This is a genomic window from Mycoplasma sp. 888 (genome assembly GCF_035609225.1).
Lineage (GTDB): Bacteria > Bacillota_I > Bacilli_A > Mycoplasmatales > Metamycoplasmataceae > Mycoplasmopsis.
This window is the reverse complement of record NZ_CP141192.1, coordinates 230,687-288,357: the sequence shown is the minus strand read 5'-3', so window position 1 is coordinate 288,357 and position 57,671 is coordinate 230,687. Positions and strand designations below refer to the sequence as shown.

Genomic DNA, 57,671 nt, shown 5'->3' with positions numbered 1-57,671 from the left:
TTTGAAACTTTTGATTCCCCCGAACCTTGTGTAACATTAATGATTGATTTACCTGAATTTTTCAATGCATTTTTAAAATCAGCAAAGTCGACGTTAATAAATCCTACTTTGTTTAAAATGTCATTAATTGCAACTACAATATTTTTTAAACTTACGTTAGCTAATCTGTATAAGTCTGCGCACGGAACTGATGGGTTCAATTCTGAAATTTTTTGGTTTGATAAAACTAAATATGCGTCTGTATTTTGTTTAAGATTTTCAATACCATTTGTAGCTATTTTATTTCTTGCTTTACCTTCATATGTGAATGGTGTAGAAATGATACCTAATACTAATGCACCTTGCTCCTTAGCAATTTGAGCAATTAATGGTGTTGCTCCAGTACCTGTTCCACCACCAAATCCGGCAGTTACTATTACAATTTTTGAACCACTTAATTTTTCTTTAATATCTTCAATACTTTCTTTAGCAAGTTCTAATCCAAGTTCTGGATTTGAACCAGCACCAAAACCATTGTTACTTTTTCCAAGAGTTAATTTATTTTCACATTTACTATATTCTAATGCTTGAGAATCTGTGTTTGCAGCTATGTAATTGATGTTTGGCAAATTTTCATCAATCATCATATTTACTGCATTATTTCCTGCGCCACCAACACCAATGATGGTGATTTTAAAGTTCTCTCATTTTTTATATGGACTATTTTGGGTTAATTGATCCATTTTTTAACTCCTTATTTGTGGTTAAAAAGGTTTGTAAAAATTTTTGCAAAGATATTTATTTTTGATCTTGAATAATCTATTCTACTAATAATAGTGTGGTTTTGATCTTTTTCAATAAGCATATTGTTACTTTGTAAAATAGCTTGCTGAATTAATTTGTTTTCTAAAGCAAATAAAGTAAAAGCATTGTCAGCTAATAAATTTTGAACACGTAGCTGATTGAAATTGTTGTTAAATGATTCTTTTAAATCATTTGCGATAAATTCATTTTCTGAATTTACAATTAAATTTTTTAAGTTTGACAAATCTAAATGTTTTCTATTTAGATTGTAAAAATCTAAAACTAAGTTTGATAAGTGTTTTTTAAATTCATTGTATTTTGCTACAACAAATTTGTAAACTTCAGCATCTTCATCAAAACCATTTGAAAATTCATCTAATCTTATGTGGTAATCAATCATATTGGCAACTAGTTGATTATTTACCTTAAGATGATTTGCTAATTTATTAACTAAGTAATTTAATGAAATATTGTCATATTTTTTGTAGTTGAAAATTTTTCCATTTTTAACTACAAAAAGTGATAAATAATTTTTGTTTAAGTCTACAGCAATACTTTGAACAGCTGTATCTGTAATTTTACTTGCAACTAATTGTGATTTAAGATAGAAAGTAACTTTTAAGTTTGTTTTTGAATAAGGTTTAGTGAACATTTCTTTTAACATTTCTAAGTTTGTTCTATCTAAACTTGTGTCAAATAATGAAAATACTTGATTAATTTTTGTGTGCTCTCTATCTGTAGGTACATTTGCATATTCTTTGCTAATATCACCTTTAACTGTTGTTCAGTTAATTGTTGGTGAAGAGATGAAATTCTCTAAGTTTGAGAATTTAATGTGTTTTTGCATTAAGTTTTCAAGTGATTTTTCAACCTCTGAAGAGTTAATTAGATTATTGTTATTATCTAATTGGTTGATAAATCTTGAAAATGATAAGTTTGCAAATAAATTGTCATCAAAAATTACATTTAGCTCTAGCTCACTATCATTTACAACTGTTTTTGTTGCTACAGCAGCTTGCCGGTATCACGCATCAAAAGTTATAATGTCAAATGAGTTATATTCTGAAGTACGACTTAAAACATTGAAGTAATTATTATTTTGATATTTAACAAGTACAAATTCTGCATTTGTATCTGTTATATGATAGTTTGCTATGTACTTGTTCATAATTACTCCTTTATTTTAATTTTTTAATAATTCTTAGTTTTGCACTTCTTGATCTATTGTTTTCTTCAATTTCTTGTTTAGAAGCTTTGATTGATTTAGTTATAAATTCTTTTTGTTCTTGAATTGGCATTTTTGATGGTATTTTAGATTTGGTAACTTCTGCAAATGCATTTTTTACCATTTTATCTTCGATAGAATGGAATGTAATAATGCTTAAAGTTCCTTTTGTATCTAACATATCAAGTGCATTTTCAAGTAATTGTTTTAATGAATCAAGTTCATTGTTAACTTCAATTCTGATTGCTTGAAAAATTGCTTTAGCTGGATTTTTTTCTCTAAGCAATGCAGCTGGATATGCACTTTTTATGACATTAACTAACTCTAATGTAGTATTAATTGGACGATTATTACAAATGGCCTTCGCAACTTTTTTATTAAGTTTTACATCAGCGTATTTTCATAATATATCAGCCAATTTATCTTCATTGTAGTAGTTAACTACATAATAAGCATCAAGTTCTTGCGCTTGATTCATGCGCATATCAAGTTTTGCGTCCTTGTTATATGAGAATCCACGTTCTGCTTGATCGATTTGTGGCGATGAAATTCCTAAGTCAGCAATAATCCCATCGACTTTAAAGACATTTTGTTCGTGTAATTTTAAAACAAAATCTTTAAAGTCACTTTTAATAAGTGAAAAATTATTACTTATTTTTTCAAGTCTTCGTTTTGATTCTTCTAAAGCATAATCATCTTTATCAAAAGCATATAAGTGACCTGTTGTAAGTTTTTTTAATATCTCCGATGAGTGACCACCCATTCCTACAGTTAAATCAACATAAATTCCATCTGGTTTTATATCCAGTGAATCTACTGTTTCATTTAATAGAACTGAATAATGTAATTTACTTTGTTCCATGACCTGAAAGAGTTTGAGCAATATTTGCTATATCATCAAGAGAGTATTGATTGTTGAATTCATCGTATTTTTCTTTTGATCATAGTTCAGCAATTGAGCCTACACCAATGAAAATAACTTCTTTTTTGATAGATAGTTTGTCAATGATAATTTTTGGTAATGAGATACGGTTTTGATTATCAAGGTCGATTTCGTATGTGTTTCCTAAAATGTATCTTGCAAGAATACGTGCATTTCTATCAAAACGATTATTTTCTTCAATCATTCTGATGTAAGCTTTGTATTCTTCGATTGATCTAATTTCAGCATTACCATCAAAACCGATGGTAACAAAAACTTTCGAACCGAGTTCATCTCTGAAGACCGGTGGAATGACCACACGGTTTTTATCATCTATGTTTCTTGAGTATTCGCCGTACATATTTACCACTTCCTCCCACTATCCACCATAATTCTACACCAAATTACACAAGCATTCAAAAAATATTTATTTTTTTAGCAAAATTTTTTAGATTTTTCATAAATGTGAAAAATTCAAAAAAATCAGACTTATTCAAAATCTGATTTTTTTGAATTTTTGATAGTTTTTATGCAAAAAATACACTTTTTTCATTTTTTATTAATTTAATAAATTAAATTAATTGAGATAAAAAATTAATGAAAATTACTCAAAATTTGCAAATATTTAAACAATTAGTGGAAGGAATTTTAAGAAAAAAATATTCAGCTTAATAATAAGTTGTGATTTTTATGAAAAAATTGAAAAAAATTCTGATAATTTGCTCGATTTTTCTCAGTGAATTTAACTTGCTTTAAATGAATCATAAATAACTATTTAAAAAAAGTTTAAAAAGAAAGTTTAAGCTGGTATTTTTTATAAAAATTTTTAATAAAAAACCTGCGCAATAAAATTGTGCAGGACTTTGAATTATTATTAATTTGTTGGAGCAATCATTTCATTTGAAGATGAGTTAGCAGCTTGTTGTTTTTTACGTTCATCTTCTTTTCTTTTTGCAACTAATTTATTGATTTTATTATCTAAGTAATTATCTATTTGATGAACATATTCATTAGTTTGAAAATCGATTCTACCATCATAGTATGGAGTTAAATCAATTTCTTTAAGTGAAACTTTAGATAATTGAACGCTCATTTCTCTATATGTATCTAAAGGTTTTTTGATGATGTTATCCTTGATTATATTTGTATGTTCACCGTCTAACAACTCATTGAATTCATATGTCTTGTAGAATGAAGAATAAATTTTTCTAACAATATCATTAATTGAATAATTTACAACTGCAATAATATTTAAGTTGTAATTCAGAATGAATTTAATCTTTTCAATCATAGGCGCATATTTAGCTTCTTTTTCATTACTAATTAATGAAGCTGAATATAAATTAGCTTGACTTAATAACATATTGTTATATTCATTAAATTTTTCTTGTTCAACTTTCTTTTGTAAGTCTTTAAGAATTTTGTGTGAATATTCCTTTTGCTTAATTTCTTCATTAATTCGATCAAATTGAGCTTTGTTTTCAGGATTATTAGCAAAAACTGCATCAATGTTCTCTTGATTATTTAAAAATTTAGAAACAACATAAAGGTTATTTGCGATGTTATTAGTTAATTCTGTTGCTTTTGAACCTTCAATATTTGTATTTACATATTCACTTATTAAATCACCAACTTCAGTAACATAGTTTCATTTTCTTGGATTTATACCGTAAATATATAAATAAAATCCTAGAACAGCAAATTCATCGGATCTTGCTAAAGTTGGTGCTTTTCTAAAAAGATCTGCTTGTGCGTTAACTTGATTAATTTTGGCTTTAATAGTAGCTGTTCATTTTTCATATTCAATAGCAGCAAATGTTTCGCCTTCATCTCTTTTTTTAGCTAATCTTTCTTTAACAGCTTTATATGAATCATTTGCATTTTGTGCAGCTTTTAATAAGTAGAATAACTGAGTTTCATTTTCATTATTTACTTTATTTTCAAGGTATTTTGTAAGTTCATTAAATCTAGAAATTTGATATTCAAAGTCATCTACTGAACCACAAGAAACTGATGCAACAATAGGAAAAGCAACAACTGGAGTTGCTAATAATGATAAAAATAATTTATTTCTCTTTTTTAACATAATTTTAAATTGTATATTATTTGAAATTTAATTTAAATAAATTAAAGTTTTGATTACTAATATTAAAAATATGATTTAAGTAAAATAAATTAGATAGATAAAATTAAAAAAGGAATAAAATATAAGCATATTTTATTATTACAGATATTTATATAAGGAGATTAAATATGGCTAAATTTAAACGTGTTTTTATGATTGTTACAGATGGTTTAGGAATTGGACCAGATAAAGATCAAAAACGTTTTGGAGATGATGGTGCAAACTCAATTAGATCTGCATCAATGGTTGATGAATTCAAAATTGACACTTGAAGAAAATTAGGTATTGGAAACATTACAGACTTAAATGGCGACTACAGACAAAAAAACCAAATCGGTTATGTTGCTAAAATCCAAGAAGTTTCAAATGCTAAAGATACATTAGCAGGGCACTGAGAAATGATGGGAATTAAAACATTAGTTCCATTTCCTACATTTGCAGAAAATGGATTCCCACAAGAATTAATCGACGAATTATCAAAAGCATTTGATGGACGTCCAATTGTCGGAAACAAAGCTGCATCAGGAACAGATATTATTAATGAATTAGCACATGAAGAAAAAGAACGTGGAGCAATCATTGTTTATACATCAAATGACTCTGTTCTTCAAATTTGTGCTCATGAAGAATGAACAGGTTTAGAAAACTTATACAAATACGCAAAAGCTGCACGTGAAATTTGTTCATCACGTCCAGAATGAAATGTAGGTAGAATTATTGCTCGTCCATACATTGGAGAAGAGGGTAACTACACAAGAACATTCAACAGACATGACTACGCAAACCAACCACGTGAAATGATTTTAAATGAATTACAAAAAGCAGGTGTTGAAGTTATTTCTATCGGTAAAATTAACGACATTTTCGTTGGACAAGGTATCTCAAGACACATTCCATCTGGTTCAGATGAAAAAGGAATGGATGCTACAATTGAATTAGCTATGCAAGATGGAGAAAATCAATTTATCTTCACAAACTTAGTTCAATTTGACTCACACTTTGGACACAGAAGAAATGTTCGTGGATACGCACAAAACATTGCTGACTTAGACGTTAAATTAGGAAAATTAATCAAAGTTCTTAAAGAAGATGATTTATTAATCATGACAAGTGACCACGGAAACGACCCTCTTTACCCTGGATTCAACCACACAAGAGAATACTTACCGCTTACAGTTTACTCTAAATCATTCAAATCACCAAAAGTGTTACCAGTTCTTGAAGGATTAGGAACAACAGGAAACATTGTTGCTAGAAACTTTGGTGTTGATATTGTTACTGAAACAGGTGAAGATATTTTCGACAAATTGGTATAGTATTTATTCAACTCATCAAGCTTATGCTTGATGTTTTTTTATTTCAAAATTTATCTAAATTACAAATAAATGTGTAAATTTTTCACACTAAATTGCAGTTTTTTATGTTTTTCTTTCCATTTTTTTTTTTTTTTTAGAATAAGAGTTAGAAAGGGTGAAATTATTTAGTTCATAAGACCAAAAAATACGCAAGAATATAACATTCCATTCTCCACAACTCAATTATTCATTTTGTTTAGATTTAAAAAAACTGATTTTCATTAATTAATTAATCTATCAATTATTAATTATTAAAGTTAATCTCAACTAATTGAATATAAATATTTTTCTAAGTTTCACAAGTAATCAATTGAGCAAAATAATTTCATTCTTTCTAAATGTTAATATTTAAATTTAAAAAATACACAAAAGGATTAAAAATAAATATGCAAAAGAAATTTTTATCAGTACCTATATTAGTATTATCAATTTTATTTCAAATTTTAATCTTTATTCAAATCGTATTATCTGCAGCAGCACTACTTGGTGGAGTTGCAGCAAGTGGTGCTGGTGCTAATGAAGTAGCTAATGCCGGACTTGTCGGTGCCACTATAGGTACGGTTCTTATTTCACTTTTAATAAGTGGAATTGGTTTAGCTTTATATATTATGCAAATCATTGCTACTGTTAGAATTCATAGTGAAAATAAAACAATTATGGTTTTATATATCGTTGGATTTTTCGTCCCAATTTTTACTTTAATTGCAGCAAGTATGGCTATTCACAAAAAATTATACTAATATTGAATTTATAAAATCAAATAAAAAAATAGAGAATAATACAAAAGTTCTCTATTTTTTTAATGTAACTTTTTTCAAAGTTAGAAAATCCACAATTAAAAACTAAGGAATTGATTCGAATTGGTGTAATTTAATAGCAAAAAATGTAAATTTTTTACATTTTTTGCTATTAAATTAAAATTTTTTAACTTTTTCTTTGCGTTTTTTTTTTTTTTTTTAGAATAAGTAATGGAGGAATAAAACTATTAAAAAAATAATATCCTAATATCCATCATAATACCAAGATTTTTCCATTTTATTACTTACAGTAAATTACCATTTATCTTTGTTAATATTTCATTGATTCATTTTTATAATGATAGTGATATCTAACAATAACAGTAATTAAAAAATAATAACTTCATTATAAATTGAATAATGTAATGTTTCGAAAAGTTACTTCTAACATACAATAATCAGTGATTTCTTTCACTTGTGTATGATTATTAAATTCTATATTTATTATAATTTAAAGATAGAAGCATATGATTTAGTTCAATGTTTTAAGTAGTTCAATAATAAAAAATTAGTTTTACTCCTTCCAAATCTAAAAGTTTTGATTTAAGCAAACTTTATAAAAAGGATTACTTCAATATGCAAAAGAAATTTTTATCAGTTCCAATATTAGTTTTATCAATTTTAACAATGGTGTTTGCTTCAATATATTCTATAGTGGCTTTTTTAGCTCCCATAATGTTAAGCAAAGTTACTACAGATAGTGACACGATAGCAATCTTTAGCATAGTTGCTTCCGTCATAAGTGTTATGCCTGCTCTTGGAATAGGGTTTGCTCTATTTATTACATGCATTGTGGGTGCAGTTAGAATCTCTCAATGCAATAAAGCTACGATGATCTTATATATTATCGGTGTATGTTTACCGCCACTCTTAATACTTCTTTCTTTCATCGGTTCAATTATAGCCATTGCTAAAAAACAATATTAGTATAAAAATTTATAAACTTAATATCAAAAATTGAGAACAATAAAATGTTCTCTATTTTTGTTTCATTTTTTTCTATAAATCAACTGATTATCACTAATGAATTAGGGTGCTACGAATTTTTCTATGTTTTATATATGAATTTTTAACGATTTTATAAATAACAAAAATACTTATGACATAACCTTACAGGTTAAAAAAGAGATTTATTATGAAAAAATTTTTATTAACTTTAGTTGCGCCAATGGGAGTAGTTACTGCCCTTAACACAATTGCTTGCAATAATACACAACCAATTAAAGATACTAATAATACACCAGACAATCCAAATGATAACAGTAATAAAGGATAAGTTATTAAAAACAAATTAACAAGTATTGATTGATTAAACTTTGAGAAGTTTACAAAATTAAGATACAAAAGCTTTGTGTTGAATAATAAAACATTTGATGGTAATGCTATCCCAGAACTTATCCAAAGAGTAATACATAGATTATCATTTTATAAAGATAAAACACCAGGGCAAACACAAGAAGCATTAGATAAACTCAATCCAGTTTTTAATCATATTAACAAAGTTATTAATACATTTGTATATTGACTTGAAGAACAAAACATTGACAATTAGACCCTGAGTATGTAAGTGCTTAATTATATGATTTATACTCATATTTATTTAAAAATGAATGTAGATTTCACAAAACGTTTGCTTCAGTTGTAGACTATGTTGCTAAGCTTGAATTTACTGATATAGACAAAAAAACAGTATATAAATTCAAAGATGATGCTGCTATCACTATGATAATTGATGATTTAATTAACAAAGCCCAAATTTTTGCATCAAAATAAAAACACCACATATAAATTTGTGATGTTTTAGATACTGTTAACGTCTAATTCAATCTACTTTGTCAGTTGTTTTAGTTGCAAATTTAATTCTCAATACTTTCACTCATAAATAACCGATTGATGGAGTTAAAACAAATCCTACTCCAAAAATAACAAAGTTTAACAGACACACAATCGCTACATTTCCACCTTTATAAAATAAAGGTTCACGGAAGTTTAAGAAACCATATATAGTCATATCAAGTTCTTTTGTCAATCTATTTCCGTTCTTAAGCTCAACATCTTTAAATTGATCATAAATTGGTGTTGACATGAAGAATGTGATTAAAGCAAAGAAGTAGTAACCTAACATTGTTATAACACTTAAATAAACGGTTTTCTTTGAAATTTGAATTTCTTTACGATTTATGATTAAAATCACAAATCCTAAAATTGGTGATGCTGCGTGAATTATGAATGTGTTGAAAAAGTTAAGTGGTTTAAATTCTTTTAATTCAGGCGCAAAAATTAATGTTCAATATATTAAGAATGTAATTGAAATGTAAATAATTGACAAGAAGAAAGTTTGTTGTGCTTTATAATTTTTCATTTTTAATGCAAATATAACTGAAGATATTGCTAAAAATGTATTACTAAGTCACGTAAATGTTAAATTAACTCTCCAAAATGATTGAAGCATTTTGTAACCGTGAATACTTGATCCATTTAGGATTTCAGATTTAGTTTCATCTGATAAAGTTGTTAATTCTTGTGAAATTCTTATTGAAGTTAAATGTCAGTTTATTAGCGTTGCTAATATGACAACAAATACAATACCAATTGCTAAAAAGAATGATATTTTTTGTCTTGTTGTTAGAGAAGAAAAATTCTCTTTTGTTGTTTTAATTATTTTCATAGTTTTATTATATAAAAATAAGAAAGACAACTAGATAGATTTATTTTGTCTTTCTTATAATCTTAATTTGATAAATAAAATTAAATTTTTATTATTTGAATTAACAAAAATAATGTAAAATAGTTTTAGCGTGGTCGCGTAGCTCAGCTGGATAGAGCACGAGCCTTCTAAGCTTGTGGTCGGAGGTTCGAATCCTCTCGTGATCGCCATTTTTTTTATACCTTTTTGACCTTTATAAATAATTGAGGATATAAAAATTAAAAATATATATAATGTATTCATTATATATGAGACAAATTAATGAAAGGAGTAAGTTATGTATAAGATGTTTAAAATTTTGCCATTTAACATTAAAATGAGATTCCTTATTGGTATCATTATTGTTATTTTAAATGTTGCTTGCACAATGATTTTACCAATCGTGCTCAGTCAATTCTTACCTTTACTTACAAAAGGTGACCAAAAAATATACACAATTACAATCTTTAAAAACTTGCAATTGTATGAATCTGCAAGCTGAACTAAAGCGTTTGTATTCTTATTGATTTCAATCTTAGTATTGCTTGCACTTACAGGAATAACTGCTATAGCTTCAGTTATGATAATCATTGGAGCTGGTGAAAGAGCTTCAAACTTTTATAGAAATGCTTTATTTGCTAAATATCAAAAACTTAGTCTTAAAGATATTTCTAATTTAACAACCGAAAGTTTAATAACAAGAATTAATGATGATGTTGCTGTCTTTTGAGATTTCTTAGTTGGTGCATCGACATCTCTTGTTAAAGCTCCATTATTTATCATTGTTGGATTAGTATTTGCTTTTGCAACAGATTTAGAATTTACTTACTCAATTTTAGCTGTTATACCTTTACTTCTTTTTGTTATGGTGTTTATCTTCATTAAGGTAAATCCTAAACTTAAACAAAACAGAAAAAATCTCGATGCAATTACTAAAGAAGTTGATGAAACTGTAAATGGTGCTAGATTTATAAAAGCAAACAATTTACAAGAACAACAAAAAAGAAAATTCAATCATGCCAACAATCAATGAGTAAAAACTGAAAAAAATATTTTTAAATTTTTCGCAATTGGAACACCTGCATTTTTTGGAATTGTTAACTTTATTGTTGTCTTAATTTATGCAATAGGAAAAGTTAAATTAGATCAAAACCCAAAAATTGATGGTGAATTTATTGCAAAAATTAATGTGTTCATTGAATATGAATTTGTTATAGCTGGTGGAATTATTTTATTCTCACAATTCTTAGGTTCTATGTTCAGAGCAAAAATCAGTTCAGGAAGAATAGTTCAAGTTTTAGATGCTAAATATGATGATTTATTTGTTCAAAATGGAAAAATAATTTCACAAACTAATGATATATCTGATTATTCAGTTGAATTTAGAAATGTTAACTTCAAATACTTTGATACAGCTGAAGATTATGCAATTAAAAACATTAACTTCAAAATTCCAGGTGGTAAAACTTTAGGAATTATCGGACCAACGGGGTCAGGTAAAAGTACAATTGTTAACTTACTTGTTAACAATATGAAATACACACAAGAAAATGGTAACATCTTAATTAATGGTATTGAAGTAAGAGATATCGATACACATAATTTACACAAAAACGTAGCTATTGTTTATCAAGATGCGCTTTTATATTCAGGAACAATTAAGTCAAATGTTCTATTTGCTAAGCCTGATGCAACTAATGAAGAACTTCAAAAAGCTCTTGTAGCATCTTGTGCAAGAAACTTTATTCAAACATTTGAAGATAGAGAAAATCACAAAGTAGAACAAAAAGGTAAAAACTTAAGTGGTGGTCAAAAACAAAGAATTTCAATTGCAAGAAGTTTAATTATTGACCCTAAAATTTTAATTTTAGATGACTCAACTTCTGCTCTTGATAACTTAACTACAAAACAACTTATTAAAAATATTAAAGAAAATTACTCTTGTACAACAATTATTATTTCTCAGAAAATTAACTCAATCAAACACGCTGATAATATTTTAGTTCTTGAAGATGGAAAAATTCTTGACCAAGGAACTCACGAGGAATTACTGAAATCTTGTCAATGATATAAAGATGTAGCAACTAACCAATTAGATCAATAGAAAGGAGAAGTAAATATGTCTGATTTAAGAAAAGAACAAAAAGAAATAACTCAAGATCTACAAGCTAATGACCAAGTTAAAGTGTTTAAGACACTTAAGCAATTACTTTCATACTTTTCTAGAAGTAAAAAAACACTATTTGTTGCTCTTTTATTTTCATTACTTAACTCTATTTTCTATATCATTGGTAGTTTCTTAATCGGAATTATTGTACAAATCTTCTTTGAACCTTATCTTAATTCACAAATAACTTACCCTGGTAAATTTAATTTGACTAACTTTATATTAATGCTTTCTGCACTTACACTTACATTTATCTTGTACGGCATTTGTAGATATGTAGAACAAAGGTTATATATCAAACTATCTTTTGAAGCTGGTGCAACACTTAGGAAAGAATTGCTTGAAAAGATATTAAAAATGCCTGTTAGTTTTTATGATAAAAACAAAACAGGAGACTTGATATCAACTTTAATTGTTGATGTTAACAATACAGCTAACTCATTATTCCAAATGATGACTCAAGTTGTAACAAGTATATTTAACATTTGTATAACAATTATTGTACTTATGTTAGTTTCATCACTCCTTACATTAATTGTTTTACCTATTACACTGATTTTATTTGGATTAGTTTTCTTACTAATTAAAAAATCACAACCTTACTTTGTTAAAGTTCAAAACTCATTCGGTAGACTTAATGCTTTTGTTGAAGAAATGTTAACAAATACAAAAGTAACTAACTCATTTGATAGACAAGCATATGTTTATAGTGAACTTGAAAAAATCACATATGATATTAGAAAAAGTGCTTACAAAGGTGATGTAATTGCTAAATCATTTGACATCTGATATACACTTATAGCAAACTTTGTTATCTTACTTATCTCAGGTCTTGCTGCAATCTTTTATTTCAAACAAATACCTGTTTGAAACTTAATCGGACTTGGAGTTGACCAAAACGGAAATGCAACACCTGCATTTATTATCTTATTTATTTCCCTTAACTGAAACTTTATGGGGCCATTCCAAAACATCTTATCAAGTGCATTTAATGCACAAATTGGAATTGCATCTTCATCAAGAATTTTCAAACTTCTAGAAATCTCTGAACCTGATACATCAAATCAAACAATTGTTATTAACTCAATTAAGGGACACGTTCAATTTGATAATGTATATTTCAAATACAATCCAGATAAGTTAGAATATCAACTTAAAGCTGCTTCATTCGATATTAAACCAGGTCATGTTGTTGCAATTGTTGGTCCAACTGGTGCTGGTAAAACTACAATTATTTCTCTTTTATCTAAATATTATGATTACACTAAAGGTTCAATTAAAATTGATGGAAATGAACTTAGAAACATCAAAACAGATAAATTAAGAGATCATATGACAATTGTGCTTCAAGATTCATTCTTATTTAATGAATCAATCAAAGATAATCTTAAAATGACAAATCAAAATGCAACTGATGAACAAATCATTAAAGCTGCTGAAATGACACATGCCCATCATTTTATTATGAATATGCCTCAAGGTTATGATACAATGATCGAAAACAATGGTGCTAACTTATCACAAGGTCAAAGACAACTTCTTTCATTGACTAGAGCAATTCTTTCTAATAAAAACTTACTTATTTTAGATGAAGCCACTTCAAACATTGATTCAGCAACAGAACAAATCGTTCAAAAAGCTATGTGAGAGTTAATGAAAAATAAAACAACATTTGTTATTGCCCACCGTTTAAGCACAATTAAAAATGCTGATGTTATTATAGTTGTTAATAATGGACTTATTATTGAAAAAGGAGCTCATAAAGAGTTATTAGACAAAAAAGGTTTCTACCATCAACTATATACATCGCAATTTGAATTCGAAAATTAAGATAAATTCCCTGAGTTTCCAAGTTGGAAGCTCTTTTTTATATCTTTTACCTTATTACTTATATACATAGTATATAAACTAGGACAAGAAAAGTAGATAGAAAATAAAAAAACTGTCTATTTTTCTTGTCCTAGTTTAAATCAAGTTATTAAATTGAGATACTTCTGAGGTGCGAATTACTCAGAATATGTTTAGTGGTTACGGTAGTTTTAGTCAATAAAATATAGAACATCGAAACTCCAAAATAATGAAGTAACACCGGTATCACATATGGAACTAGACTTTAAGCAAAAAAGTTTTGAATTAAATAAATATTGATTAATAAAATTTTTAATCCCTAATAGCTAGATAAAATTTGTTATAATATTAAAAGCATATATTTATTTAAAAAATGAGGTATATATGACACAAACATTGAAAAAAGATTTAATAAGATTAAAAAAATTATCAATTGCTAATCTAGTAATTTCAATACTTATAGGCTTCTTTTGTTTTATAGGATTTATGATAATGCTAGCAAATCAAATTATAGGATGAACAGCATTTGCATTAGTTTTTGGATTATTGGGCGCTTTTATTGGTATTCATATTTATTTAGTGTTTAAATCATTATGAATATTCGCTACTAATAAAGATAAACAATTATCTAAAATGTTTTTAAGCACTGTATTAGCAATGTGTTTCATTCCAGGTTTTGGCTGCATTTATAACATAGTTGCTTATAATCATCTTACTAATGAATATTTAAATAACACTTCTGAGTCTAAACTAGGACAAGAAAAGTAGACAGAAAATAAAAAACTGTCTGCTTTTTGTTTACAATAAGAGAAAGGATTTTACAAATGGCTAAACAATTGAAACATTATGAATGATTAAATCTATTCAAATGAATAGAAAATTGAGAATACACAAATGAATATGAATACAAATTTGCATCTTATATTTCAGAAAAATATAATAAGGATTACTTTAAAGAAAATGTTAGACGTAGAATTTGAAATAAATTTAAGGAATATCAAAAAGATGAAACTGTAATATTTTCAAAAACAGGAACGGCTCCTAAAAAAGGGAAGGGTTCTGGAAGGCCTGAAAAGAAACCTATTGAAACAGATGATTCAATGATTGAAGAAATGACTGATGAGCAAAAGAATGAATTCATAAAAATTATGATTGAAATTTTCAGAGATAATAAAATGGAAATTGATTGAAGCAAAATCAAGAAATCATCTTCTGTTACAAATAAACAATTTATATATTTTTAGGAATACCAAAATCTACTTTTTATAAGAAAATTTCGCAATTAGACAAAGAAGTCTCTCAAAATTCTGAAAATGAAGAATTACATTCAATTGTCAAAAAGGCCTTTTATGAAAATAAAGGTCGTTTTGGTCGCTGAAGATTGAGTGTTTATATACTAAAAGTATATAAAATGGACATAAATTACAGGACATTAGGAAGAATAATGAAGAAATTAAATCTAATTTGTGTAGTTAGGCCAAAACGTAAAGTCAGAGAAATCAAGAATACAAATGTTAAGATTAAAGATCTTGTAAATAGAGATTACAATGGAATTACAAATAATATTATTGCGACAGATGTTTCATATATAAAAGCACCAAACGATATAGATGAAAACCACGTTTATCTTTCAGTTGCAATACATCATAAAACAAAGAAAATTTTAAATTGAAACTTATCAAGAAGAAATGACACAGATTTAGTTATTTCACACATCAAGGATATCAAGTTTAAAAAACCTTGAATCCTTCATTCCGATCACGGATTTCAATATTCATCATCTAAATATCTCGATGTAGTTGTCAAAAACAATGGTAATGTATCTATGGGTAGGGTCGGAAATTCATTAGATAATAGGGAAGTTGAATATTTCTTTTCAAACATCAAATCTGAGTGTTTAAACTTTGTAAATTACAAAACAATTTGCTTTGATAAACTCAAAAACATTATCAAAGATTACATTGAATGATATAACAATGAAAGATTTCAATCTGTGTTAAATTGAAAAACACCTCAACAATGTTGAGATGTTTTGAGTTTTTTATAAATTGTCTATAAGACTTGTCCTAGTTTAATGTGTACAAATTGCTTAATTTATTTAATAAGCTACACTATTAATTCTTTTTGCTAACAAAATAATTGTATATAAAATAAATGTTTCTAATTTTAATACAAAAAATAAGGCAAATTTTACGCCTTATTTAAATTATCCAATTGCTACTTTTGATCCAGCTGTATAGATTAAAACGTATTTTTTGTCTGATTCAGAAATGTCTCATTTATCTAATACAAAAATTGGAAGAATATGACTTTGAGTACCATCTGATGTAGAAGCATTTCAAATGAGATTGTCATTTACATAAAGTTTAAGTTTTAAATCTCCATAATAACTTGCATTAATTGGAAAGTAACCATTAAAATTGTAAGCTTTTGCAGTTTTTGAAAAATCTCCTAAATTATTCGAAATAACAGTTGGCAATGTATTGCCAGAAATAATTGAATGTCATGAACGTGAATTATCTAAGTCGAATTCTATTCTAATTTTATCTCCACTTACAAAATCTACATGTTTTGCAGATGATGAATCAATAAGTTGTTCAAAGAATGCTCCACCGATGTTTGCAAAATCTCTTGTTGAAGAGTTTTTAGATGCAGTTGCATTTAAAACAAATGTAAATGAATCATCATCTGTGAATGTTTTTGTAAAAATTGATGAGTTTTTATCAATAATAAACTTGTCACTTGTTATATTTGTTTTAACAAACGCTTGAAGCAGTGCTACTCACAAAGCATTTTGATAATTAAATGCTGTACCATCAGAAATCTTGTAGTTTCAAACACTATTTGCATAACTGTTAATTATATTGTTTAATCGGCTTTTATTTACATTAGTTGTTCCATCTTCGAAAAATCTTTCCTTATATTTGATTTCATATTTTCTAGGGAATAGTCAGTAATCATCAAGTGAGTTAGGAACAATAGTTGAAGCAGCAGGTGTTAAATCAGGGACTACACCTGTTTTAACTCAATAGTTTGCTATTGGACTTTTATCTTCTTTAACAAATGTTTTTGCTAAATAAGGATAGTTTCCTTGATTATTTAATATTTGCAATCTAAGAAGTCTCTCTTCATTATCATCGTGATTATATTCAAATGCAACAACTTCATTATCATAGTCAATTGAACTTTTATCTAATCTAATGTAAGGTTCATTATTGCGTCCTCTTAAATGAGTTTTATATTGAAGTGTTATTAAACCTGAATCAAATAAAGGTTTTAAATCACGAATTGAAAGAGTTTGATATTTAGATGTGTTATCTCTAGATAACAATTTAAACGTTCCTTCAAAAAGTTTTCTAGGTCCAATAACATAATCTGCATATCCATCATCGGCATTATTTAGACAATTTAATACTAAATATGTTGCATATTCCTCGTTTGTTTTTAAGTAATTTAGTAAATTGCCTTTGTCAATTCTTTCATCGATATTAGCTTTAATTTGGTTAATTTCGTCTAATCTAGAAATAAAGAATTCAACCTTATCTGTGTCGTGTTCAAATTTGTACGATAAGTTTTCTTTATCAGCTAAAAAGTCTTTTAAGTAGTATTTAGAATTATCTGGATTGTTATAGATTTGAACTATTTGTTGAAATGCTTTATTAACTTTTTCTGTTGCAATTGTATTAGCAACGTTAAGGACATTTTCAACTTCATTTTTAAGAGTTTTTAATTCGTTTAATGATTTATTTTCATAATCATCCAAAGTAGATAAATCAAAGTTTGTAATTTGATCTGAACCAAATACTGTTTCATTTTGTTTTACTTTATTTACTGAATTTGAATTTTCTCTTATGTATTCAACGTAATCATCTTTACTTTCAGTAGGTTGTACAGCATTAACAATTATGTTTGCAACTTTATCAAATTTATTTCACTCACTACTTAATTCAAATAAGTATTTGGGATCTAATTGATTTGTAATTAACTCAATTAAATTATCTTTTGCATCTTGCACAGTAGCTTGAACATTAAAATTATCAATTTGATCACTTGTATTGTTTTGAACAATGTTAATTAAAACTGTATAACTTTGTGGAGCTACCACTACATTAACTTCGTTATTTTGAATTTCATCAATTATTATTGATTGAATAACCTCTTTATTTGAATTAATTAAGACATATGAATTAGGAACTAAATTACTGTCAATGGTAATTGAGTTTTTATCCATATTAATTTTTTGAGCAGTTGATAAAACTAAATTATTATCTAAATCTTTGAAATTAATTGTTATTGTCTTTCTATTTTCAACAATATCAAGATTTATTGATGTAGTTCAAGGTTCAATTCCTGAAGCTGATTTAATTTTTACATCTGTAGGTAATTGCTGAGTAATAAGCTCTTTAATTTTTGTTTCATCATCTTCATAATTAACATCAATGCTAAAGTTATTAATGTCTTGTCTATGTGATTCATTATTAGCTATTAGAACTTGCACACTATAGTTTTTAGGTCAAACTTTAACGTCAACAGTTTCATTTTCAATTCGATTTATTGTTATGCTATCTACAACTTGTTTATTTGAATTTGTTAATACATAACCCTCTGGAATTAATGAATCTGAAACTGTAATTGAAGTTTCATCCATATTAATTTTTTGAGTCATAGTCGCAATAATATCATTATTTAAATCCTTAAAATTAATTGTCATTGTTTTTCTATTTTCAACAATTTCAATTCGAATTTCTGAAGTTCAAGGACTTACACCTGAAATTGATGAAACTTTAACATCTTTTGATAATTTTTGTTTAATAAGTTCATTAATTCTTATTTCATCATCTTGATAATTAACTTGAATTTCGAAATCTTGAATATCTTGTCAGTTTTGATCGAATTCATTTCTTGCTATTGAAACTTGGACATCATAATTTTTAGGTCATATTTCAATAAATTCAGTTGATGTTGGAGCTTTATCTCTTATCAACTTCTCAACCGTTTCTCCGTATTTATTTAATAAAACGTAGTTTTCTGTATCAGGATTAGTGATTTCTCATTTACCTTTATTTTTACTTGCTATATTCTTAAAAATTTCAAGCTTTTTATCTCGGGTATAAGCGTTTACGAATGTCACTTCTGCAGTTTCTTCAGTTTTATTTGCGTATTTTAGACCAAAATATACAGCAGGTGCAGTTACTGCCCCAAGTACTCCTGCAGATGCTAAAAGTATAATAATCTTTTTATTTATTTTTGAAGTTTTAGTAGTCATAAATTTATCCTTTTTATTACTTTTAAATATACTAAATTACTACTCTTATATCACTAAAAAAATTAAATAAATTTTAGATTAAAATCAACAAAAAAGCAAGCTCAAATAGCTTGCAAATTTGATTATTTTCTAAGTTCATTTACTGAACCGATGTAAGCAAATTTTTCTGGATTTACATCAATAAATTCACCATTAATAATTCTAACAACTGAATCTACAGTTTGATCTAAAGGAACAAAAACCCCTTTTCTTAATGTGAAATGTTCAGTCATAAAGAAGTTTTGTGAGAAAAAGTTTTGTAACTGTAATGCTTTTTTAACGATTGTTTTCGATTCGTCATCTAGCTCGTCAAATCCTAAGATAAGCATAACGTCTTCAATTTCTTTATATCTTTGTAAGATGTATTTTGTGTCTAAAATAGCTTGATAGTGTTTTGAACCAATAATTTCAGGATTTACATTGTTTGATGAAGAAACTAACGGATCAAAAGCAGGGAAAATGTTTTTAGCACTAATTTCACGTGAAAGCACAAGTGATGAATTTAAGTGGTTAAATACAGCAACAGCTGATGGGTCAGATAAATCATCCATTGGTAAGAAAACTGTTTGGAATGATGTTATTGAACCATTTTCATTTGTGTAAAGTCTTTCTTCGGCTTGTGAAATTTCAGTGTTTAAAGTTGCTTGATATCCACCAATAGATGGTTTTTTATCAAGTGATGCAGCAACTTCATTTCCAGCTTGTAAGAAACGGAAAATGTTGTCAATGAATAATAAAACGTTTTCTTTATTGTTATCTCTTAAGTATTCAGCAGCGGTAATTCCGACTGGTACAATACTCATTCTTGAACCTGGGTTTTCGTTCATTCTTGAAATGTACATTGTTGAATTTTGCATTAAGTTAGATTCAGTTAAATCATTGTATAACTCAATAGCTTCTCTTGAACGTTCTCCTGAACCAATGAAGATAGCTGATGTGTTAGTTTTTTGTTTTGATAGGTTGAAAATAATTTCCTTCATTAAAACAGTTTTACCAACTCCAGCTCCACCAAAGATACCGATTTTATCTCCATCTAAAATAGGAACAAAAAAGTCAATAGCTTTAATACCTGTTGTTAAAAGCTGTGCTCTTTTTTCGTAGTTTGTGTTTGTTACAATTGTCGAATCCATTTCAACTGTTTTAGTAACTTTTGTTTTAGGCGAGCTTAAGTTATTTCCAATCACATCGTAAATGTGTCCTTTTGCTTCATTTCCAACAGGAACCATAAATGAATGGTTTAATTTTTCAATTTTATCATTGATTGATAAGTTATCTTTTAAGTCTACAATAACTGCTAATAAAGTATTTTCATTAAGAATTTTTTTAACTAATAAATATGAACCATTATCACTTTTAAGAAGTGAATTAATAGCTGGTAACTTTTCATTTTTGAATTGAATTTCGATTACGTCACTTCATAATTTTGTTATTTTAGCACTCATTATTTACTTCCTTTTAATTCGTTTTTAATTTTGCTGTGAATTTGGTCCATTAGTTTTTCGTCTGAAGTTAGAAACTGTTTAGCAGTTGGTAATTGTCATTGTAAATTGAATTTATTTGAATATTTGTTAAGTAAGAATGCAAAGTAGTTTTTAACTAATTCAGGATCTTTAGTTGTATTGTTAATTAAATCTTCAACAATTTTGTTGCAAGTTGGATTAGATTTTTCGTATTCAATAATGAATTTGATTGCTTGATTAATTTGTGAATCAGATAAGTTATTTAATAAGTTTCATTGAATGATACGTGAAATTAAGTAAATGTCTTTTTCATCGTATGATGAAACACCTTTTTGATTAAACATTTTTTCAATTTGTGCCCCTCCTAACATAAGTGAATTAACGTCATCATTAAGGTCATATTTAACAGCAAGTAGTTTAGCTTGTTTTTTAAATGATTTATATAACTTACCAACAATTTTTGCACTTTGATTCATTAATTTATTTTGAACTCCACCACCAATACGTGAAACCGATAAGTTAACATCGATAGCCGGATATTTGTTAAGCGCAAATAATTCTGAGTTTGTAACAATTTGACCATCTGTAATTGAAATAACGTTTGATGCAATTAAAGATGTAATGTCGTTATCAACTGTTTGAATAATTGGAAGAGCAGTAATTGATTTTCTATTGTGGAATTTACCACTTCTTTCAAGTAATCTAGCGTGTGCATAGAACATATCACCAGGGAATGCTTCTTTACCAACTGGTTTGTTGATTAATAAAGCAATTTCTCTGAAAATGTTTGCGTGTTTTGTTAAGTCATCAAACACAATTAAAACATCGTCTTCACAAGAAACATTTTCAGCGTGAGCCATAGCAATATATGGGGTTAAATATTGTTCATATGGTTTATCACTGTTTGCAGTTAAGATGATTGTGTATTCATCAGCACCATATTCTTTAAGTAAATTGTAAACATTTGCAATTTCGCTTTGTTTTTGTCCAATTGCAACATAAATACATTTAACATTTTTACCTTTTTGGTTAATGATTGTATTTAAAGCAATAAATGTTTTACCAGTTTTTCTATCACCAATAATAAGTTCTCTTTGCCCTTTTCCAACAGGAATAAGCAAGTCAATTACTGAGTAACCAGTTTTTAATTGTTCATCAAGAGGCATATAAGACATTAAGTTGTTATTAACGTTAAAGATTTCTGAAGCTTGCTCATAGTATTGGAATTTTTCTTTAGTAACTTCAGGGAATAAAATGTCACCGTTAATATCAATGATTTTTCCGAAGTAGTTTTTTGCAGTTTTAACTTTTGTATCAACTTTAGCTCTAATTACTTCTGCACTAATTTTGTATTCTTCAGGATTTTGTTTAATTAAACAAAAAGCACGATTTTCTGTTGCTGAAATTACCATCAATAAAGCATCTTTGTTATCTTTTAAATGGTAAATTTCATTTTGTTTGTAATTTGTTTGGCCACTTATTTCAATGACATAGTCATAAATGGCTGATATGTATAATTTATTTTCCATATTCTTCCTTTACTTTAAATTAGCTTTCTTTTTGTTTAAAGTGCTAATGATTATTGTTCCAATTAATAAAAGTGTAATAAGTGTACCGATTGTAATTAAAACAATGTTTGTGTTTTTTGTTGATTGTAAATTTTCTTTGAGAATCAATTCATTGTAAGCTTTTTGGTATTGCGCTCTGACATTTTCACTTTCATTAGTGATATTTTTGTTTTGTGTTACTATACCCAAATTAATGAATTGTTTTTGAACTTGTTCTAACTTTACATTGAAAGTTTGAAATTGTTGATTTTTAAATGTGCTTACTTGTTCAATTCTGTCTAAGTCTAAAATTAAATCTCTTAAAGTTGATAAAGCTTCATTAACATTGCTGAATGAGAAACCAAATGAATTTAAGTTAGTTTCAATAACTGATTTAATTTCAGGTACTGAAATTTGTTTTGAAAACTCGCTATATAAGTCTTTATATGCACTAGTTAATAAATTAAAGTAAGTTCTTCCTTTAATTGTTTGTGCGTGAATAGAGTTAGTGAATGCATCTTTTGAGTCTTCTGATAAAGATAGGTTGATTAAATCACCTTTATCATTTTTAAAAGTTGCGTCCTTGTAGTATTTGACTGCATCATTTATGATGTTTGAGAATTGTTGATTGTTAATAATTTTTACTGCAACAAAGATTTGATCGAAGACAATTTCTTGAAGTCTTCTATTACCTAGTTTTTCGAAAACTAAATCCTTAGTAATTCCAAGTGCATCATAGTAACCTAACATTGACGATTCAATTGCATTATTTACAACTTGCATTGATTGTGCATGTTGCGAATCAGGATATCTAGTAACTTCACGTTCATATGAGGTTTGCTTTTCATCTGATGTGTTTGTTAAAGTAATTGTTGCAATTAATTTACCTTCTTCTTCTCTTAAACCTGTAACATTGTATTTAAGTAGTTTTAATAATGGATTAAAGAAGAAAACTGCCTCATTATTGAACTTAGCATTTTCTGAATTAACTAAACTAATTAATTCTGTATTTGAACTGTTAATATAGTCACCTGTAAGTATTGGAGAAAGTCTAGGAACGTTTTCTTCAGCAACTGAAACTAAAATTGGGTCTTCTTCGATTTTGTCTTCAGGTAAGATTGGAAGAGTAGGTTCTTCAACAACTTCATTGAATTCTTGGTTTTTCTCGATGTCAAATTTCATTGTTCTTTTATTAAGAACTGATAAGAAATAAGAATCCCAAGAATCAAAACCTTTAGGTATATTTAAATCTAATTTTGCATCATCATCTAAAACTTTGAAAACTTCTTCATCTTTTGCAAATTTAGGAAAGTCTTCTTTTTCCAAAAGAATGTCTCTTCAAGATGAAGATAATGATTCAATATAGCTATTTGTCTGATTTAAAATTGCACTTTGAGTAAGTTGATTATTAATTACTTTTGCATCCTCAGGAATAGCAACTTTTCCTTCTGTGTCTATAGCACTTACTTTTTGGTAGTTATCAGGTGCAACTTCACCGATCATAACTGGTCCAAAATCATTTTTAAAGTAAGTAATGTCTCCTAATTTGTAAGTTTCATTTGTAAGTAAATTAGGAAAAATGATGTTAAATCCATTTTCAATTGGATTTGAAACTATTTGATCTTTTTTAGATTTTAAAAAAGCTGCAAACTTTTTATAGTAAGTAATTCTTTTTAAATGTTCAATATTTGGTTCTGCTAAATTTTGCTTTTCATAGTCTGCTACTTCTAATTCAAGCTTCTTAATATACTCTTCAAGAACTAACGGTAATTTTTCATTGAAAATGTTTTTCTGCATTTCCTTTGTTTCAGGGAAATTAGCAACAGGTTCTTTTTCTGTTTCAGTAGCATTATTTGTTGTTTCGTTTTCAGTTGTGGTTGCTGAAATAACCGAAAGCGGTAATACTAATGAAGAAGAAATGGCACCTAATTTAAGTAATCTTCTTATTTTCATAAATCCTCATTTTCAAATAATGAAAAGTAAATTTGAGCTTTAAGCTTGAATGCTTTCCTTTTTAGCTTTTCCAATTTGTTGATTAAATCAATGTCGTTAGAAGCATATAAAGCAAATTTTGTTTTTAGTAGTTCTCTTTTAAGTTCTTTGTATTCTTTATTTAATGAGTGTAATTGGGTTTTATTTTTGCCATCTTGTACAAAAGTATCAAATGAATTATTGTAGAAAAGGACAATTTGATTTTCATTACTTTGAACAAATAATGAATCAAATATTAAAAAGTATTCTTTTGAATTTGATTTAAGTGAACATAAAACTTTTTTGTGACTTGAAATTGCGTTTTTCTCAACTTTTTGTCAACTATCTTTTAACTGATGATTGATTTTTAATTCAGAAATCTTAAGATGTCTTTTAACATTTTTTGCTGATACTAAAGTTAAATCAATCATTAGTTCCCCTTTCTCATTTCGTGTAATAAGTCTTTTTTCTTGCTAAGCATTGAGATTTGTTCAATTTCTTTTTCTCTTTTAACTTTTAAGAATTGTCTTTTTTGAAACTTGATTTTTTCTTCTAAATCATTAAGAGTACTATTTTGAGCAACTAACTTATATTTTTCATAAATTAAAGCTGACTCAGTTAAAAGTGAAGAAATAGCAAAGTTTAAGTAAGACTCAGTCTCTGAATCGATAAACTCATTTAAATCTTGTGAAATTTTATGAGTGTTGATATTTGAGTTAAATAATTGACTATGTTGATGGTGTTTAAGCTTAAAGTTATTCATATTTACAGGAAGAAGCTGAATATGTTTTTCTTTAATCTTTGTTGAGTTAATTACAAAGTTTAAGTTTGCATAATCATTAATTTTGAAGTTGTTAATAATAATTTTTGGAAGTAGTTCATTTAAGTAATCAACTTCATTTTTCTGAAAGCTAAATAAGATATTAAATTCGTTGTCACTAGCAAACTTGATTGCTCTTTGACCGATAGCAATAATGCTATCATTAGATTTGTTTATTGCTCGGAGTAAGTACTTTTCGTGTCTTTGATATGAGTTAGTACTATATTTTTCTTCTTCTGTAATGTAAATTCAAAGTGTTTTTAATCTGCCCAAAGTAAGCAAATCACTTTTTTTGTTAAGAGCAAAATCGTTGATTGAATATTTATCAATAATTTGCTCTATTATGAATTTTGAATAGTTAGCTCTATCTAAACAGTAACCAATTTGTTTAGATAGTCTAAGCAAGTTAATTAAAGTAATATTTTTCTTTGATTCAACGATTTTATAAATCTTTTTAAGAGAATTACATTTTGATTCAATGGTTTTACTGTTCATTAATAATCCCAGAATCTATGAATAATTTATAAACATTGTTTTCTTTTAATAAAAGGACACTTGGTATAAATTCGATAATGTAATTCTCTTCAATTAATTTGTTTAAATATTCATTAAAGTCTGAATTCAATTGTGAAACAGAACTTCTAAGTGATGTATCAGATACAGAAACATTTTGTTTTTGTTCAGCTTTAGGAATTTGGTCATATAAACTAAATTTTGAATCAATAGTTCAAGTGATAATAAATTTATCTAATAAAAGATTATTTTTTCTGTTAATTCATTTCTGGATACTATCTGTTAAAGGTTTTAAGTCTTTTTCAGTTAAGTTATATTCAATTAAAAATGAATTTCAGAAACTTTCATTTGAAACATAAGTTGGTTTGCTTTTAAATCTTTTAAAGTCAGCAAATAATTTTGATTGATAAACTTTTGCTTTTTCTAAGTATGCTAAAAGCTCTTTATTTTTCATTTTATTTTTTATAAACATAAATTATTTACCTCTCTTTGTAAAATATTTTCTTTTTTCATAAAACAAAGCAAATATCTTGATAAAACCAATATATGCTGTAGATGAAAGTGCGAATAGAATGTAAAGCATAATTGTGATTAGTGCAAAAATTGTTACTATGTCTCAGTTCTTTGTAAGCACTAATAATGCTCAGTTATCATTGCTTAATGTAGCGTGTAAGAAAATGCTAAATACTAATGAAATTGTTAGAAAAACTAACATAGCTAAAAGCATTGCATTTTCTAAATTATTTAATTTGTTAGCTTTATTGTATTTAACTAATCCAAAGTTAATTACAAATAAAACAAAGAATAATAAGTTGATAATCAATCTGTGGAAGTAGTTTAATTGAGTACTTCCAATTAATAAAACAAATAATAAAATTAATTCTAAGGTTACAAATGCTGTTTTGTTTGTTAATAATTGATTTTTGAATTTTGTAAATCTACTTGCAATCACAAGTCCATTTAGTATTACAACTAATGTAATAAATACAACAAATAAAGCAACTTTTGTGTTTGTATCTTCACTAATATCAATTGGTTTGTAAGCGTATTTTGTAAGTGTGTAAATTGCAAAAAAGATTACAGGTAAGATAAATGCAAAAATTAATTTTGTAAGTGATGAAAATAAACTGTTTCTGTAAACGACACTTGATAAGTTTGAAATATTTGAATAAACTTTTAAACTTACAAGTAAGATAAGTGCAAAAACTAATCCAAAAATAGATAAGTTTTTGTAAACTGCATTTTCACTGAAAATTCTAGTTAGTTTATTAATGTAAACATTGTTTACAAAAATACCAACAATTCTTTGTGTTTCAACGCTTCCATCTTTAGACTTTGAAACTTGAACATTATTAACCATTAAAATTAGCATTGATAATCCAATTCCAACTAAAACGTATTTGATTATAGTGTAACTTGAATCTAAAACTAGTTTTTTGATGTTAATTGAGAAATTTCTTGATTTTTGAACTTGTGTGTATACGTCAAAAGTTAAATCAATAACTAAAAGTGGTATAAGTAAAAATGAGTTATAAATCAATCATTTTGCAGAAGTATCTTTTGTAGTAGTTATAAAAGTAAAAGTATAAAATCCAAATGCAATAAGTGCATAAGTAATGTATGCAACATATCAGTAGATGTAACTTGAAAACTTCAAGTTATTTTTGTTTATGACAAAATAACTCTTAGTCATAGCGATAATTATCAGCAATGATAATAAAGTTAAGTTGAACAAAACAAAGAAGTTGATACTTGAGTTTACTTTTAAACTTCTATCAAACAGAATTGAATAATCAATTTCTGTTTGATCACCTTTGTTAATAAGGTGATTGAAAACAATTCCGATTGAGCTTATTAACAAGAATGAAAGTACAAGTGAAATTAATTTAAGAATATTTTCTTTACTTCAGTTTAACTGTAATAAATTGGTTTTACTATTAACTGAATGAGATTTCTGCATCTTCACCTCCATTTGGATCAAAGTTAGCTGGTTTGACTACTGCTGTTTTACCAAATTGAGTAAATGCTTGTGAGCGATTTAATCTGTCAGCCATTGTTTGGTTATCTACGTAAATTTTTCTAAATACATTTTTACCTGATTCAATTAATCCATATAATTCTGGACCTCAGTTATTGTCTAAATCGCGTGCATTACCTTGAATGTATAATGTGTTAACTTCTACAGGACTAACAAAGTGTAATTTAGGTCTTTCAGGTCCTTTGATAAGCATTGCAGATCATTGTTGAGCTGCTAATGTATCAGCATTAACTGTGAATGTATTTGTGTTATTGTAAAGAGTTAAGTTTTTAAATACTCTATCGTGGAAACGCATTCCTTCAAGACTTCTGATGTTTTTATTTAATGAGAAGTCAAGTCAAGTAGGTCAAGAACCATCTCCGAATTCTCCTTGGAAAATTCTTTCATTGTATCTATGTTTGAATGCAATATCAAGACCTTCGTTGATTTCTTCTAAAGTATCATCTTTATCAAATTTAAGTCTGTTAAATACAATTGAACCTGGCATATTTGTATTGTCTTGCATAGCTGCAAATGTATAGTCAAATGTAATATTTTTTACACCACGTAATGCAATAGGGTCAATTCCTCAGTCTTTACTTAATAAGTCATTTGAACTGTAAAGGTCTAATTCTTGGATTTGCTTATCTTTAAGTGCAATAAGTGAAGTTGTATCTTTACCTTCGAAGAATAAAGTTAATTTTTGAATTGATTCAGGAAGTTGTCTTAAAATGTGTCTAAATTCTTGACGTTTATCTTTAAGACCCATATTTTTAATTACAAGTACATCAATTTGTTTGTTAGCTTGTTTAACTTTATCTAAAAAATTTAAGAATGAATTGTAACCTTTAGTGTTAGCTGCATCAAGAATTGCCATAACTTTGTTTGTTTTGACTTTTTCTTTTGCAATAGCACTTTCTGGTTTGTATTCATAAATTTCAATCCCTTTATCGTCACCTGCTCCATATCTTGAATATTCAGAAGTTTTATTTTGTTTAGAGAACCCTTCATATTCAAAATTTCTAATTTGTTTTGAATTTCTATGATATTGTGATTCATAAGCAAAATATGAATTTTTATGTTTTGCTATATATGCATTACGCACAACATTATCTTCTAAGTTAACATGTGCAAAACTACCAAATCCTGTATCACCTCAATGGAAACTTGGAACCATACCTTTGTTAAGGTAATTTTCAAGTTCTCTATTTATAGTTTCAAGTGTTATCTTAAATGCGTATGCTTGTTGAGGATCTTTAAGCAATTTAAAAATATATGAGAAATCTGCATCATCTGAATAATTATTTTGAGGATTATTATTAGCAATCTTAATGAAATTCTTGTTTAAAAGCTCTTTATCAGCTTCTGTTAAATCATTTGGATTTTTATCAAATATGCCTTTAATAACAGAAAGATTTTCTCTGATTTCTCTCTTCATTTCCTCTTTGACTTTTGTAATTTTGTCAATAGGTTTAGGTTTAATTGTTGCAAAATCTAAATCTTTTGCAGCTTCTGGGTTAGCGTAACCTTCGATTGCTTTTGAAGGTTCTGTAGATGGATCTGGTTCAGGCTCGGGTACTGGTTCTGGCTCTGGTTCTGGCTCTGGTTCTGGCTCTGGTTCTGGAGGAGTCAGTATAATTGGTTGTTCAATAATAGGTTCTGTAGGTTGCTCAGGTTCTGGTTCTGGAATTTTAGGTTGTTCTGTATAAACACTATCATCTGCTTTATCCGGATCTTCTGGTTCAGGTTCTTTTGGTTGTTCTGGTGTTGGAACAGGATCTGGTTCAGATTCTGGATCAGGTGCAGGAGAAGGATCAGTAGGTTCAAGTTCTACAGGATCTGAATTTACTGGTTCAAGGTCAGGAACTGGTTCTACCAGATCTGGTTCTGGATTATCAGGTTCCTCTGGTTGTTCCGGTTCAGGGTCAGGTACTGGTTCTACTGGATCTGGTTCTGGATTAACAGGATCCTCTGGTTCTTCTGGTTCAGGGTCAAGTACTGGTTCTACTTGTTTTGGATTTTCAACAGCTGGTTTTTCTGGTTCGATTTTGACTTTAATTTTTAAGTTATTATCTTTGTTTGAAGAATTTCTGTCACTATATAAAACATCATTTTCATTGATGACTGTAGTGATTCCACGTGACTGTGTAATAACTCCTAAGTCTTTTGTTTTTGGTTTAGCATTATCACTAATTGTTTTAGCTGCAACAACACCTACAACAGCTAGTGCAGAAACGGCACCAATATTGATTATTATTTTTTTTCTTTTAGCTTTAATCATAATTAATAACTTTCTTTAATTATTTGTTGAATCTGTATTCTTGAGGAATTAAATTTGCTCCTTGCTTGAATAAGTAAGTTTGAATGTTTGGATATAACTCATTTAATGCTTCACGGTATGATGATCTTTGATTTTCTCCTCCACCGTAAATTAAGTCATATTGTTCTAATTTGTATTTACCATAGAAATCATTGTAAGATTCACCTTCAGACCTGAATGCTTGAGTTAAAGCAGTTAATGACACACCTGTTGAGTCGGCTGTTGCATAGTTAATTCCAACAATTTCATTATCAATTGTTCTAACTGATGAACCTGACGCACCAGATAAAGGTTGTCAAGCACCTAATGAGTAACCCAATCCATAGTTTAAGTATCTATCCCCTGTGTAAGGTGAATCAGAATCTCTAATTACACCAAATTTGTAACCTTCGTTTTTGCTTGAATTAATTAATGGAGAAACGATTGTAATATCAAATACACCGGGCATATCGATGAAATTTCTTACACTTAGTGATTTGTTTCATCCACTTCCGTATTCTTTTGTGAATACTTTTTTATCAACTTGTTGACCTTCTGCAACATAAACAGGTTTATTAGTTCAAATACTTTGACTAAATCCTGAATCAATAATTGCAACTTCAGATTTTTCTAACACCTTACGGTTAAATAAGTGGTCAGTTTTAGCATTTGGGAAGGCTACTGAAATTAAGTTGATTTTTGATTTTGGGATATTTGCAGTTTTATCGTTTGTTAATCTAACATTAGGTATCATTTTTTGCTCATCTTGTTGATATGTGGCCTTTAAACTCTTTGTAGCAAACTTGAATTTTTCGTTTTCATTTCAGTCTGCAAAATTACTTGTAGCTAATTTAGCTAATTCAGCAGCTGAACTAACTGATTTTAGTTCACCAAATGTGTTTTGTGGGTCTCCAATAATTGAGTTGTATTCATATGTATTATCTGAATTGCTAAAATCAAATTCAAGAACAGCAAAGTCTGCTGCTTCTTCTAATTGTGATAATGGTGAATTTGGATCTACATAATCTCTTGGACTAGTTTTTAAGAAATCAAGACCAGCGTAAACTAGTTTAACTTGTGATGGTTTGAAACTAAATACATCAACTGTTTGTTGAAGTTCATTAACTTTTAATCATTGATCAATTGGAGTTTCATCGTTAAAGTGGAATAATTGGATACCTACAGTTTCACCCATTACACCTTCTTTAAGTCAGTCTTTAGCTTCATTATATTTTGTTAATCATTTTGGATTTCATTGTTCAACTTGAATCCTTTGAACTTCTGCATATAAAGGTGGTAACTCATTTTCTTTAACTGCTAGAGCTTGTTTTTCGTATCTATCAGCTTCTGCTTGATTACCTGCAGATAAAGCTTCATATTTTTTATCTTCATATGACTTGATTTCATCATCTTTAGCTTTAATTTTTGCACTAACTTCTTCTATTAATTTGTTGTATTCTGCATCAGCATCTTTAACTACTTTTGTGTATTTATTATAGTTATCTGCTTCTGCTTGTAAATCATTAATGTGTTTGAATCTTGATTGATTTGAAGCATTTGCAGTTGATGCAGCAAATGCTTGAATAACGTGAATATTTGTTGCGATATATCATTTTGTTGGATATCCATTTTCATCAAGTTTGTAATCTAAAATTCATGCAGAACCATTATACGTTCTGTGTTGATCTATTAATGAGTTAGTGTTTGAAAGTTTAATAGCATAAGATTGAAGAGCGGTTTTCTTGTACATTTCATTAGCTAAATATCTAGGCAACCCTCTATTTAAAGGAACTGAATCTCAGTAAGCTGCTTTTGTGTCATCTCTTAATGGGTTTAATGATAAAGTTCCATCAGAGTTTACGACAGAGAAGTTTCTAACAACAGCACTTTCGAATGTAGGTTGACCTGCTTCTTGAGCTTTTTTGTCATATGCCTTAATTTGCTCTGGTGTTAATTTTAAGTTATTGGCTAATTTTGATGAATAATCACCACGGTAATCTTTAAGAGTTTTTACATATCTTTGTAAATCAAGAACATTTTTCTTTGACTCTGAAAGTCTTTTATATGCTGCAGGATCTGTTTTGTAAAGTTCAGGCATACCTGGAATATTTAAACCAACACCTTGATTTGTAGGTTTTTTAGGAATTTCAGGTTCCACAATAACTTTAGAACCTTCATTACCACCATTATCTTTAGGGTTTTGAGGATCGTCATTTTTAGGATTTGCTGGCTTTTCAGGTTGTGGTGTTGTTTGTCCACAAGAAATACCTAAAGATGAAATTGAAACGATTGATCCAAATGTTGCAAGTAACATTAATTTAAATTTATTTTTTCTCATAATTTACTCCATATTTATTCGCATCATTAAAATTGAAAAAATTAAATTAAAAAATAATATATATATATATATATATATTGATGCTAACATTAAATTATAACACCTTACAAATTAATTTGTGAATAAGTTAATTGTATTTTATGTAAATATTCAGGTAATTATAACTTATAACTTAATGATAACACATATGAAATTTATTTATGAATTTAAAGCGTATTTTTTAGACTAATTTTGACTTGTTTTATTAAAAATAAAAATTTATTAAATAACTTATAAAATAATATAATTTTTAACTAAAAAATAATTTAAAATTAAGAATATGGCTAGACAATATTACAACAAGAGAGATTATGAAATTGATTGAGAAAATACTGTGATTGTTTTAAAAGATCATATGATTGAACAACTTAAATCTGATAATAAGTTTTTAAAATACAAAAAAATAGGAGGAAGCACCGTTTCTGAGATTTTAATTAAGGATACATTCAAAAATGAATTTAATGCATTTTGTCATATTGCACACTTAAAATTACCTGTGTTATCACAAAAATACATTAATGCAGGTACTATTTTAGAACCTAAAATATTTGATTTCTTAAGAAAGATACACCCTAATGTAGTGATTGAAAACTTTGTTGCTGCTGATTATGAATATAACTATTTTAAAGACAAAGATGATGTTATTATGGGAGTTCCTGATGGGTACATCCCTTCGACAAATATGATTCTTGAAATCAAAACAGCACAAGATAAGAAATATGAACTTTGAGGCGACAAAGATGTTGACCCTTCGTATAGAAAACAAGCACAACTTTATTCATATTTAAAAGGAGCTAATCATTACTCAATTATCGCTTTATTCTTAAGAGATGATCTAGGAGATTATTTAAACCCTGAAAATGTGGATATTAACCAAAGAAGAATGAAATCTTACACATTCCCTGTTAATAGAGCGGATGTTGAAGATGATATTAAGAAAGTCAAACAATGATATTATCATTACACAAATACAAATAAATCTCCTAAATTTGACCCTTTAATTAACAAAGATCAACTTGAATACTTACAATGTGAATCATTTGAAGAATGAGAGAAACTTTTAAACAAATGAAAACAAGAAGGTAAAGCTGATTTCAATGTAAAAGCTTAGCAAAATTTATTAATCAGCAATGGTTAATATTTTTTTGTTCCTTTATACTAGATGTTTTAGTATTTTTAACTAAAAAAACAAAAAACTTACACAATTTAAAATATAACCTGAGCTTCCAACTTGGAAACTCAGGGAATAAACTTTAATGTGCTTTTTGTAATAAAAAAGTAGCATAAGCTACTTAATTTTGACTTTTAAACTTACTACACAGCTTTTTTCATTTGCTCTACTTTAGGTAAGATAGCATAATATGAATATTTATGTGCTGGTTCATCTAATATATTAACTGTTGAATCATCCTTTGTACCCTCTAATTCAATTAAGTACTCTTCATAAATGTTACCTGTGATAATTAATTTATCAATGATTAACATTAATTTACTAATTGCATATCTAGTAGGTGCATAAGCTGTATCATGGTTGAAGAATTCATAAACTTTCTTACCATCTGATTTAACAATTAATCTAAAGAAAGTATCTAGAACCTTTTGTCTAAGTTTAATCATTTTTTGATGTGTTTGGAAATCACTTATAGAAAATTGAATATTATTAGGTAATTCTGGTGTATCAGTTTTGTAGTTTTTAATTGGAAATGTTCTTTTTTTATCAACTACTGGTCCTAATGTATGAACTTCATATGTGTTTTCTTCAAATTGTTTAGTTGAATCAACTATTGTGTAAGCAACTTCTTGACTTTCAGGAAGTGTGAATCATTTACCGAATCTTGTAGCTGCATCTGTATACATAGCTGGTTTAGGACCCTTTTCAACTTCTTGACCAGCTAATGCATTTTTAGCATCATTGTAGGCGACTTTAAGTGCGTTAACATCAAAGTTTAATGCAGTTCCATTATTTGAAAAATCCAAGTAATTTATAACTTTATTAACATTATTGTAAGCAGTATTAAATCCATCTTTTCTAGTTTGTTGGTCATCATTTGTATATTTGTAGCTAGTTTTAACATCTGAATAATCTGCAATAACTTCTTTTAAACTTGGAACTAATTGATTTAAGTAATTAGCATTTGTTTGAATGTTTTTAAGTTGTTCTTGGTTTTCTGATGCTTGGATTAATTCTTTAATCTTAGCTCTTTGTTCCTCTGTTAAGTTTGAATATGATGATTCGACTTGAGAAATTACAATTGCTTTGCTTTGCTCGAATGTAATTTCAGGATTTGGATTTGTTTTATCATCTTTCAAGTTTAGTTGTGGATTGTTTGTATTATTGCAAGAAAGAGCAATGATTGGTAATGACATTGAAACTAATGAAAAACTACCAAATAAAATTCTTTTATTAATTTTTTTCATATAGCCTCCTTTCTATTTTTTTATTAGGTTATTTGAATTTAAATTAATATATATTATTTTTTCAATCTTGAACTTCTTTAGGTGTAGCCAACACAAAGTGATTATCATTGATTTTAATTCATTCAGGTTGATAATCTTCTGTGTAATTATGCATTGCAGGATTATATTCATATCCTAACAAGCTACCTTTATCAGAATCAATTGATGGAACTGACTCAAGTAATGATTTTGTATATGGATGGAGTGAGTGCTTCATAATTTCTTCAGTTGTACCAACTTCAAGTAATCTACCTTTATTCATAACAGCAATTCTATCTGAAATATATTCAACCATACGTAAGTCGTGGGCAATGAATACAATTGTAAGATTATATTTTTCTTTAAGCTCATTAAAGATGTTTACAACTTGTGCTTGGATAGAAACATCAAGCGCTGAAATTGGTTCATCAGCAATAAGTAATGTAGGTCTAAGCACAACAGCTCTAGAAATACCGATACGTTGTTGTTGTCCTCCTGAGAATTCAAGTGGATAACGTTTTAAAACTGATTCATCAAGTCCTACACTTTTAAGAATGTCTTTAACTAAAATTGTTTTGCATTCATTTTCTGTTAATTTATTTAATTCTTCACGTTTTTTCTTGTATTCAACTAACTTATCAGCAACTTCTGATAAACCTCAAGTTTGATTAATCGTTTTTTCAAAGTCCACATATAAAGCATCATATGCAATATTCTCATTAATTGAAATTTTGTGATCTAGTTCTTCTTTGAACTTTCCAAATAAAGAACGGTATTCTTTTTTATCAATCATTGAGTATAAATGTTTAACAACCTCTTGGTCGTAGTTAAATAAGTAAATTTCTTTAGAGTTCTTTGTATTTGTTAAACCTTCAGAAACAACTGTTTCAATATTAACATGTGGATTAAGTGAGTTAGCTGGATCTTGAAAAATCATTTGTACTTTATTAATCATAAAGTTAACGATTTGTTTATATTCTTTAAGTGATTTACCGAATTTAAATCCTCTAACCATTTTCTTAGGTAATAATTTATCAAGGATTTTGATTTGTCCAAAGCTGTGTGGTGTAAGTCCGATAATTGCACGTCCAATTGTACTTTTACCTGAACCAGATTCACCAACAATACCTAAAACTTCACCTTTGTAAATGTTTAAGTTAAAGTCTACTACAGCTCTAAAGGCTTTTGAACGAGAACCATATGTAACATCCACGTTTCTTAATGTTGCTAAAACTTCTTTGCCTTGAGGAACTTTTAACATTTCATCTACACCTTTAATGTTATATCTTATGAATTCTTTTTTTCAGAAAAGGAATTTTTTTTGTGTTTCTATGTAATAGTCTTTTTTCATAACTTATTTTTTAGAACTTGCTAAAAACTCCTTTCATAATTTTGCAATGTGTGCAGGTGGTGTATATTTAGGTGCTCTTTTATCTAAAAGCGCCGATTTAACTCTATGTGTTTCTGAAACATAGTAAAAGTCAGGTTCAACTTCAAAATCTCTACCAAGTGCGTAATCATTTCTAACTGCAAAAGCATCTCCGACAATATTATTTAAGTTAGATGGAACTGAACCTCTAATTGTTGAAAGTCTTTTACCGTTATTGACGTCAGGCATACTTAAGATTAAACCTCAAGTATATGGATGTTGTGGATATTTTAAGATTTCTCTTGTAGTTCCTTCTTCAATAATTTGACCTGCATACATAATTGAAATGTAGTCAGCTATCGAGGCAACAACTCCAAGGTCGTGAGTAATAAACACGATTGATAATTTAAGTTTTTCTTGTAATTCTTTAACAACTTCAAGAACTAAAGCTTGTACTGTTGGATCAAGAGCTGTTGTAGGTTCGTCCATTACTAAAATTTTTGGTTCAAGCGCAACAATAGCAGCTATAACAACACGTTGAATCATACCTCCTGACATTTCGTGTGGGTATAATTTCATAACAGCTTCAGGGTCATTAATTTTTGTTAATTTAAGAAATTCTACAGCACGTTCGTATGCTTCTTTTTTGTTTTTAACAACTCTGTTAACAAGCATACCTTCCATAATTTGTGCTCCAACTTTCATAGTTGGGTTTAATGTAGACATAGGGTTTTGGAAGACAGCTGAAACAACTCTTCCTCTATAGTGTGAACGTTCTCAATCACGCATTGAGAACTTCTCAACGTGATTATTGTAAAGTTTAATTTCACCACTATCAATTACAGCATTATCTCCTGTAAGTCCATAAAGAAGAGATGTAATAACTGATTTACCTGAACCAGATTCACCGATAATTGCGTGAACTTTTCCTTCATAAATTTGAATAGATGGTCCACGGAGAACTTTGTTCTTTTGACCTGGTACTGATGGGTTTAAGAATGATAAATGAATATCTTTAATTTCTGCAGCAATTTTAAGTTTTGTTCCATCTGAAAATTCTTTGTATTCAACATTTTCCATAAATGTTTCTCAATCAAACATATTTTTTCTGTTTCCTAATCCAAAACCAGAAAAAGCGTTTGTGATTGCAACATTTATTTTTCTTTTAAAGTGTTCTCATTTAGACTTGAATGATTGTTTATCTGATTGTTTAGATAAGTTATTATCTTTTTTCATAAAACTCCTATCTTTGTCTTCTTAATGCATCTTGAACAGAAGCACCAATTAATTGAACACTTGTTGTAATTAAGATTAAGAATGTTGAAGGGACAAATACGTATCTTAAGTAGTCAGGGAATAATTTTTGACCTTCAGAAATTAAATTTCCTAATGTAGGAACATCATCGATAGCAAGACCGATGAATGCAAGTGATGTTTCTGATAAAACAACACCAGGAATTGTGAATACTAATTGAGTAATTAAAATAGGTAATATAACAGGTACATAGTTTTTAAGAATTTTTCAAGTTGGTGTACCTAAGATTTTTGATGCTGATACTCATTCAAAGTATTTAGCACGTTTAACTTGAGCTCTAATTTGGTTAGCCATACCTGTTCAAGATGTAAGTGAAAGTGAGAATACAACAACTCAAAAACTAGGTTTGATAATAATAGTCATTAAGATAAGGATGATAATTGTAGGAACAATTGAAATAACTTTAATGATGAAAGTCATAATTTTGTCAAAAAATTCAAATTGACCCATCATAATTCCAATTGTAAGTCCAATAGCAACCTCAATTGCTGTTACAACAAATGCAAGTGCAATTGAATACCTAAGTCCTCATCATAATCTAGCTCAAAAATCTCTTCCTAAGTGATCTGTTCCAAGAATGTGGAATATACCTTTGCTATCTACTGTATTGAAAATAAGTTTTGAATCCTCAACACTTGTAACGTTTGGATCTTGTGTTGTAAATGGAATAAAAATTGCTAATAAGATTAATGAAACTAATGTAACAAAACCAAAAACTCCAGCAAAACTTCTTGAGAATCTGTTAATAAATTCTTTGAAAACTCTTGGTTGAGCTTGCATATGCATATCAGTTTGGAAGTGTACAATTTTTCCAACAATTTTTCAAGACTGATACACAAATGGTTGTGTAATTGGGTTTGGTGCTGTTGCTAATTCTTCTTCAGACATTAAAACAGTTGCATCACGTCCTTTAATTTTACTTGCTGTCTTTTCAAAGAATTTCTTAACTGATGAATTAAATTTATGTAAATGTTCTTTAAATTTCATTAAGCACCTCTCCTTCTAATTCTTGGGTCAATTGCTTCATAAAGAATATCTCTGAATGCATATGATAGAACTGTAAGAAGTGAGAACATAACAATTAAAAATAAGATAACATTGTAGTCTTTTGAAGTAATAGCATTAAGTAACATACCTCCTGAACCAGGAATTAAGAAAATTTGTTCAATGAAGATACTTCCAATGAATGATCCAAAAATAACAGCAGGGAAGAATGTAGCAATTGGGAATAGTGCAGGTTTAAGTGCGTGTTTTCAAACGAATCTGTTTCTTGACACACCTTTTAAGTAAGCAAACTTAGCGTGAACTGAGTTAAGCTCTCTGTTAAGCTCTGTTCTGATGTATTTAATATAAACAATGATACTTCCTAATGAAAGCGCTAGACCAGGCAGTATATAGGTTGCAAAATTATACTGGTTAAATACATAAGGTATTCCGATAACACGTCCGATAAAGACAAGAAGTAAAGCGAAAATAATAGAAGGGACAGATGAGAAAATTGAAACAATAACAGTCGAAACGTTATCTACAAGTCCTCCTGGATTTTTACCAACTCAAATACCAAGTGAAATACCAATTGTAACTGTTAAGAATACTGAGAAAATTCCAACTAAGAATGATTTGTAAAATCTATCTCAAATAAATTCAGTAATAGGACGCTCAGGGAAAAGTGAATAAGAAATACCAAAGTCGCCGTGGAATAGACCATTTAAGTACTTAAAGTATCTTGTAAGTAAAGGTTGATCCAATTCATATTTTGCTTCAATAATTTTTCTTGCAGTTTCATCCTTACCTTGTGTAAGTGGGTTTTCACCTGGAACTGAATTAATTAAGAAGAATGTAATTGATATAACAATAAATCCGATAACAATAAATTCAGCAATAATTTTGAAGAATTTTCAAGATGTTTTTAAAAATGGTGAATCAATTGAAAAGAGTTTATCTTTAAGTGTTAATTCAACATTTCTTTTACTTCTGAAGATAATTTTGTTATCGTTCAGTTCATAAGTTTTATTATCTACTTGTACTTTTTTCATTAGTTTCCTTCTTTAGTTCTTGGTAATTTTGCCATTGGTGGTCTTGTCATATCGTATGCATATTGAAGTGAGAATCTGAATAAACTATCAACTCCTCCAACTTTTGTAATTTCTCAGTTTGTATCAACTTCCATAAGCGGAATTACAACTGCTGTATCTCTAATAACTTTTTCAAGTCCTGCGATAAATAAGTAAACTCTTGTTTGAGATCAGTTTTCTAAAAGTTCCTCATCTGTGAAGTTTCCTGAGAAGAATGAGTTAATTCTTGAGGTGTATTGTGAAATCGATTCATCTGGACGTTGAAGTGATAACTCAATGAATTTATTTCAGAATACTGGAATTGCATCATCTGGTTTTGCGCTTTCGCTTCTTAATAATTCTTCTTGGTTAAATTGTAATCTTTGTTGTGTTTCATTTGTTAAGTTAGCTATTTGTTCTGTTGTAAATTCGGTAGCTAAATATGTAATAAATGCATTGTTAATTCTGTTTGTTTTAATGTTTTTGTTATTAATAATCATATACCCAAGTAAGTTTTCAATATATTGCTCTGAGTATCTTGCTTTTTTAGCTTTATTTAAACTTGCAAGCGCAAGTGAAACCGGTTTTGTGTATTTTTTAACAAATGTTGCTATTTCACTGGTATTTTGTGAAGATTTTGCTGAATTATAATCTGATGCAATGTTTACATAGTCCCCTGATAATGAATTTGAATTAATAAGTGTATTAATTCAATTAATGTCAGATTGCATTAATGAAAGTTTTGAAACACTAGCATCTTGTTTTTGAAGTTGTTCAATAACTAATTCACTTATGTAATCACCATAAATGTATGAACCAACAGGATTATCTTTGAAAGCAATTGTTTTTTGGTTGATTGTATCAACTTCATCACGTTTGAAGAATACTGATACATAGTCCTGTGCTCCATTACCACCTAATCTATCGTAGTTTTGATAAATAATTTGGTATGCACCTTTTTCAATAAAGCTTGCATAGATGTTTTCAGGTAATGTTTTTGATTCAATTGAAATGTAACCATTTGACATAGTTTCAAGAGCATCTTTTAAAAATAAACCAGCGTTCTTTTGTTCTTCTGAACCATTGTTTAAAAATTCAAATTTAACTGATTGTAATTCTGGATGTTTTGCTTTGAATCTATCTAAATAGTATTTTGCTGTTTGAATATCGTAAGCTAAATCTTTACGTTCAGTTTTCTCAAATGTGAATGATTTAGCTAAGTGAACAATGAATTCATAGTTTTGTAAGTCAAATTCTTTACCATTTTTAGTTGCAGATTTTTGACCTTCAAAGAACATTTCAATGTTTTTACCATCGAATGTTTTGTATTGTCCGTAAGATGTTCAAGTGTTAACAGGGAATGAGAAATCTCATCCAACGAATTTAAGAGCTTTTTCTCTGTTAACTGCAAAATACATTGCATTTCTTAAATCTTGATCTTGTAAATATGAATTTCCATTTGTTTCGCTATCTAAGTTGAAAGCAAACGCAATTGTTCCATACCCTGTGTTTTTATTAAGATATTTTTTCATTTTAGGATCAGATCAATAAAGATTCATTTTTGAAGCAGGAATATATGTTTGTGAAATTAAACCATCTTCAAAGAATAATGAGTTTGTGTTCTTGTTAGTTGAGAACATAATTTTGATTTTGTTTGAAATTGTGTTTTCAGCATCAAAGTAATCTTTATCTTTTTCAAGAATAATATAACCGTTATCTCCTAAAAGAATACCTTCACCATTTTGGGCAATTTTAAATGGACCTGATGTTAAGAATGTTTTAGGTTCTGAACCATATTTGTCAATTCCACCAGCAACAGTTTCAACGTGTTTTCTATTGATTGGGAATAAGTTGTAAAGGATTGTGAATAATAAATATGATAAATCAGGTGTTTTAGTATCATCAAAAATCATTGTAAATGAGTTTTCGCTACCTGAAAGTGCTTTGATTGTACCTTGTAAGTTTTTGTTTGTTTTGTTAAACTCTTGATATGGGTTTACATACATATTTTTAACAATCTTAATTTGCTTTTTCTCACCATTAACTAAAACTGTAAAGTCTTGAACTTCTTTATCTAAAGCAAAAGAAGAGTTTTCAGGTAATGATAAGTGTTCTGCAATGTAATTGTTATCGTAATCTAAGAATAATTGACCTGTATAGAAACCAAATTCTAATGCAGCTTGCTTAATTGCTTCAACTTCCACAGTATCAAGTGGATTTCCATTTTCATCTTGGATTTGTGAAGCAAATACTTCTTGATCTGGATTTTGAATATATCTGTTCAATACTTCTGATCAAACATAATCTCTACGTCCAAATGGGTTTTTATATGATTCTTTGAATTTTTGTTGGTACTCTTTTTGAGCGTCAATAAATTTATCAACTGCTCTAATTCCATATTTTCTAACTGTGTCTAATTTTTGAGACCCTGTGTTAAGGTCTAAAATGTATTCTAAGTAATCTCTAATGTCATTTGAAGTTACAAAATCACCGTTAGATCACATATTTTGTTTTTTTCTAGTGTACCCTGTAATAGCCATATAGTTGTTAGGATTTCTAGGATTTCTGTAAGCATAAATAGTACTTTTTTCTTGGATATTTCCATCTGATAAGTCAGCTAATCCACCCACTGTTTGGAAGTTATCAATTCCATAGAACGAATTTGAAATTTTACCTTTACCATTATTATCTAAAAGTTGACTTCTAGATGCATTTAAGTAGTCAGTAAATTTAGCTGAATCTTTAACTGTGCTATTTTCCATAATAACAAAGTTGTATGAAGCTTTGTTAAGTAATGACTTAAGTTGAGCTGTAGGACCTGTTTTTAAATATGAGTCGACTAATGATGGAACGATTTTATCCATTGATTTATATCTAACATAGTTTAAGTTGTTAATTGGTTCAGTTGCTAATCCTAAATCATAATCAATTGATTTAGAGAACAACGCACCTGATTGACAAGATAGTAATGCAATTGACGAGATAACAGGAGCAGAAGCTGCTGTTAATGTCAATAATAATTTATTTTTTAATTTCATCTTCTTCTCCTTATTATCCTGAAATGTTAAATTGGTAATCTACGTAAATAATTGTTTTTCCTGTGTCATTGTTGTTTTCATCTTTTTCAGGCATTATCTTGATTGGCGATTGTTCATCAGCTTTACCGTTTTCAATCATTGCATCAAGGTCACCAATTGTAAATCCACCTACTGTGTCTTTGTTTTCATTAGCAAAATCAATATAGAATCTGTGTTTTGGTTTTAATAATGAGTTTCTATATTTAGACATAAGTGCATAATCAGAAATTCAAGATTGGTAACCTAATTGTTCAAGTGTAACTTTAGAATCTGCATCACCTTGTTTTTCATAATAGAAAATGTTGTTTGTTTTATCAATGTTGACAGGTAAGTAGTGCACTTCATTTGTATCAATGTCAGTGAACTTAATGTATTTAACTTGCTCTGCTAATTGATTTGGAATGTATCCATACATAGCAACTGCATCAAGTTTTTTATTTCTGAACATTCCTGAAATTGTTCTTTCTGAAACTCCATAGTTAAGAAGTTGTGAAACAAAGAATGCTTTAGGTCTTGAAGTAATTTTGTTTCCTTCAAAGTCTTTTAATCTAATGTTGTTGTCTTGGATAGCGTTTCTGTTTTCATCATAAAGTTCCATACCAATTTTTTCTTTTTCAAATCTATCTTTAAAGAATCCATTGTTATTTGAGATGAAGCTTCCAAAATAGTTTGAATTTCTTCTTCCATCTTCATTTTTTTGAAGAATTGATGTGTCATTTCAGATTCCAAAAATCGGTTCTTTAAATTCAGTTACAAGTTTTTTATTCTTTTCAATTGATTCGTTGGCTAAATCAATATTAGTTTTTGCAAGTTCTGCTTGTAAGTTATTTAATTCTTGCTCTTTAGTAGCTAATTGTGCTTTAAGGTCAGTAATTTTTTGTTTAGTTTGATTGTATTCGTCGCTGCCTTGTTGTATTGAAGCTAATTTTTGCTCTTCAGATTTAATTTGTTTTTTATGATCAACAATTGTAGCTTCAGCAGCTGGAATTAAATTTAATTTTAAGTTATCAACTTTAGATTTGAATTCAGCAATCTTAATGTTTGTTTGAATTTGGAAATCTAAAGTTTGTCCGATATATTCTTTGTATTTATGTGATTGAATAGCTGCATAAATACCTTGCACCATATCTGATTGACTATTTTTAACATCGTTTAAGTAAGCTAATTTAGTTCCATCAACAATGTAATCAAGTCCAGTAACTGATTCATTTACTCCACCTAAGAATTTTGGTAAGTTACCAAAGTTTTCAAAACTTGGTAAGTAAGTTGTTTGAACATAATCTCTTGTTAACGTTTCAGCAATTGAGTAAATATAATCTGTGAATTTATCATTTAATAATGGTTCAACTCTTGTTTCATTGTAGTTGAATACATCACTTGATGGTTTACCTGAAGAAAATCCACCATAGTAAATATCACCGATAAGAAGATTTTCTCCAATAACACCAAAGTTTCTAATGAATGTAATGTTTCCTAATAAAAGGATTAAGTCTTGAGTATCAAAATATTGTTTGTAATCACTTACACCATATTTTGAAAGAAGTTCATTAAGGAATTCTTGTAATTTAGTTGCATCAAATTGTAATTTTGATTCTGGGTTAATTAATGAAGCGTCTTCAACATAGTTTTCTCTAAATTCAGGACTTTCAATTCTAATTCCATATTCTTTTGAGAAGAATGCTTGGTTAGCAACTAAATCAGTAGCAACATTAAAGTCTTTAACTGCAAGAAGTAAGTTTGAGTTTTTAAACGCTTTCATTGCATAGTTAGCTAAAAGTTGTTGCGATGCACCAATTTCAACTTTTTTATCTGTTGAAACTGTGAAGTCATCTGCTAATACAACTGATTTAATTTTGCTTAAATCAAATTTTGATTTTACATAATTTAAATCTCAATTGAATGATTTAGAAGCAGCATCAAATGAAGCTTTTGAGTAGTCAATTGATAATAATTCCATCATTTTATCAAGCGAAGCAAACGCAAGTGATTTTGTAGTTTTGTTTGTATCTAATCTTGTTGCATTAACTTTGTAGTTAGCAACAAAAGCTTCAATTAAGTTTGAATCAGCTTTTTTATAAGCTGATGAGAATGGATTAAGTCCGACATATTTCACAGTTTTATCAAAAGCATCTGGACCACTTGCAAGTAACTCACGTAAGTTTTCTAAAGTTAACATATTTTGGTCTTTGTCTAAGTAAGTAAACAAGTCTGATGAGTTGTTACCTAATCTAGCAATTCCAAGAGCATATGAAAATGCAATAGAAAAGTTATTTTGTCATCTTCCATCAACTGATTCAAGACCCAATTCAGTAGCGTACTCATTCATTGTTTGACTAAGTCTGTCTTTTGAGTATGTGTATGTGCTTAAGAATGCTGAGCTTGAAACATATGGGAATGTATATTTAGTTGAATTTTGTAAATCATTGTAGTTTGGAAATGTTAAAACAGAATTAATGTTTGCTCTATTTTGCATTCTGTATTTTGTATCTACATAACCATAGAATGTGTTAACAATATCTCTAAGTGAACCTTGTAAACTTGAACGAAGTGATAAGTATTGTAATGCTTTTCTGTGTTGTTCAGGTGCATTTTTACCAGGTTGAGCAAAGTTTGCTAAAACAGAGTTGTATTGTGGATCGTATTCAATTTGGTTTCCTCTGTTTTTAAATAATTTAAAGTAGTCATTTAAATCAACTGCATTAAATAAGTTTTTAAGGTAAATTGCAAGTGAACCACCTAATCTTGTCGCATTAGTGTTTCATCCTGAATCAAATAAGTCAGCTTTGATAACTTCTTGAAGTGATTGAACAATTAATTTTTCTTGTGAACGAATGTAGTTTCAGCTTTCTGTATCAAGTTCAACATTTAAAGGAACAACAATGGCTGGTGAACCATCTGGTTTTTTGAAATTAACTTTTGTAATAACTGTTTTGTCATTTACAGTTTCAGTTTCATAAACTCTAACTTTAAATTCATCATCATTGATGAAGTTAATAAATTGCGCAATAGGTTGTCCAGAACCATCTGTTAATTGTTCAATAACGTTTTTAGCAGTTACTTGTGCAAATTTAATTACACCATTTTTGAATTTTTTGAATACTTTAGATTTTCCAGAAATTGCTGGGTTAAGTGTTCCTGATTGTTCATCAAATGAGTTTGCAATAAATAAGTCTCCTGGAGCAACTTTTCTAAGTTTAGCCGCTTTAATCATTCCTTCATAATCTTGTAAGAAGCGTCTTTGTGGGTTAGCTAAAACTGTGTAAATATCTTGTCCAGCTACACCTACAGCACCTCATATTTGATTTTTAGTCTCAACTTCTTGAGAAACAACGTTTCCTTTTTCGTCAAGGATACCAAACTGGAATTTAATGAATTTACCATTTTCAGTTGGAGCGCCTAAACTGTTTGTTCTAATAACTGTAAGGTTTGTTCTAGCTTCTAAATAGTTTTTAAGAGATTTGTATGAGTAAAATGAAGACTCGCTAGCTCCACCACGAGTTGAAAGACCACCAACTAAAATAGGGTTTTTAGAATCGATTCAAGATTGACCTTGATCAAGTGTGTAGTGATGTCCATATTCGTGAGTTGCAACATATTTTAAGAAGTCTGTTGAAATACCTTCAAAGTCTTCAATAAGAGTTCCTAAAACAAGTGGAAGTCCAATTCTATCTGATTCTGAAACACCTTTGTATTCACCTTGAACAATTTTGTATTCATATACTCCTTTATCATTTACAGATTTTTCTAAATGTGGTCCGTTTAATGATTTAAGTAAGTGTGGGTATTTTGCTAGAACTTTTTCAACAAGTCCATTATAAACTTCTGTATAAACTTGATATTTTCTTGAATCAAGTCCCCTTAATGTTTGTCCATTAACATCTTTTTCTTCACTTGTGTAACCTAAAATAAGAGGAGTAATTGAACCTAAATACCCAATAGCTTCTTTAAATTGAGCAAATCCAACTGGTGAATAATTATTTGAAGCACTTGCTACAAATTGTTCACGTAAGATAAATCTGTTTGAATCTTCAAGTTTAACTGAAAGCATATGTGTTGAATCAGAGTTTTGAATTGTAAACTCTTTAATTTCACATTCTTTAACTAATGCTTTTTGTTCTTCATAAGTTTTGTCTTTTAAAGCAGGAACTTCATTGATTGCTTTAACAAATGAATCAAAGTAGTAAGTTTTATCTCCTTCTTTATAAACAAAAAGTTTTGTTCCAACATATGAATTAATGTCATAAAAATCTAAAAAGTGAATAATATCTTCATTTATAGCTTTTGTAAAGTTTCTGTATGTAATTGCTGAAGCTTCAGAAATTCTTGTAAAGTCTAAACTTGTTCTAACATTAAAGTCACCTCTAGCAGCAATAACTTGATCAAGTTTTGCTTTATCAGTTTCTGAAAGTGACTCTCTATCAAAGTTTTTAACCTCGTCTGCATCAGCTTTATTTTTGTAATCAAAGAAGACTTCAAAAGTTGTTTTCTTTCTTTCTTCGTTATAGTTACTGTTAACATCTTTAATAATAACTGGTTTGAAGTCACTTAATGAAAGTGTACCGAAGTTAGGTTTGAGTTTCTCTGCAACTTTTGCAAATTCTTCAGAACTAATGTTACTTGGCAAGTAAACTGTTTGAATTTTTTCAACATCAAGTTGTGGTACTGAACCTGGAATGTAAACTAAGAATTCTTTGTTAATTAATTTTCTTGGAATAGTAATTTCTCTAAATGCTGTATTGTTAGGTAGCATTGAAGAGTTTTTAATTGCAGTTGCTAAAGGAATGTTCTTCAAGAACATATCAACATCAGTTTTAGGAACTTCATAATTGAATGTTGAATAAGTTAACGCATCTTGTGCATTTCCTCTACCACCAACCGTTGAGTAGTAAGGCAATGAACCAAAGAATGCATCAGGAAAGAATTTAATTTCGCTATATTCTTTGTGCAATGTTGAGTGAGATCCTAAAGTAATAGCATTACCATTTTGCTCAACTCCTGGAACAATTCTAAATGAGTCTAAAGTTAAGAGGTCAGGGCCTCAAGATACGTTTGACATAAATCAATTTGAAAATTCAATAAATTGTTTTGGCCTAACAGCTAAAACGTACTCATTGTAAAAACTGAATGAGCCGTATTTAACTTCTAATATGAATGATTCATTGTATCTTTTGTAATATTCCTTGAAAAAATTGTCAAATGAATATTTTTCTGTTTCACCAACAAAGTTGTATTCATTGTAAGCTTCATTGTTTGAAACTACATTAGCAACAATTTTTGATTTAAGTGGATCTAAAACAGAAACTTCAGGTTTAATTTGTTCATTTTCATCATAGAATTTTTTAAAGTTGTTTACAAATAATTTTTGATCAACTGGATTTGTTGGTCCGTTCTTTTCGTCAGAATTATTTGCATATCCGTAAATTGAACCAACAGCAATACCGGACGCCCCTGCTAATATACCTAATGCTAATAAAACTTTGTATTTTAAAGCTAAATTTTTCATATAGTACTCCTTTATTGAATTTCAAATTTTGATTAAAAATCCTTATTTATATATAAATATATAAATAAATTAAATTTTACATTAAATGTCGATTTTTCAAAAGCTTATTATGTTCTTTTTCAGTTCTTTTTTGATCATTTTTACTAATAAAGTGAGGAGAAAAATGAAGAAAATAAAAATATTTAAAAATAAATGACTAACAATTTTGGGATCACTAATGGTCGCAGGTTCAATCAGTGTAGGAACTTGATTAATTGTAAGAAATATTCAATCTGCACCAGTATCTAGCGAACTAATCGAAAAGAAAGAAAATAAAAGCAAAATCAATGTACCCATTGTGCAACCTGCACCTATTTTTAATACTCCTGTAGGTGTAAATGAATCAAGAGTATTGTCAAACACTGTAAATTATGAAGATACAATTTTTACCAAATTTAATGCACTAACAGAACTAAATCAATCAAACTTTAGTTCATTTACTAATGCTAATTCAAATACTTGAATAAATTATGTAGCAAGCATTTTAAGTGCTCAAGCAAAAATGCATTTATTAGATTTCCCCGACCTTAAATGACATAATTCAACCTTATTGCATGGTAGAAATGTTTACAAAGACTTTTTTATTCAAGAACCTCAAAATATGAATAAATTTTTGGAAAACATAAAACAATATAGAGAATTTGTTGTAGAAAATATGAAATCATCAATTAAGTGGCTTAAAGAATTTAAAAATTTATGAATTAATTTTGAATTTCACAATTTAAACACAACAGAACAAGAAGTGTTGAATAAAATAAATAATATTGTTGAAAGTCATATTTTAGAATGTGAAAAAATCACAAACTTCCTCGAAAATCACATATTAACAAAAGCAAATGTAGAAGAGTTTGTTCCATTAATTGAGGATTTATGTTTTAAAAATGATCAGTTATGAAATAACTATCACGCTGAATTACAAGGTATTAAAAGTAAATATCAATATTTAGATAAGTTAGATAATGAATTAATTAGTTTGAATTTATCAAGTATAAAATTGATGAGTCTGAATTGACAAATTCAACCAAATTTAATTCAAACTAACAACTATTTAAGTGCTCATTTCAAAACAGATACAGAATTACTTTCGAGACTAAAACACCTAGCAAATAGTGAAATTAGGAATAAATTTATTGAATATTTAACTCAGAAATACAACAAATTTATAACACTTTTCAACTATATGAAGGGTTATATTAATGAAACTAATTCAGATGAGCTCAAAGATATATTAGATGAAACTATCACAAAATATGATCAAATTATTGACGAAGATCCTATTGAACTAATTTATAAGAGAATAACATTTATAATCGATAGTTTACAAATTATCTACAATAAAGTTCTTAAAATGCAAACTGTAAATATAACCGTTCTCAATAGAGCAACAGGTTCATATCAATCTTACAAAGACTTTTATAACAATAATTTCGACAGATTAGAACCATTATTAATTGAAAAAGCAAAATTAGAACTTCAGGATTTCTTTTTAGGTGAACAACTTTGAATGATCACTGAAAAAACCAAAGAAGCATATATCGCTCATAATGAATTCATTAATTCAAGTTACTTTAATACTAACAAAGAAGAGAAAATTAAATTTTGATTTACTCAATTACAAACATCAAAAGAAACTTTAGAAAGTCTAAAGCAAAATTCAGATTTTAGATTGAACACTGTTAAAAACGAAATATTAACTATAAACAGTTCTGAACCAAATTATGATTTTGCAAAAATCGAAAGCAATAATAGTCAAATTACATCAGATCAAGAAATGTTATTTAAAGCATTTTCAAGCATTAATAATTTTGTAATTAACACTTTCTGAGAAAATAAATTAACTCTTGCTGACTATAATGAAAGTTGAATCACTGATGAAATCAGACAGCAAGTTAATGATTTTAAAGAAGAATATAAAGCTAATTTAAAATCGAACTTACAATTCAATTTTCAAATTAATGTTTCAAAATTCACTAAAGTAAATGAATATCTAACAAATATACTTACAAATCTAAAAAATGATTCAAATAGAAAACAAAATATCAAAACATTCTTAACAACTAAGATAAGGGAAATCAATAAATTAGTTGATGATAATTTTAAATGTGTAGAGAAAGCTAAGAGAGATATTAAAGAAGTTGAAAAAGATCCTGAGAAACTTAGACAATACAAAGAAGATGGTAGATATGAATTAGATTTAATGACTACTGATTACCATGGTGCTGAATATAAAAGATACCTAAGTTACAAAAACGCCTTGGACATATCTATAAAAAGATATATCACTGATCCTGCGAACATTGAAAAGTTATTAGAAAAGCAAATTTCTGATAATCAAAAATTAACTGAGGATTTAAACCTTATTAAGTTCAAATTTAGTAATTAAAAAAATTAAAAACTGGTTTTTGATACCAGTTTTTATCTAAATAAATTATTGATTGTTTTTAATGTATGTGTTCTCAACAAATCTTAATAATTTAATTGAACCATCGTATTGAGCAAATAATAATGCTAAATCAAATGGTGTAAATTCACTATCATCGTCATATGTTTGGTAAACATTTAAATTGAATTTTAAGTATGAACTTCTTGAAATTGAGAAATTATCTGAATTTAAGAAGTTGTAGTAAGCAACTCTAGCTTGTTGTAATTGTTGTTTTTTCTCATCTTTTGAGCCATCATCAGCTTTTAAGTACGCTAAGTTAGCTTGATAGTAAGTTGATTCTAAATTCATCATTTCTGTGTATAACTCTGATTTGGGTTTTCCTGATGCTTCTTGTTCATCTGTTAAGTATTCAAAACCATCAGCGTTAGCAAAAATTATATTTCTAAACGTTAAATCTTTTTTAACTAAATTATCAATAGCTTTGTGTGTTGCATCATAAACAACTTTATCTTGGTGATCTTCGCTAATTGAAGTTTCTGATAATTCAGCTGAAACTGATTTATGCATTTGTCTAATGAATGCATAAATTTCTTGACCTGGAACAATGTATAAACTTTGTTTTGCTTTCTTATCTTGTCTTCTAAAGTTTTTAATGTTTGAGTTTTCTTTTTCAATATCATCTGCAATAAGTTTCATAAATGTTTCACCAGCAGTTGGTAATTTACCAAAGTTAGCTGAATATTCAACAGCTTTTTCATTAAGCGAAGCAACTTTAGAATTTAAGTCACCAAGAGGCATTGAATCATAAGCATGATCTTTGAATGTAGTTACAAATTCACCTCATTCATAGTCTAATTTGTTTGTGAATCCTTGATAATCATCTAATGCATAAAATACTCCACCTTCTTCTCTAGCAGCTTTCATTTTTACATTTAATTGCTCAAATTGTGAGTATTTGTCGTTTAAATATTTTCTAGCATCTGCTTCATTTGTAAATTTACTGTGTTTTAAAGAGTTAGCAAATGCTGTATATTCATTTAATAAAGCTAACCCATTTGTGTATTTATCACCTGATCTGTTGTCTTGGTAAATGTCAGCAAATTTTACATAAAGCATATCTATGTTACCATCGTTTTCATTACCAACTTTTTGCTCTAATACTGATTTGAAGTCAGCTAAAACTTTGTAAGTTTCAGCAAAACCATCTGTATTAGAATCAACAATAAATTGATCTCATTTATTAATAATTGTTCTGAAATTGTCTACAGCACTATTGAAAAAGTCTGTAATTTCGCTAAATGTAAATTCAAACATTCCATCAGTCCCTGTTAATGTTGAATATGTATCAATAACTGCTTGAACTTTAGCTTTATCTTTATTTAGAGTAGATGAGTATTGATTAATTTTTGTGTAATCTGGATGGTTAATTGTATCTAAATTATATGAACTTACTAATTCTTTTAATTTTGCTTTGATAGCTTCTAAATCAGCGATTGTATCTTCAGCAGATTTAATTCTTGTTTGATATTTTGAAGCTGATTTTGAAAGTTGTAAAATAGCTTCCATTTCTTTAGATTGTGGATCAATACCTTGAAGATTTCAGTATTCAAATAAGTTAACTAATGTGTTTAATTTAAAATCAAAAGCTTTAATTAACATGTATCTATCAACTGCTGAAACAAATTGTTCTTGTGAAAGAGATTTAATTTCATTCATTTGCTTAACAGCTCATGTATTGAATTTTTTATATGATTTGTAAATTGCTGAATTTTCATCTCCATCATACATTTGTTCATTTCATTTTGCCTTAACTTTTATATTGTATAGAGAATATGTGCTACCGCCGTAGGCTCCATCATACATTTTGTTAGCTTTTTCGTTAATATCAGCAAGAATTTGTGTTGTATCAATATTGTATTTTGATAAATCATTTTCCGATTTTGAAAGAACGTATAATAACCCCTCTAATGTGGTTTGTTTAGGAATAAATTGGTATCTAATAACATTGAAAAGATCATCACGGAATTGGTTGTAAAGATTTGTGTAGTAAACTGAAGGTAAGTATTTAATTCCTGTGTTTTTGTAGAATTCTGAGAACTTGTCAGTGATTTTTTTAGAAATTGGTTTTAATTGCTTTAAAACTGCTGCATCAATGATTTCATTTGATAATGGGAACTTAGAAATTCTTAATGAAGGAACCATTAATGAAGGTCTATATTCATTGAATGAATTTGTGTTGTAAATGTATTTGCTTCAGAATTGAATTTCTAATGCTTGGAAGTTAATAAATTGTTCATCTAAGTTTGTAGATGTATTTAATGCATTTTCATAGTTTGTTTTAACACCATTAACTAATTGAATGTTTTCATCAACTTTTGCACTTTCTTCAGCTAATAAAGTTGAACGATCCATACTTGATAAGTTAACTGCAACATTTTGCAAATCTTTAATTCTTCATTGGAATAATGAATTCATGAATTCTTCTTTAGGAAACGGCATTTCAACTTTAGCTTCAGGGAAGTAATTTTTAATAATTGTGTATCAGTTTAAAGCATACATTGTTTGAGCATAGAAATAGTTAATGTTATTGTAGTCATCTTCTTGAGCTTCATAATCTTTACTACTTTGTTCTCATGTTGAAACAGCACCATCAATGATTGATTGGTTTGATTTATAAAGTTCAGGGTATTTTGATTTTAATGCGCTTAAGTAGAAAAGAATTGCTTTTGTAATTTTAAGTAATGATCGCTTGCCTGAAGGAGCTCTCTTTACCATTTTTGACTTAACATCTTCTAATTCATTTTTAACAATTTCTAATTGATCGTTAAGAGCCTGAATTTCTCTTTCTTTTCCTGCTAATGTTTCCTTGTTTGCACCTTCAGTGTCGGCTTTAAGATCTTCTAATTCCTTTTTAGCTGCTTCAAGTTGTTTTTCAATTGCAACAACTTCTAAGTTTTTATCGACAAATCCACGTAATAATACGTCTGCAGCTTGATCTTTTAATGTTTGTAAAAAGTCAGCTAATTTCTTAACGTCTGAATCTGATAAAACTTCTTTTTTATCTAATTCAGCAATTAAAGCAAATAATTCATTTTGTTTTTTTGATACTAATTGATCTAAGCTATCTCCAGATTTAGCAACTGAACTGTATTTGTTAAATTCAGCTTGAATATCTATATTTAATTTTGATTTTTCTGCTTTAAGTTCTGCTTGACTTTTTTGCGAGTTTGATGAGTTATTACATGATACTAATAACATTGGCGAAAGTAATGCTGCACCACTTAAACCTAAAACTAATGATTTTAATCTTGCTTTCATATGATTTATCCTTTGTTTTATTGATTTTTTTAGTTAATTTGATTTTATAAGTTTTATTATAAATTAATTTATTAATTTATAAAGAAAAACGCACATCCCAAGTGATTAGAATATGCGTTATATCAAAATAGAAGTTAAGTAAGAACTACTTAACAACCATTCCAGCTACTTCGTCAGCAAAGTTTGATTGAACTTTTTCAATACCTTCACCAACTTCAAATCTAACAGCTGAAACTAACTCATCATTGTGATTTGATAAGTATTTTTCAACTGATACTGAATCGTCAACAACAACAGGTTGTTTAGCTAAAACGATTTCTGATAATTGTTTGTTTAATCAACCTTCTGTAATTTGTTGTTGTATTTTTTCTGGTTTAGAGTCAAAACCATTTGGTTTCTCAAATCCTGCTTTGATTTCTTCCAATTTTTCTGCAGGGATATCTGAAACTAATGTGAATTCAGGATTCATAGCTGAAACATGCATTGCCACGTTTTTAGCAGCTTCTACATTGTTACCTTTAACTGTAACTACTGCCGCAACTTGACGGTTAACATGAACGTATATACCTAAAACTTGGTCTTCTTCAGCAACTACTCTTTGAATCCGACGAAGAGAAATTTTTTCTCCAATAACTGATGTAGCTTGAATTAAAGCTTGTTCAACAGTTTCGTTGTCATTCATTTTTGTAGCTAAAGCTTCTTCTAAGGTGTTAGCCTTTGATTCAAAAACTGATTTTGTAACTTCATTTAATAAGTTAAGGAACTTGTCGTTCTTAGCAACGAAATCAGTTTCTGAGTTAATTTCAACCATAACAGCTTCTTTATCTGTTCCATGAGCTGAAACTGCACCTTCAGCAGTAATACGACCTGCTTTTTTAGCAGCTTTAACAATTCCATTTTCTTTTAATCATTGAATAGCTTTTTCAATGTCGTATTCTGTAGCTTCTAATGCTTTTTTAACATCGATTAAGGCTGAATTTGTTCTAGCTCTTAATTCTTTAATTTTTTCCATTTTCATGTCTGCCATGATTACTCCTTAATTAAATTATTTTGTGGTTAATTAGTTGTTTGAGTTTTCTTCTTGTTTTTGGAATGAAGGTAAAACAACTTTATCGTCTTCTTGGTATGCAAATTTAACTTGGCCACCACGTGCTTTAACAATAGCGTCAGCTAAAATTGTCATAATTAAAGCGATTGATTTTGAAGAGTCATCGTTTGCAGGAATTCCGAAGTCTAATAAATCTGGGTTAGCATTTGTATCTAAAATACCAATAACTTTGATTTTCTTTCTTTTAGCTTCTTTAACTGCTATTGCATCTTCATTTGGATCAGCAACAATCATTACTTGTGGTAATCTGCTCATGTTTCTGATTCCATCTAAGTTTTTGTGTAATTTATCTAATTTCTTTTGTAAGTCTAAAGCTTCTTTCTTTGTGTATCCAGCAAATCCGTTAGCTGCTTTAGCTTCTAATTCTTTCATTTTGTTTACACGTGACATGATTGTTTGATTGTTTGTTAATGTACCACCTAATCATCTTTCTGTTACGTATAATGAGTTTGTTCTTTCAGCCGCTTCTTTAACTGCTTCTCTAGCTTGTTTTTTTGTACCAACAAAAATAAATTGTGCATTTTTAGATGCTAATGTGTTTACTAATGAGTAAGCATATTCTAAGTATTTTTGTGTTTTGATAATGTCAATAATGTGTGATCCTTTGTTCTTTTTGTTTGGAACAATATAATCTTTCATTTTTGGGTTTCAAGCGTGAGTTTTGTGTCCGAAGTATGCTCCAGCTTCTAATAATTTTGTTTTTGAAACAATTGGTGTTCTTTGTTGTTTTTCAACAACTTTAACATTTTCTTTTTTGTTTTCTGCGTTGTTCATAATTTTAATTTCCTTTTAGTTTGTTTTGCTACGTAAATATTTCGAGCACCTAGCACTATGATTAGCACACCCAAGTGAATCCATATTTACTGATATATTTGTTAATTTTTGTAAGAGTAGTTTTAAAACTCTTGTAATCTATTGTATTACATTTTTCATTATTTCAAAGTTAAAAATTTTAGGATCAAATCTATACAAAAAGCACTACACAACTGGTGTGTAGTACTTTGAAACTAGAGATTAATTTTTATTAATGTATCCATCTCTAAGCATTTCGTAAAGAATTTCTGTTTTAGTTTTTCTTGTGAATTTATCAATAGGTTTTGTTTTTCTATAGTAGATGTAAACTAAAACTTGATCTTTTCAGTAATTTCAGTTATTTGTATTGTTAGATCTGTTTCCAACTATAAATTCATAGTTGTAACCATTTCCTCTTTCTGCTTTACCAAATGCACGTTTTTGCTCTTCTGTTCATTTATTGAATTCTTGAGCGCGTCTATTTCTAACTGTTGTTCAAGCCATTTCAGTTCCATCAAGGAAGATGTTTTCAAGTTCAAGAGTTGTTCCATTTCAGAATAAGAAATCTGAAACATTTCCTTTTTCTTTAGCAGCTCATAAAGCAAATGTTGTAAATCTGAAAACTGCTTTATATGCATCATTTTGTTTGTAAGCATTATTTCTAAGACTTGTGTTATATCTATCTGATTGAATTTCTTCAAACATATATTCTCAGATAGGAATGTAAAGTTCTTTAATAAATTCTTTAACTCTACCCACAATTTCAAAAATACTTACGTCAAACTCAAATTTGTATTTTGGTGATGATGAGCTTTCCTGATTATTGCTAGATGTAGACGATGAAGATTGATCTGGATTCATCATACCATCAATAATCTTGTAAATACCAGTTTTTTCAGGTTGTAATGTCGAACTTTCAAATAATCTGTTGATAAATTTAACAAAAGTACCATTACCCATATTTTTGATAATTTTTCCAATAAATGGTCCTTTTTCAAGAATTTTATTCATTGAAATGTTTCCATTTTTATTCAAGATGATTGACATAATACCACGAATAACAATATCTTTAAGAGCTTTAATTCTATCTTCGATTTGTTCAAAGTCAGTTTTTTGAATTAATTCATAAATATTGTCAACAATAGTTGTTAATTCACCTGAACCTCTAAGAGTTTTGAATAATCCTGAAACCATGTTGTCAAAGATTTGTGAATCTGAATCATTAAATGCAAATCCCATTCCCTTGAACATATTTGAAATAATAAGTCCGATACCATGAGAAATTTCAGCATCTTCATTATCTAAAATATGGTTAACTCATTGAACAATATATTTCTTAATTTCAGGTGATTTAGGTGAAACAAAGATTTTATTAAGCACAGATGAGAACGAATTACGTTTAGCATAATCTTCTGATCTATCAAGCACATCAGTGAATACTGTGACTAATAAGTTAATTAAGTTTTCATTTCCTAACGCGTTAACAGCCATATTGTTAATTGCTGTATCATAATCGTTTGTACCTAATAATGCTTTTCCTAAACCAAATTGAGAAATAACTTTTGTTAATTTTTCTTTATTATTAAGCATTTGTGTAACGATGCTTCTGAATAAATCGATAATTTTTTGTTTATTATTTTGAATAAATGGATCAAGAAGAATTTTCTTAACTGTATTAAATGTTGTAAAGTCAATCCCTTTAACAACTGCTCCCACAACACTTGAACCAAACTCACTGAATGAAGTAGATTTTTTGTATGTTGTAACCATGCTATCTACAACTGATCTGAATATTCCCGCACGTTGCAAGATAACTGGTAAGTTATCAATTAATATAGGAATAAATTCTTCGAGTTGTCTTGTTCTTGGAATTTCAAGGAAATTGATAAATCTATTAAGTCATTTTTCAACAACACCTTTACTAATGTCATTGTTAAGTGTTTTAACAATTATTTTCTCAACTAAATCACCAAATCTTTTAACATTTTTATTTACATTTAAGTAAATCTTAAGAATATCGTAGAAAGTAGTTGTATTTTCTAGGAATTGGTTATTTTCAA

The 57,671-nt window shown here is 28.3% G+C and carries 39 protein-coding genes and 1 tRNA gene (2 of these 40 running past the window's edge); 12 read left to right on the top strand and 28 right to left on the bottom strand.

The features are described 5' to 3' along the window. The 5 genes from U5U50_RS01380 to U5U50_RS01360 form a co-directional block, all read right to left on the bottom strand. A protein-coding gene (locus tag U5U50_RS01380) for a cell division protein FtsZ (protein ID WP_324673220.1) crosses the window boundary here: on the bottom strand, positions 1–722 show its 5' portion. Its footprint begins 538 nt before the window's first position; 722 of the gene's 1,260 nt are visible here — the first part of the coding sequence; it begins with the start codon at positions 720–722; the stop codon falls past the left edge of the window. Positions 723–733: 11 nt separating this feature from the next. Beyond that, positions 734–1,951 (bottom strand): MAG3720 family protein, encoded by a 1,218-nt coding sequence (locus tag U5U50_RS01375; protein ID WP_324673218.1) that lies wholly within the window; start codon positions 1,949–1,951, stop codon positions 734–736. Between the two features lie 10 nt (positions 1,952–1,961). Continuing rightward, positions 1,962–2,870 (bottom strand): 16S rRNA (cytosine(1402)-N(4))-methyltransferase RsmH, encoded by a 909-nt coding sequence (gene rsmH / locus U5U50_RS01370; RefSeq protein WP_324673216.1) that lies wholly within the window; start codon positions 2,868–2,870, stop codon positions 1,962–1,964. Next, positions 2,857–3,291, bottom strand: a complete 435-nt coding sequence (locus U5U50_RS01365; protein WP_257089633.1) for a division/cell wall cluster transcriptional repressor MraZ — start codon at positions 3,289–3,291, stop codon at positions 2,857–2,859. Before U5U50_RS01365 ends, rsmH begins: the two co-directional genes overlap by 14 nt. Positions 3,292–3,804: 513 nt before the next feature. Continuing rightward, positions 3,805–5,016 (bottom strand): hypothetical protein, encoded by a 1,212-nt coding sequence (locus tag U5U50_RS01360; protein ID WP_324673213.1) that lies wholly within the window; start codon positions 5,014–5,016, stop codon positions 3,805–3,807. A gap of 167 nt (positions 5,017–5,183) precedes the next feature. On the opposite strand from U5U50_RS01360, the gene U5U50_RS01355 reads away from it, so the two are divergent. Both U5U50_RS01355 and U5U50_RS01350 read left to right on the top strand, forming a co-directional pair. Next, complete coding sequence (locus U5U50_RS01355; RefSeq protein WP_324673211.1) at positions 5,184–6,371, top strand: phosphopentomutase; 1,188 nt, start codon at positions 5,184–5,186, stop codon at positions 6,369–6,371. 425 nt (positions 6,372–6,796) lie between these two features. After that, entirely contained in the window at positions 6,797–7,150 is a 354-nt protein-coding gene (locus tag U5U50_RS01350; RefSeq protein ID WP_324673208.1) for a hypothetical protein, read from the top strand. Positions 7,151–7,773: 623 nt separating this feature from the next. On the opposite strand, the gene U5U50_RS01345 is transcribed toward U5U50_RS01350, so the two are convergent. Then, on the bottom strand, positions 7,774–8,115 hold the full coding sequence (locus U5U50_RS01345) for a hypothetical protein (protein WP_324673206.1): 342 nt from the start codon (positions 8,113–8,115) through the stop codon (positions 7,774–7,776). 227 nt (positions 8,116–8,342) lie between these two features. Here U5U50_RS01345 and U5U50_RS01340 point away from each other — a divergent pair, with 227 nt between their 5' ends. Next, entirely contained in the window at positions 8,343–8,483 is a 141-nt protein-coding gene (locus tag U5U50_RS01340; RefSeq protein ID WP_324673204.1) for a hypothetical protein, read from the top strand. A 78-nt stretch (positions 8,484–8,561) separates the two neighbouring features. Continuing rightward, on the top strand, positions 8,562–8,759 hold the full coding sequence (locus tag U5U50_RS01335) for a hypothetical protein (protein ID WP_324673201.1): 198 nt from the start codon (positions 8,562–8,564) through the stop codon (positions 8,757–8,759). 258 nt (positions 8,760–9,017) lie between these two features. Here the strand turns inward: U5U50_RS01335 and U5U50_RS01330 are convergent, their stop codons facing one another. Further along, positions 9,018–9,875, bottom strand: a complete 858-nt coding sequence (locus U5U50_RS01330) for an MAGa3780 family membrane protein (RefSeq protein WP_324673199.1) — start codon at positions 9,873–9,875, stop codon at positions 9,018–9,020. 132 nt (positions 9,876–10,007) lie between these two features. On the opposite strand from U5U50_RS01330, the gene U5U50_RS01325 reads away from it, so the two are divergent. From U5U50_RS01325 to U5U50_RS01300, 6 genes are all read left to right on the top strand, one after another. Continuing rightward, positions 10,008–10,084, top strand: a tRNA-Arg gene (locus U5U50_RS01325). A 107-nt stretch (positions 10,085–10,191) separates the two neighbouring features. Further along, entirely contained in the window at positions 10,192–11,997 is a 1,806-nt protein-coding gene (locus tag U5U50_RS01320) for an ABC transporter ATP-binding protein (RefSeq protein ID WP_324673196.1), read from the top strand. 15 nt (positions 11,998–12,012) lie between these two features. Next, positions 12,013–13,890, top strand: coding sequence for an ABC transporter ATP-binding protein (locus U5U50_RS01315; protein WP_324673194.1), 1,878 nt, complete (start codon positions 12,013–12,015; stop codon positions 13,888–13,890). 402 nt (positions 13,891–14,292) lie between these two features. Beyond that, a complete protein-coding gene (locus U5U50_RS01310) occupies positions 14,293–14,676 on the top strand; it encodes a hypothetical protein (protein ID WP_324673192.1) in 384 nt (127 codons plus the stop codon). A gap of 56 nt (positions 14,677–14,732) precedes the next feature. Next, entirely contained in the window at positions 14,733–15,152 is a 420-nt protein-coding gene (locus U5U50_RS01305) for a hypothetical protein (protein WP_324673189.1), read from the top strand. A gap of 200 nt (positions 15,153–15,352) precedes the next feature. Further along, a complete protein-coding gene (locus U5U50_RS01300) occupies positions 15,353–15,955 on the top strand; it encodes a DDE-type integrase/transposase/recombinase (RefSeq protein ID WP_324672456.1) in 603 nt (200 codons plus the stop codon). 159 nt (positions 15,956–16,114) lie between these two features. Here the strand turns inward: U5U50_RS01300 and U5U50_RS01295 are convergent, their stop codons facing one another. From U5U50_RS01295 to mip, 10 genes are all read right to left on the bottom strand, one after another. Further along, positions 16,115–19,174: a hypothetical protein gene (locus U5U50_RS01295; protein WP_324673187.1), complete on the bottom strand. Its 3,060-nt coding sequence runs from the start codon at positions 19,172–19,174 to the stop codon at positions 16,115–16,117. Between the two features lie 122 nt (positions 19,175–19,296). Beyond that, positions 19,297–20,655, bottom strand: a complete 1,359-nt coding sequence (locus tag U5U50_RS01290; RefSeq protein ID WP_324673185.1) for an MSC_0618 family F1-like ATPase beta subunit — start codon at positions 20,653–20,655, stop codon at positions 19,297–19,299. After that, positions 20,655–22,202, bottom strand: coding sequence for an MSC_0619 family F1-like ATPase alpha subunit (locus U5U50_RS01285; protein WP_324673182.1), 1,548 nt, complete (start codon positions 22,200–22,202; stop codon positions 20,655–20,657). Before U5U50_RS01285 ends, U5U50_RS01290 begins: the two co-directional genes overlap by 1 nt. Before the next feature lie 9 nt (positions 22,203–22,211). Further along, entirely contained in the window at positions 22,212–24,173 is a 1,962-nt protein-coding gene (locus U5U50_RS01280) for an MSC_0620 family F1-like ATPase-associated subunit (RefSeq protein WP_324673180.1), read from the bottom strand. Continuing rightward, the gene (locus tag U5U50_RS01275; protein ID WP_324673178.1) at positions 24,164–24,622 is read right to left on the bottom strand and encodes an MSC_0621 family F1-like ATPase epsilon subunit; all 459 of its coding nucleotides are present in this window, start codon (positions 24,620–24,622) and stop codon (positions 24,164–24,166) included. The genes U5U50_RS01280 and U5U50_RS01275 overlap by 10 nt, the downstream gene beginning before the upstream one ends. Further along, complete coding sequence (locus U5U50_RS01270; RefSeq protein WP_324673176.1) at positions 24,622–25,506, bottom strand: MSC_0622 family F1-like ATPase gamma subunit; 885 nt, start codon at positions 25,504–25,506, stop codon at positions 24,622–24,624. Before U5U50_RS01270 ends, U5U50_RS01275 begins: the two co-directional genes overlap by 1 nt. Next, positions 25,496–25,996: an MSC_0623 family F1-like ATPase-associated protein gene (locus U5U50_RS01265; RefSeq protein WP_324673174.1), complete on the bottom strand. Its 501-nt coding sequence runs from the start codon at positions 25,994–25,996 to the stop codon at positions 25,496–25,498. The genes U5U50_RS01270 and U5U50_RS01265 overlap by 11 nt, the downstream gene beginning before the upstream one ends. Before the next feature lie 3 nt (positions 25,997–25,999). Continuing rightward, positions 26,000–27,484, bottom strand: a complete 1,485-nt coding sequence (locus U5U50_RS01260) for an MSC_0624 family F1-like ATPase-associated membrane protein (protein WP_324673171.1) — start codon at positions 27,482–27,484, stop codon at positions 26,000–26,002. Next, the gene (locus U5U50_RS01255) at positions 27,462–29,822 is read right to left on the bottom strand and encodes a putative immunoglobulin-blocking virulence protein (RefSeq protein ID WP_324673168.1); all 2,361 of its coding nucleotides are present in this window, start codon (positions 29,820–29,822) and stop codon (positions 27,462–27,464) included. The genes U5U50_RS01260 and U5U50_RS01255 overlap by 23 nt, the downstream gene beginning before the upstream one ends. Before the next feature lie 19 nt (positions 29,823–29,841). Beyond that, on the bottom strand, positions 29,842–32,178 hold the full coding sequence (gene mip, locus U5U50_RS01250; RefSeq protein WP_324673166.1) for an Ig-specific serine endopeptidase MIP: 2,337 nt from the start codon (positions 32,176–32,178) through the stop codon (positions 29,842–29,844). A gap of 319 nt (positions 32,179–32,497) precedes the next feature. Here mip and U5U50_RS01245 point away from each other — a divergent pair, with 319 nt between their 5' ends. Further along, the gene (locus U5U50_RS01245) at positions 32,498–33,328 is read left to right on the top strand and encodes an MAGa7180 family putative nuclease (protein ID WP_324673163.1); all 831 of its coding nucleotides are present in this window, start codon (positions 32,498–32,500) and stop codon (positions 33,326–33,328) included. Between the two features lie 203 nt (positions 33,329–33,531). On the opposite strand, the gene U5U50_RS01240 is transcribed toward U5U50_RS01245, so the two are convergent. Genes U5U50_RS01240 through U5U50_RS01210 form a run of 7 tightly spaced genes read right to left on the bottom strand, consistent with a single transcriptional unit; the run spans position 33,532 to position 47,971 of the window. After that, positions 33,532–34,635 carry a variable surface lipoprotein gene (locus U5U50_RS01240; protein ID WP_324673160.1) on the bottom strand — a complete coding sequence of 368 codons (1,104 nt, stop codon included), beginning with the start codon at positions 34,633–34,635 and terminating at the stop codon, positions 33,532–33,534. Between the two features lie 43 nt (positions 34,636–34,678). Beyond that, positions 34,679–36,004, bottom strand: coding sequence for an ABC transporter ATP-binding protein (locus U5U50_RS01235; protein WP_324673158.1), 1,326 nt, complete (start codon positions 36,002–36,004; stop codon positions 34,679–34,681). Positions 36,005–36,007: 3 nt separating this feature from the next. Then, positions 36,008–37,258, bottom strand: a complete 1,251-nt coding sequence (locus U5U50_RS01230) for an ABC transporter ATP-binding protein (RefSeq protein WP_324673156.1) — start codon at positions 37,256–37,258, stop codon at positions 36,008–36,010. 7 nt (positions 37,259–37,265) lie between these two features. Beyond that, on the bottom strand, positions 37,266–38,324 hold the full coding sequence (locus tag U5U50_RS01225; protein WP_324673154.1) for an ABC transporter permease: 1,059 nt from the start codon (positions 38,322–38,324) through the stop codon (positions 37,266–37,268). Further along, a complete protein-coding gene (locus U5U50_RS01220; protein WP_324673152.1) occupies positions 38,324–39,373 on the bottom strand; it encodes an ABC transporter permease in 1,050 nt (349 codons plus the stop codon). The genes U5U50_RS01225 and U5U50_RS01220 overlap by 1 nt, the downstream gene beginning before the upstream one ends. Then, positions 39,373–42,429, bottom strand: a complete 3,057-nt coding sequence (locus tag U5U50_RS01215; RefSeq protein WP_324673151.1) for a hypothetical protein — start codon at positions 42,427–42,429, stop codon at positions 39,373–39,375. The genes U5U50_RS01220 and U5U50_RS01215 overlap by 1 nt, the downstream gene beginning before the upstream one ends. 13 nt (positions 42,430–42,442) lie before the next feature. Further along, a complete protein-coding gene (locus U5U50_RS01210; RefSeq protein ID WP_324673149.1) occupies positions 42,443–47,971 on the bottom strand; it encodes a PDxFFG protein in 5,529 nt (1,842 codons plus the stop codon). A gap of 163 nt (positions 47,972–48,134) precedes the next feature. Here U5U50_RS01210 and U5U50_RS01205 point away from each other — a divergent pair, with 163 nt between their 5' ends. Continuing rightward, positions 48,135–50,393 (top strand): hypothetical protein, encoded by a 2,259-nt coding sequence (locus U5U50_RS01205; RefSeq protein WP_324673147.1) that lies wholly within the window; start codon positions 48,135–48,137, stop codon positions 50,391–50,393. Positions 50,394–50,438: 45 nt separating this feature from the next. On the opposite strand, the gene U5U50_RS01200 is transcribed toward U5U50_RS01205, so the two are convergent. The 4 genes from U5U50_RS01200 to U5U50_RS01185 form a co-directional block, all read right to left on the bottom strand. Continuing rightward, positions 50,439–53,711, bottom strand: coding sequence for a hypothetical protein (locus tag U5U50_RS01200; protein WP_324673145.1), 3,273 nt, complete (start codon positions 53,709–53,711; stop codon positions 50,439–50,441). A gap of 145 nt (positions 53,712–53,856) precedes the next feature. Beyond that, positions 53,857–54,738 carry a translation elongation factor Ts gene (gene tsf, locus U5U50_RS01195; RefSeq protein ID WP_257089564.1) on the bottom strand — a complete coding sequence of 294 codons (882 nt, stop codon included), beginning with the start codon at positions 54,736–54,738 and terminating at the stop codon, positions 53,857–53,859. A gap of 33 nt (positions 54,739–54,771) precedes the next feature. Further along, positions 54,772–55,593, bottom strand: coding sequence for a 30S ribosomal protein S2 (gene rpsB, locus U5U50_RS01190; RefSeq protein ID WP_324673143.1), 822 nt, complete (start codon positions 55,591–55,593; stop codon positions 54,772–54,774). Positions 55,594–55,833: 240 nt separating this feature from the next. Continuing rightward, positions 55,834–57,671, bottom strand: the 3' portion of a protein-coding gene (locus U5U50_RS01185; protein ID WP_324673140.1) for an SGNH/GDSL hydrolase family protein. Its footprint extends 8,599 nt past the window's final position; only the last 1,838 of its 10,437 coding nucleotides appear in the window; its start codon lies off the right edge, out of view; its stop codon occupies positions 55,834–55,836.